The following is a 57,671-nucleotide window of genomic DNA, read 5'->3' as shown; positions in this document are numbered from 1 at the left end:
GATATATTTTGTTTCGATTCGTTTGAAACTTGTCTCAATTGTTTTTTTCATGTTTCTTCTCCTTTAAGGGGGATCTATTGTTTCTAACCTTCGGTAAGTATGAATACGACTTACGTGCTTTCTAGTTTAATGGGACTTTCTTAACTGGTCATTAAGCCAAACTTAAAGAAAACTAAAGTTAAGGTTCCTTTCAGAAAAACTTTAGGAAACTTTCAGCTAGCAACTTTAGACTAGGAGCATATCAATTGAACGAGAGGAAAAGCTCATGAAATCAAACAAATGGAAATTTTTATTAACGGGGGCCGCAACCCTCACCTTACTGACAGCTTGTACCCAGGCGTCATCACAATCAGCTACAAAAAGCAATACTGCACAAACAACCACTACCTCTACTTCAAAAAATAAAACAAACAATTCCAACTATTTTACAGATAAGGACAAGGACAGCTCTTATGATGAAAGCAAAGCCTCTACTGTAAAACTGTCTGGTTCGTCTGCAAATGTATCAGGTGACGGCGTAGCTGTATCTGGATCAACTGTGACCATCTCAAAGGCTGGAACCTATGTCATCTCTGGTGAATCCGATGGGGTTCAAATCAAGGTCGAAGCGGGTGACTCAGATGATGTTCACATCGTCCTGAAAGGCGTTACCATGACCAACACCAACGCGCCAATTTCTGCTACGAAAGCAGGTCATGTCTACCTCACTCTAGCAGACGGCACGACCAATACCTTGTCTGATTCAAGTTCAAACAATGATGAAGACGCCGATGCAGTGATCTTCTCTAAAGGCGACCTCACCATCAATGGTTCAGGTACGCTCAACATTGACGCTAAGAAGAATAACGGGATCAAGGCCAATGACACTCTCCATATCACAGGTGGAACCTATAAGATCACGGCTGTAGGAGATGCCTTCAACGTCAATGATGAACTCAATATCACTGGCACGACCATGACCATCGATGCAGATGAAGATGCAGTCAAGGTGGATAATGATGAAGATACTTCGGTCGGAACCATGTATCTTTCAGATAACAAAATGACCATCACCGCAGGAGACGACGGAATCCATGCTTCTGGTGATCTGATCATCGATAGCGGAACCTATGAGGTAACAGAGTCTGTCGAAGGTCTCGAAGGAAAATCGATCACCATCAACGGTGGAGATATCACCATCTATGCAACCGATGACGGTGTCAATGCAGCCAATGCTAATGCTAACCAAGATGAAATTTTCTTCACTATGAATGGTGGAACCCTCAACGTTGAAGTTGGCCAAGGCGATACTGATCCAATTGATTCGAATGGAAATATCACTGTTACCGGAGGAACCATTAAATTAACGGGACAATCTGGATTCGACTTTGATGGTACTGCTACCTACACTGGCGGAGACATCTATATCAACGGTGAAAAACAAACGGAAATTGTCAACTCCATGCCTGGAGACGGTGGGGCTCCAGGCGGTAGCGGACCTCAAGGCGGCGGTCATTAATAATAACAAATAAAGGCAGGATTTCTTCCTGACCTTTTTTTGTTGCCTTTTTTATGATAGAATAGAAAATCAATTAGCTTATCGAAAGGAACATGATGAAAAAACAGACACTCCCTCTTTTCTTCACACTCTTGCTGTCTCTTCTTTTTCTATCAGCCTGTGTGCCGGACCTTAAGATCAACTTTAAAAAAGTACCCACTGCTACCAGCTCAAAAAAGAAAACCTTTAAAAAAAGTAGCTCGAGTCGTTCTAGCCTCCCGAGTCGCTCAACCAGTTCAAATAGCTCAAGCAACTCCTCTAGCTCTCCCTCAACTACTACGGAAACCACTTCTGACATCGTCACAACCGAAGGACTCCCTAGAAATGCTCAAGAAGCACCCAAAGATAAAATTTATGCAACAGGGAACTTAAAAGTAGCCTACTCTAGAAATGACGATAAAATTTTTGCACAGACGCCGGATTATGAAGGATATACCACTGCCCTTGTCCAAAAGATCCTTGGGAATCCAGAGAAACAAATAACAGACCCTGCTTATATTGCTGAATCTTTTGAAAATACCGAATTAGAAAATATTAAAGGGCTCTACCACGAGGGGAAAATCACAGGGGAACAAGCTCACGCCTTTTTGATGGGAGCTGTTGATCTCAAACAAGCTTCTAAATCCGGAGTAGACTATACCATTTACACCTATAAAAACAACACCATCCAACTGGTCTTTGAAAACGACCAACTTCTCTATATTACTCCAAATCCTGATGTCGTCTTCTTTAAATAATAAACATTCTCGCTTAAACAAGCGAGAATTTTTGTTTCACATGAAACAAAAAACTCCCAACACATTCTGTTGGGAGTTCCTGAAGATTAGTCCTCTTCATATTTTTTTGGATTATAGAACCACATTCCGAGTCCTGCAAAAAGGACAATAGTCATCAGAAGGAAGGCCACTTGATTTCCAATTTCTCCTGTCATCGAAATCGTTTGACGAAGACCAGAAACGGTATAACTCATTGGCAAGAATGGATGAATGGCTTGGAAAAAGCCATTTGTCAAAGCAAGAGGATAGGTTCCTGCACTAGAAGCCAATTGCAAGAGCAAGAGGATCAAGGAAAGGAAAGCACCGATCTTTCTTTGCCATGTTGTCAAAGCAGTCACGATAGACATGAAGGCCACACTACCAATCACACAAAGGAAGAGAGTAGCCATCTCATGATTAGCTGATAAACCAATCAAGTGAACGGCACCATAGACCAAGACTCCTGCAATCACCGCAATCGTTCCGTTGACCTCAAAGCGAGATTTAAACCATGCCCAGCGACTTTCAGGATGACTGCCGGATGGTAGTTTTGCAAAGATCATGTTGGTTGACAAGGCACAAACAAAGAGAGCTACCGAGATCATATAAGGAGCCATTCCGACACCATTCACAGGGGTATTGTCATGGTCTGTTTTAGACAAAGTGACAGGATCTGCTAAGGTTTTAGCGTTTTCTTTTTCAGTTGTAGCCACATTCAATTGTCCCTTAGCATCGTTTAATCCTTGACTCAAGGTTTGGCTTCCTGTTGCTAATTCACCTAAACCATTTGTCAATGTTTGGCCACCTGCTGCTAATTTGCTGGACCCATCTGAGATTTGATTTGCACCGTCGGCTAGTTTATCAGCACCAGTCACCAATTGACCTGATTTTTCTGTCAACTGATTGACACCAGTGACAAGTTTGTTGACACCACCTGCCAACTCTGGAGTCTTGCTGTTCAATTGTCCTACACCGTCAGCTAATTTTCCAGCACCAGCAACCAATTCACCCGACTTACCTGTTAATTGGGTCGCTCCTGAAGCCAGTTGATTCATGCCTGATGTCAAGGCAGGCATCTTCCCATTTAACTCACCTAGACCAGAAGCCAATTGATTGCTTCCTGCAAGTAATTCTGATGATTTACTATCTAGTTGACCAACACCTGCTGCTAACTGACTAGCCCCATTTGTTAAAGTACTGCTATTCGTCTGAAGTTGGGTTGCTCCATTAGCGATTTTATCGACACCAGCTGTATAAGCGCTGATCCCTTGACTGATGGTTTGACTAGCTGGCAACAATTGTCCACTAACTGCGGATTGGATCTTAGACAAGCCACTTGACAAGTCTGTCAAGGTAGAAGAAGCTGTCGGTAAAACTTGATTGGCTGCCGTTTGCAGTTGTGTCAAGCTATTTCCTGTATTCAAACTACCTTGGATCGTTTGAATCGTAGTCAAGATTCCTTGAGCCGCCGTTTCACTCGAGCTTGGGCTCGATGAGATTGCCGCATTGATTTCCGCTTGTTGGTCAGCTGTCATTGCTTGATAGGCTGCTGTTCCTTGCACACTTGCAAGGGCATTTGCACGATCCGCTTGGGCTGAAGCAAGGATTGATTGAGCTGAATTCGCAATACTCGTCAATCCAGACGAAAGTTGACTGGTATCTACTGTAGCATTTTGAATCGCTGCATTTAATTGGTTTAAACCAGCTGCCAATTGATCAATCTGAGCAGATTGACTTGTAGAAGCTTGTAGCTGGCTTGATAATGTTTGAATACCTGATTCTAATTGAGAAACCCCATTTCGAAGGGTAGCAGATTGACTACTTAATTGACCCGCTCCTTCTGATAAAGTAGCGACTCCATTTGTATAGGTTGCTAAACCATTTGAAAAGTTAGATAGGCCCGAATTCAATTGACGCACGCCATTGGTATAATTCCCAAGACCATCATTGAGGGTCCCCATACCGCTGGTTAATTGACCAACTCCTGAGGCCAACTGAGGGGTTTGACTCGCCATTTGATTGAGACCATTTCCTAATTGATCCACTCCGGTAGCGTAAGCCATCAAGCCTGTATTAAAAGTACCAAACCCATTATTTAATTGATTGACACCAGATACCAAGTTTGGAAGTTGACCAGCCATTTGATTGAGACCATTTCCTAATTGACCAACACCATCTGTATAGGCTGCTAGACCTGTACGAAGAGTGGTTGCACCATCTGAAAATGCTAAGCTTGAACGAGCCAATGTATTCAAATTAGTAGACAGTGTTTGACCACCATCTTCCAATTTACTTGCACCATCTGCTAATTTAGCACTTCCATCTGCCGCTGTCCCCATACCAGTTTTAAGCGATCCCATTTTAGAAAATAAAGCTGTTGTATAAGTATTGGTCACTTTTTCAGCCACTGACTGCTTCATTTTTGTCATCGCAGTGTCACTCATTTTTCCTGCGATAAAACTATGACCACTGGACGTTTGGTAATCAATGGTCATCTGTTCCGGATGATTGGTTAAGATGGAGCTAGCTTTTTTTGAAAGATCCTCAGGCAGGGTTACAATCATATAATAATCGCCATTTTTGAGACCATCTTTCGCAGCTTTCTCATCTACAAAATGAAAATCAAGTGAGTCATTGTCCTTCAAATTGGACACCATGTCTTTTCCAATTTCCATCTTTTGTCCATTATATGTAGCAGATTGATCCTTATTGACAACCGCTACAGGAAGATCCGAAACCTTTCCATATGGATCCCACATGGAAGATAGAAAAATAATATTATAAAGAGCTGGAATCAACGCAACTCCAATCATGACAATGATAAATGTTGGCTTTTTAAGAACAGCCTTCCATTCTTTCATCATATTTTTTGTCTCCTTTTTATACACAATGTCTAAATTTCTGATATAATAGATTATACAGTTTTTAGAAATTTTCACAAGTAGAAAATCTTATTTTTAGACACTGTGTACAATTTTGTGCAAAAAGGATTAACAGATGACTGAGAGCAATAAACGATTAAAAACAAAACGAAATATCGAGGAGGCGATGGTTCGACTACTCGAAAAGGAATCATTCGACCAAATCACGACGGTTGAGTTAGCACAAGAATCCGGCATTAGTCGCTCTAGCTTTTATACCCACTATCGAGACAAGTATGACATGATCGAGCGCTACCAACAAGCACTCTTTCACAAGCTTGAATATATCTTTGATAAACACCAAGACGACAAGCGCCAAGCGATTACAGAAGTGTTCGAATTTCTAACCAAGGAGCCACTCTTCGCGGTTCTTCTGACAGAGAATGGAACCAAGGAGATCCAAACCTTCTTACGACATAAATTACAGATTCTTCTGGTTGATAGTTTGCAAGAGCGCTATAGTCATAAATCATTAACAGATATTGAAAGAGTCTACAGTTCTGTCTATCTGACCAATGCCTTCTTCGGAGTCTGTCAAATGTGGGTTTCTCGCGGAAAAAAAGAAAGCCCTCAACAAATGGCTGAATTTTTAATGAAAATGTTACGGTAACAGTGCCTCCTGATCTAGATAGATCAGGATTTTTTTATTAGCAGTTTTAGGTTTTAAGAAAACAAAAAGGGTAGCTAACCCAGAAATCAACGGTTTAAGACAAAACAAAAAGCCCACAACCATGGGCTTTTCGTAAGATATATCTTAAAATTAAAGCATTTTGTTGTAGAATTCAACGACAAGTGCTTCGTTGATTTCTGGGTTGATTTCATCGCGTTCTGGAAGGCGAGTCAATGAACCTTCAAGTTTGTCAGCATCGAATGATACGAATGCTGGGCGTCCAACTGTAGCTTCAACAGCTTCAAGGATAGCTGGAACTTTAGCTGATTTTTCGCGAACTGAGATCACTTGACCTGGAGTTACACGGTATGAAGGAATATCAACGCGTTTTCCATCAACAAGGATGTGACCGTGGTTAACGAATTGACGAGCTTGACGACGAGTAGTCGCAAGTCCAAGACGGTAAACAACGTTATCCAAACGACGTTCCAAAAGAAGCATGAAGTTGAAACCGACAGTTCCTTCTTTAACTTTAGTAGCTTGTACGAACAAGTTACGGAATTGTTTTTCACCAAGTCCGTAAGAGAAACGAAGTTTTTGTTTTTCAGCTAATTGCAAACCGTATTCTGACAATTTTGAACGGTTGTTTGGTCCGTGTTGACCTGGTACGTAGTTACGACGTGCCAATTCTTTACCTGTACCTGTAAGTGACAAGCCAAGACGGCGAGATTGTTTCCAAGATGGTCCTGTATAACGTGACATTTGAAATGTCCTCCTATAAAAATAATTTTTGTAGGAAATAACGTTTTAGACAAACCTGATTCGTTCAGAAAGCCTTCGCCCAAACAGCAAAGGTTACTTTTCTAGCTGACTTCCTGTTGACGAGCTTCATTTTGTCCTGCTGTCATTTCGCACAAACTCTATTCTATCACGGAATAGAAACTTTGTAAAGTCCTTCAAAACAATTTCAATGAAATTCAGACAATAATTCTATGATTCGTTTTTTATATTGCAATTGTTGCCAGTCCCTATCCGTTGTTGGATCCCATTTTAAAGGAAGATCTGCAATAATTTCACCGGGATTATGATTCAAAATATAGACCCGGTCACTCAATGTCAAAGCTTCTTCGATACTATGAGTGATCACTAGAGTGGTGAGACCAAGACGTTCCTTACTGTCTAGATACCAGTGATAAAGATCCTGCCTTGTCAATTCATCTAAGGCACTAAAAGCTTCATCTAATAGGAAGACAGAATGACCCAGAAGATAGGTTCTCAATAGCGCCACCCGTTGCCGCATTCCCCCACTCAGCGCATTGGGATAAAGGTTGGCGATACTTCCCAATTTAAATTCATCTAACAATTTTAGAGCTGTAGATGCCGCCTCTTCCTTAGGAATCTTTTTTAATTGAAGGGGAAGAATAATATTTCCCAATACTGTCTTATGTTCCAACAAAAGATCCTTTTGTAGCATATAGCTGACTTTCCCAAAGGAGATCGGGGCGTTATCTACTTCTATAGCCCCCTTTTGTAAGGGAAGGATCCCAGCAATTAAATTAAACAAGGTTGATTTCCCTACCCCACTCGGACCTAGAATAGAGACAATTTCTCCTTTTTGCACTTCTAGTGATACATTGTTTAAAACTGCTTTATCTCCAAAAGAGAAACTTACATCTTTTACGGTTAAAATATCAGTCACCTACCAATTCGTTTGTGAAACCTTTGTCTTCTAAGTCATTTGAAACCAATCCTTGCTCTTTTGCCCAAGCATAAAAAGCATTCCAACGCTTGGGGTCAAACTGCCCCCATTTGTCCTTATCTGAAGCATACTGACTGGAAAGATATTTTTGAGAAGCCAGGACAAAATCACGCTGGTTAGCCAAAGCAGGGGCCTGTTTAATCAAGATATCTGCTGCTTCTTCTGGATGCTCTATAGCATATTGGTAGCCTTTTTTCACCGCTTGAATGAATTTCTTTGCTTCCTCTTTATGAGACTTCAAATAGTCATTGTTAGCAATAATAACAGGCGAATAGTAGTCAAATGCAGGAACAAAATCTTTCATATAGAAGAAATTGGTCTTCATTCCCTTTTGCTCAGCCAAAATTCCATCCCAACCGTGATAAATCCAAGCAGCATCAAAGACCTTATTTTCAATCGGAGTAATGGAATTTGAATCACTATTTGGAACCAATTTTACTTGATTAAAATCAGCCCCCTCTTTTTTCATCATCGATTTGATCATTTCCAACTCAATCGGATCATTCCAGGTACCATACTTCTTACCAACCAAATCTTTTGGACTTGTGATCGCTGCATCTTTTCTTGAAATAATCCCTGACGTATTGTGTTCGACGATAGCTGCAACAGCGGTAATCCCCGCACCTTTATCCAATTTCTTGGCCATAGAATCTTGGAAATAAATACCAAATGGAGCTTTCCCATTAATAATCAAATCAGAACTACTGTCTTCCGGCGGAAGTTTTATATCTACATCCAGTCCTGCATCTTTAAAATACCCTTTTTCCTTTGCTACATAGAGACCCGTATGATTGGTATTCGGGGTCCAATCTAGAATAAAATCAATCTTTTTCAAACCACTTGACGATTGCTTGACAGAATTTTGACAAGCACTTAAAAAAACAAATCCCAATATTATTGAGAAAAATAAACCTATTGACTTTTTCATTAGCTATACCTCTTTTACATTTTTGTCAATTTAATTTTTACACCATTTACAAGTTTGTCAATCCTTTTTCCATTTTAGAATGGTTCGTTCTAATTGGTCAACGAGAAACATACCGAGTAAACTAATAGCAGAAATCAATACAATGATCGCAAACATCGTATCATACTGAAATAACTTCTTCGATTGGATCATATAGACCCCCAATCCATCAAAACCTCCTAACCATTCTGAAACGACCGTACTGATAAAGGCATAGGAAACGCTCACACGTAAACCTGCAAAAAAATAAGGAAGCGCTGCAGGAATTTTATAATGGACTAAAGTCTGAAAGCGATTGGCTTTCATAATCTGAAACAATCTCAGAATATCTTGATCGCAATGCCGAAAACCATCTAACAGACTGACTACGATGGGAAATACCACCGTAATAATGATCAAAACCAGTTTTGGAAGCATACCATAACCAAACCAAAGAACCAGGATAGGGGCCAAGGCAATCGTCGGAATGGTTTGAATAACAACCATAAAAGGATAGACCAGATCATTCACCCATTGAAAACTATCCATGAGAATCGCAAAGCCAGCAGCAAGAAGAACCCCTATAACCAGTCCGATCAAGGCCACTTGAAGGGTAGACAAACTGTGATGAATCAGGAGAGCTCGATCTCGTACAAAGGCATTCCCAATTTCAAGTGGCGTTGGTAATACAAATTTGGGGAGGATATTTAAAAATCCTGCTAACTGCCATAAGACAAGAAGGCTGCTAAAACCTGCAAATCCTATCAACTGTTTTGAATATCTTTTTACAAGAGACATCGTAACCTCCTTTCTCACAAATAAAAAACGCCTCCAAAATAGGAGACGGATTGCACAAGGTCACTCATAACGAAAAATACATTTCATTTGTTTCCTACGCTGGCATTACCCAGATCAGGTGCGGTCGAAGCTTACACTTCCTCTCAGACTGTACACAGACTCCCATATGTATTTATTATAATAACTGATTTTGACGATAAAAGCAAGAAATTAATCCAAATAACGAATTAAATTCTTCTCTGTTAAAATATCTGAATAGGTGTAAGACTCCACGTATGTATTGGCCGGTTCACCTGGTAAGCTATTGTCGTTCGTATACTCGATAATAAATAAAGAAGGATAGACCTCAATTAAGCGTCCAAATTTATTTTTTTGACGTTTCCGTCCATTTTCAAGTGTCATTTCAACCACTTGTCCTTCATGGGCCTTGATTTCTTCCTTAATTTTTTTCATTTTTGCAACATCTGTAAATGCATCACTCATCTTATTGATCCTCTCTCTTTGAAATACTTGAGAATTTATTGTATTCCTTTTGGAATATTAATTCGACTGTCCCACGCGCACCTGAACGGTTTTTCTCGATAATCACTTCAACCGTATTATTAGGCATTCCATCTTCTTCCTCTTCACCAGCTCGATCATAATAATCATCACGGTACAAGAAAGCAACAATATCCGCATCCTGCTCAATCGATCCAGATTCACGAATATCAGAAAGAACCGGACGTTTATCTTGGCGCTGTTCCACGCCACGTGACAGCTGACTCAAAGCAATGACGGGAACTTTTAGTTCCTTAGCCAAAATTTTTAACTGACGAGAAATTTCTGAAACTTCCTGTTGACGGTTTTCTCTTCCAGTCCCTGTAATCAGCTGCAGGTAGTCAATCAGAATAAGACCGAGATTCCCTGTTTCCTGCGCTAATTTTCTTGCTCTCGAACGAATCTCAGTGATCCGAATTCCCGGGGTATCATCGATGTAAATACTCGCATTGGCCAAATTTCCTTGAGCAATGGCATATTTTCGCCACTCTTCATCCGTCAATTGACCTGTACGAATCGAATGGGATTCAATCAAGCCTTCAGCAGCTAGCATCCGGTCTACCAAACTTTCAGCACCCATTTCTAATGAGAAAATAGCCACTGTCTTATCCAACTTTGTCCCGATATTTTGAGCAATATTGAGAGCAAAGGCTGTTTTCCCTACTGCAGGACGAGCCGCTAAAATAATCAACTCTTCCTCATGTAGCCCCGTCGTCATATGGTCCAAATCGCGATAGCCTGTCGCAATACCCGTAATATCAGAGGTTTGAAGCGAACGAGCTTCTAAGCTACCAAAATTTATATTCAAGATGTCTCGAATATTTTTAAATCCACTACGATTTGCGTTTTCACTAACATCAATCAGAGCTTTTTCAGCACCCGCAATGATTTCATCTGAAGGACTTGCGCCATCATAAGCTTGATTAATACTTTCCGTTAATCGAGAGATCAATCGACGTAAGACAGCTTTTTCGGCAACAATCTTCGCGTAATACTCCGCGTTAGCTGAAGTTGGTACCGAATTAATGACTTCTACCAAATAGGAGAGACCGCCAATATTTTGGAGATCCCCCTGACTATCTAAAATATTTCGAACAGTCGTCGCATCAATCGCATCCCCGCGGTCAGCTAGATCGATCATGGCTTTAAAAATCAAACGGTGCGAGTACTTAAAGAAATCGCCAGGCTCGATATATTCACGAACAAAGACCAATTTCCCCTCATCAATAAAAATGGCTCCCAACACTGATTGTTCAGCTTGGATATCTTGAGGTTGTGTTCGTAATTCCTCTATCTCAGCCATAAAAAAACCTTTCTATCGATCGTGCTTACCCTTCGTTTACACGAATATTAATCACACCTGTAACATCTTGATAAATTTTTACAGGGACGTCAATCAAACCTGTTGAACGAATTGGAGAGGAAACTTGGATATGACGTTTATCAATCTTAATGCCAAATTGTTTCTCAAGTTCTTCTGCAATCTTTTTATTGGTAATAGAGCCGAAAGTTCGGCCATCTGGCCCAATTTTTTCAGTGAATTGAACAACAGTTGCTTCTTCTTCTAATTTCGCTTTAATCTTTTGCGCTTCTGCTAACAATTCAGCATGCGCTTTTTCTTCTGACTTTTGCTTTCCACGAAGTTCACCGATTGCTTGGGCATTGGCTTCTTTCGCAAGATTTTTCTTGATCAAAAAGTTTTGTGCATAACCAGTAGGCACTTCTTTAATTTCGCCTTTTTTACCTTTACCTTTTACATCCGCTAAGAAAATAACTTTCATTCTACATTCTCCTTTTCAATAGTTACTTCGTTTTCAATAGTCTCAATCAATTGTTGACGAATACTCAGCAAATCTTGACCCTCAATTTGAGAGGCTGCCGAGTTGAAATGACCTCCTCCGCCAAGCTGTTCCATGATACGCTGTACATTGACTTTGCTTCGACTTCGTGCAGAAATCGAGACAGTCCCACTTTGATTACAAGCAATGACAAAGGTTGCTTCCACCTCAGACATGGCCAGCATACTATCAGCTGCTTTACTAATAGTTACTGAATCATAGGCTTTAGTCGTATTGGCACAAGCTACGATGATATGCGGCAAAATCTTTTCACCAGTCAAGATCAGTTCGTTCACTTCGCGGTACTCATCAAACTGAATCGCAGAGATCTCCTGGATGGTTACACTATCACTACCTCTTGAACGAAGGTAACTCGCCACATCAAAGGTCCGACTCGTAACACGTGCGGAGAAGTTCTTAGTATCCAGCATAATCCCAGCCATCAAGACACTAGCTTGAATCTTCGTTAACCGATTTTTCTTCGACTTCTGGAACTGAATAAGTTCACTAACCAATTCGCTCGCACTACTTGCTCCACTTTCAATATAGGTGATCAGAACATTTTCAGGGAAATCATCATCCCGACGGTGATGGTCAATGACAATAATCTGTTGAAATTCCTGATAAAACTCTTTTGAAAGAGTCAAGGCTGTCTTAGAATGGTCAACCATAATTAACAAAGAGCGATCCGTCACCATTTGCATGGCTTCCTCTAGGGGAAGGATTTTCGTCACCTGCTCTTCTTCTAGTTTCGCAATTGCTCTTGAAATATCACTAGCCATTGCATGCGGGTCATAGACCACATAAGAGGAGGCCAAAATATTGCTAGAGAAAAACTGCATTCCCACAGACGCTCCTAAAGCGTCCATATCCAAGTTTCTATGTCCAACAATGAAGACTTGATCAACGGATTTAATCTTATCCGAAATAGCTGTCATCATAGCGCGTGTGCGAGTCCGAGTCCGCTTCACAGCCGAAGCTGTTCCACCACCAAAGAAAATAGGGTTTTTCTGTTCATCATTTTCCTTGACAACCGCTTGATCCCCACCACGAACTTCCGCAAGGTTTAGGTTCAAGAGAGCCACTTTACCAATCTCATCATGCTCCCCGTCACCATACGAGAATCCCATACTTAAGGTAATAGGTAGCTCACGATTTTTAGCTTCTTCACGGAATTGATCGATGACAGAAAATTTTGATTCCATCAACTGTTCTAAGACCGTGTAGTCTGTAAACAAATAGAAACGATCCATCCCCACACGTCTGTAAAACATATGGTAATGAGCTGTAAACTCTTCTACAAAGTTGGCAATAAAACTATTGATATTGCTAATATCAGAGTCTGAAATGACATCTTCTAGATCATCATAGTTATCAACAGAAATAATACCGATAACAGGACGAGTTGTCACCAATCCCACAGTTGCTTCATATTCACTTGAAACATCAAAAAAGTAAACAACACTAGACGTCTGATCAAAGTAAACAGAATATTTCTTATCGGCTACAGTGACATAATGACCTTTATCCTCAAACAGAGTATTGAGTAACTTTTTCAAGGATTCAACATCAAAGTCCCCATCATCTGTTGAAAAAATCAATTCAGCATAAGGGTTGAACCACTCTACTTCATTTGTCTCTTCATTAATTTTGATAACTCCAACAGGCATTTTATCAAGGAGGGATGCTAATCCGCTTTCTGCCTGATGGTTAACGTATTGTATTTGTTCTAATTCATCTAACTCTGAAATTTGTAACTGGTATTCAAATAAAGCAATCAATCCAGCTAAGACTAAAAAAATTGCAATAAGAGTTACATAGCCTTTGCCAAAGATTCTTAAAAAAATTGCTAAAATTGCAAATGAAATAAAACCAATTAACACATAATGGATGAACGATAAACGAAATTTTTTCATCATAAACCTCTTCTCGGAATTATACCATAAATAGAGGTAAAAAGCGAGGTTTCTCTCTATATTACAGAGAAGATTGACCCGTAAAAAGCTTTTCCTCGGTTTCACTACTTTGTAAACAAGGTTTACAACTGTGTAAACAGTAACAACAGATTTCAATCCATAAAATTGAGGCTGAAACATCATCTCAGCCTCATTTGATTAGTGGTTTGCTTTGTTTTTGGAGATACTCCGAGATTTACCTTCCAAGTAAACCATTAAAATAGAGATATCCGCTGGATTGACACCTGAGATACGACTTGCTTGACCAATCGTTTCTGGATTAATTAATTTAAATTTTTGACGAGCTTCGGTTGCGATGGAGTCAATATCATCCCAGTCAATATTCGCAGGAATTCTTTTTTCTTCCATACGCTTCATTTTTTCGACTTGGTCCATTGCTTTTGAAATATAGCCTTCGTATTTAATTTCAGTTTCAATCAATTCAATGATTTTATTATCCAGTTCTTCAGCTGCAGGACCGATAAATTCTACCACATCTTGGTAAGAGACTTCTGGTCTTCGCAAGAATTCTTTAGCAGTGACAGCATCTGTCAAAGGTTTAAAGCCTAGTGCTGCAACCTTCTCGTTCGTTTCCTTTACAGGCTTTAACTTAATGCTATCCAAACGCTTCATCTCGTTTTCAAACTGATACTTCTTGGTTTCGAAACGTTGCCAACGTTCATCATCTACCAATCCAATTGCTCGTCCCATTTCTGTCAAGCGCATATCGGCATTATCATGACGCAAAATCAGACGGTATTCTGCACGGCTTGTTAACAAACGATACGGTTCGATCGTTCCCTTTGTTACCAAGTCATCGATCATGACCCCAATATAACCATCACTGCGTTTCAAAATGAGTTCCGGTTTTCCTTGGATTTTTAGAGCCGCATTGATCCCTGCAATAATCCCTTGACCAGCAGCCTCCTCATAGCCAGACGTTCCATTGGTTTGGCCAGCTGTAAAGAGACCTGAAATTTTCTTAGTTTCCAAAGTTGCGCGCAATTGATGAGGCAACACCATATCATACTCAATTGCATAACCCGTTCGCATCATTTCTGCCTTCTCAAGTCCCTTAATAGAATGGACGAGATCCCGTTGAACATCCTCTGGTAAACTCGTTGACAGCCCTTGAACATAGACTTCTTCTGTATTTCGCCCCTCAGGTTCTAAGAATAGTTGATGACGCTCTTTGTCAGCAAAACGGACAATTTTATCCTCAATGGACGGACAATAGCGAGGACCCACTCCCTTTACAACCCCTGTAAACATAGGTGCTCGGTGTAAATTATTCTGGATAATTTCATGGCTATGCCCATTCGTATAAGTCAACCAACAAGGAACCTGATCCTTTACATAATCTTCATCACGCGATGTATAAGAAAAATGATTTGGAGCTTCATCTCCAGGTTGAATTTCCGTTTCGTCATAATTAATTGACGATGCCTTTACACGAGGTGGTGTCCCTGTTTTGAAACGTCCAATTTCTAATCCTAGCTGTTTGAGATTATCGGCCAAATTGATAGAAGCTAGACTATGATTAGGTCCTGACGAATACTTGAGATCTCCAATGATAATTTCTCCGCGTAAAGCTGTCCCAGTAGTGACAATAACAGCCTTTGCCCCATACTCTTGGTGAGTCGCAGTCCTTACACCAACAACCTTACCATTCTCCACCAAAATCTCATCAATCATAGTTTGGCGAAGAGTTAAATTATCTTGGTTTTCAACCGTTTTTCGCATTTCTTTTGAGTAAAGTTCTTTGTCTGCTTGAGCGCGAAGTGCACGAACCGCAGGACCTTTACCAGTATTGAGCATTTTCATTTGGATGTAGGTCTTATCGATGTTCTTCGCCATTTCTCCGCCAAGTGCATCTACTTCACGGACAACAATCCCTTTAGCAGATCCACCAATAGATGGATTACAAGGCATAAAAGCTAGCATTTCAATGTTAATAGTCGCAAGTAAGACCTTGCAACCCATACGGCTAGCAGCTAGAGAGGCTTCTACTCCTGCATGCCCAGCACCGATTACAATGATATCGTATTCTTCAATAAAATTATAAGTCATTTTTTCTCCTATTTCTCAAGATGGATGTGTCGTAATTTTCCGTCCCATTCTGGTAGGGCTGATTTTAAAAAGGCTGGTTTCAGGTCAACAGTGTGTAAATCATCTAAAGCAATCCAACGGCAAGGTAATTGCTTTGTATCTTCCTGCATGACCAAAGGTGCATCTTCCAGCAGGTCCACCAAATAATGAAATTCAATGTTATGGTAGTGGATTCCAGCTTGTTCAAAGTGATTTTCAACCACGAAAGCTAACGGACCTGCTGTAGATGTGACACCAAGTTCCTCTTTGACTTCCCGAACTACAGCATCTTCTGTAGTTTCATTGACTTGAATAGCACCTCCGATTGTATAACAGCCGTCCTCATCTTCTATGACGAACAAGCGATTATCTTTTACAATCAAAGCAGTCGCTCTCACGCCAAAAACAGTAGAACCTATTTTCGTACGAAAATCCTGTTGCCTCATTTTACTTCCTTTCAAAATCACACAAAAATAGTCAAAACTCTGAGAAGTGCAGGACAAAAAAGCCTGCAACATCCATGAGCTTTGACCATCATTTCTATTGCTTTTCTTATTGTAGCAAATTGAGAAAATTTGTCAATTTAAATATACTGACAAACTTTTCCATCTCGATAAGCATTATCAATCAAGCCACCGCCTAGACACTCTTCCCCGTCGTAAAAAACAACAGCTTGTCCTGGTGTAATAGCACGCTGAGGTTCAGCAAAAATAACCTCTGCTTTATCACCTTTAACCTTTACAGTAACTTTACTATCAGGTTGACGATAACGGATTTTTGCTGTACATTCCATTTCAAATTCTTCTGGCATATCTCGTGTAAAGTGAACTTGACTAGCCTGTAAACTTGTTGACATCAGTGCATCATGATAGAAGCCTTGACCAACGTAAAGAATATTTTGACTAAGGTCTTTCCCCACTACAAACCATGGAGCATTGTCTCCACCCTGTTGTCCACCAATTCCAAGACCACCACGCTGACCGATCGTGTAATACATCAAACCGGCATGTTCACCCATATCTCGTCCATCTACGGTCATCATTCGGCCTGGCTGAGCAGGTAGATAGTTGCTGAGAAACTCTTTGAAATTCTTTTCTCCGATAAAGCAGATTCCAGTGGAATCTTTCTTTTTAGCCGTTGCTAGTCCAGCCTCTTCTGCTAACCGGCGAACCTCAGGCTTTTCTAAATGCCCCAACGGAAACATGGTTTTTTGAAGTTGTTCTTGTGACAATTGGCTTAAGAAATAAGTTTGATCCTTTCCATTGTCAACGCCACGTAACATATGGACAACGCCATCCGCATCACGCGTCACGCGTGCATAGTGCCCTGTCGCTATATAATCGGCACCGAGGGTCATAGCGTAATCTAGAAAGGCCTTAAATTTGATTTCCTTATTACACATGACATCCGGATTTGGTGTCCGACCAGCTCGGTATTCAGCAAGGAAATATTCAAAGACACGATCCCAATATTCTTTCTCAAAGTTGACAGAATAGTAAGGAATGCCAATCTGGTCTGCAACTGCTGCTACATCTTTGTAATCTTCTGTAGCTGTACAGACACCATTTTCGTCTGTGTCGTCCCAGTTTTTCATGAAGATGCCGATGACATCGTAACCCTGTTGCTTTAACAACAAAGCCGTTACAGATGAATCGACACCGCCACTCATACCAACAACAACACGTGTTTTCGAGTTATCACTCATAGGTTTCTCCCATCTTTTCGTTACTCACGATTGAAGGTCGTGGTTTGCTTCAACGATTGAAGGTCGTTTTGAGCAGTTACCATTTTAACACGCTTTATAGAAGAAAACAAGCATTTGACCGCCCTAGTCCTCTCTAATTAATGATACGTTTACAGAGCTGTAAATTTAAAAAGAGTCTTATTCAAGGACTCTTTTTAAACGAATTTAATACCAGCCATTTGCCAACCAGAAATTTTTAGCTGCTGACCATGATCCATAACGGTTGACAACGTATTGATTGGCCACTTTTTCTTGGTTTGCAGGTGATAAATCACCATTCAAATAGGTGAGAGTTAATTGGTAACGACCATAATATTGGCCATTTTGTGCTGTATAACTACCACTTGATTCTTTTTGGGCAATCCATTCCTTAGCAGCTGCATCTTCCGCACTCAAGCCATCTGAAGCAGAGACAGTCGTTGTTGCTTGTGTAGTATCCGTTTTACTAGTAGTAGCTTGCTCCGTAGTTTTCTGCGTTGTTTTTGCATCTTCAATCTCAAGAACTTGACCAACTGAGATAAGGTTCACGTTACTAATCTTATTTTTCTTAGCAATCGCATCAACCGTTGTGTTCTTCTCTTTAGCAATAGCTGATAAAGTATCACCTGATTTTACAGTATAAGAATCTGCATTCGCTACAATGGGAAGGAAAAGTCCTGCAAGTAAACTAAGTCCAATAATATGTTTCATCATTTGTTTTTTATTCATTATTATGTACTCCTTTATTGGTATACCTCTATACTACACAAGAAATATTTCATATTTATTGAAATAATGTGTCAAATATTTCAGTCAGATGTTAGAAATACTAAAAATCCAGGATAATATAAATGCTTTAAGCCCCCTTTAAGATTTCTCAGATATTTCGGGAAAAATAGAAGAAATCATCAGCCATATCTGATATAATGAAGTAAAGTGATCACAAAGGAGCAGAGCATGAACTCTTTAAAATTCCAATCAGTTTTTGATATTATTGGACCTGTGATGATCGGCCCATCCAGTAGTCACACTGCAGGTGCTGTTCGAATTGGTAAAATTGTTTCTTCTATCTTTGGAGAGGAACCAAAAGAAGTTGAGTTCCAATTATTTAATTCCTTCGCCAAAACCTATCGTGGTCATGGAACAGATTTAGCCTTAGTAGCGGGCATCTTAGGAATGGACACAGATGACCCTAGAATCCCAGATAGTCTAAAAATTGCACATGAACGAGGCATTCGGATTGTTTGGTCTATTCAAAAAGAGAGCAATGCTCCTCACCCCAACACAACAACCATTACTGTAAAAAATGACCATAAAACGATTTCTGTCACTGGAATCTCCATTGGTGGTGGGAATATACAGGTTACTGAGTTAAATGGCTTTGCTATCTCGCTAAATATGAATACTCCAACCATTATCATTGTGCATCAAGACGTCCCTGGGATGATCGCTCATGTGACAGAAGCCCTTTCTCGCTATGATATTAACATTGCACAGATGAATGTGACGCGGGAAAAAGCTGGAGAAAAAGCGATTATGATTATAGAAGTTGACTCAAGGAGTTGTGAATCAGCGATCGAAGATATCCGTCAAATTCCTCATCTTCATAATGTCAACTTTTTCAAATAAGGAGTTCGTATGTTTTATTCAATTGTAGACCTCGTAGAACAAGCAAGCACACAATACGAAGGAAACGTCGCAGAGTTAATGATTGCAACTGAATTTGAACTAACTGGTCGTGAACGCGAAGAAGTCCTCCGATTAATGACCCGTAATTTAGAAGTGATGATTGATTCTGTAAAGTTAGGATTAAATGAAAATCACTCTCGTAGTGGATTAACTGGTGGAGATGCGGCAAAATTAGATCGTTATATCAAATCAGGAAAAACTTTATCTGACTTGACCGTCTTAACCGCAGCAAAGAATGCTATCGCTGTCAACGAACACAATGCTAAAATGGGGCTGGTCTGTGCAACACCCACTGCAGGATCTGCTGGCTGTCTTCCTGCAGTTCTCACTGCGGCAACTCAAAAATTAGGGTTAAACCGTCAGCAACAATTAGATTTTCTACTGACAGCTGGAGCTTTTGGTTTAGTCATCGCAAATAATGCTTCTATTTCAGGTGCAGAAGGTGGTTGTCAAGCAGAAGTTGGTTCTGCTTCAGCTATGAGTGCGGCAGCATTGACACTAGCTGCTGGGGGAACTCCTTATCAAGCGAGTCAGGCAGTCTGTTTTGTCATCAAAAACATGCTTGGTCTCATTTGTGATCCAGTAGCAGGACTCGTGGAAGTTCCATGTGTCAAACGAAACGCAATGGGAGCCAGCTATGCCTTCATTGCTGCTGATATGGCCTTAGCAGGTATTGAATCAAAAATACCTGTTGATGAAGTGATTGACGCCATGTACCAAGTTGGATCTAGTCTTCCGACTGCCTTTAGAGAAACAGCTGAAGGAGGATTGGCAGCAACACCAACCGGACGTAGATTACAAAAAGAGATATTTGGAGAATAGCATGCAAGCCTTATTTTTTGATTTAGATGGAACATTAGTTGACAGTTCCAAGGGAATTACAGAGAGTTTTCAACATACATTCGATACTTTGAAGGTTCCTCAACCCGATCTCAAAACTATCCGTAGTTTTATGGGACCACCTTTGATTTCTAGTTTTGAAGCTACCCTTCCTGAAACTTTAGTAGATCAAGCAGTGATGATCTATCGCCAGTATTATCATGAAAAAGGTCAATACAAATCAACTCTATTTCCTCAGATACTAGAAGCTTTGAAAGCATTACAAGACAAAAACATTCCTCTTTATGTAACTACTTCAAAACATGAACCAGTTGCTTTACAGATGTGTCAAGATTTAGGTATCGATAAATACTTTAAAGGAATTTATGGATCAAATTCAGATCGTATCCACAAAGCCGATGTCATTCGATACGCCTTGTCAATCAATGACCTTCCAAAAGAGGAGACAGTGATTATTGGAGACACAAAATTTGACCTCATTGGAGGTCAAACAGTTGGCATAAAAACCGTGGCCGTCACTTGGGGATTTGGAGATCTTGAAGAGCTACTTCTTTACTCACCAGATTTTATTTGTCACTCTCCACTTGACATTCTTGAGACATTAAAAAAATAGGTTTACAAATTGTAAACCTATTTTTTAATAACCCCAAGCTGACAAACCTTGAGAGCTGTATGCATTATATGCCGCCTGGATTTGATCATCAACTGTTGCAGTTGAACCCCAACCTGGCATTGTTTGGAATAAACCACTTGCACCAGAAGCATTTGCTGCATTTACTTGACCATTTGATTCACGGGCAATAATTGCTTCCCAAGTAGAAGCAGGTACACCAGTCATTTCAGCCATACGAGCAGCTGCATAAGAACCTTGTTCCCCAGCAGTATTTCCATTTGATAGAACAATTCCACCATTTGTTGATTGTGCAGAAGTCACTGCAGCATTTGCTGCATAAGTTGTTTGTTTTTGAGCAGTTTGTGCTGCTGCAGGTGCACTTTCAGCAGGTTTCGCTTGCTCTTGTGGAGCAACTTTATCAATCATAGATTTTGAACGCTCACCTAACTCAATAATTTGTCCTGCATAGATCAAATCTTCATTGGTCAAATTGTTAGATGCAATAATATTTTCTACTGAAGTGTTATTTTCTAGTGCAATTTTTGATAGAGTATCTCCAGACTTCACTTCGTAAGTTTCAGCATTCACTGTAGCAATACCTGAAATGAAAAGTGATGCTGCTGAAAGTAGGGAAGTGACTGTCCATTGGAACTTTTTACTGTTCATGAATTCTATTCTCCTTTCGAACATAATTCTATCATACACACAAAATGTTACAGTTTATTGTAGAATATATTACAAATGTTACAAGAATATGTGAATTTAATGTAAAAAGCGCTTTGTATAGCGCTTTTTCCTTATTTTTGAACCAATACAACTAGCTCTATCCATTTTTTAGATAAAAAACTATCAACATGAGGCACAGAATAACGAGCAATGCCAGGGTATCTTTTACTCCCCACTGCAGAGTCCGATAGCGTGTTCGTCCCTCACCGCCTTTGTACCCTCTCGCTTCCATCGCAATTGCTAATGCATCTGCGCGTTTAAAACTAGAAGCAAATAGAGGAATGAGGATCGGAATAAAGGAACGGATCCTTTTTAATAGATTTCCCTCACCAAAATCAACACCACGTGCCCTTTGCGCATTCATGATTCGATTCGTATCATCTACTAAGGTTGGAACAAAGCGCAAACTCATAGATAGCATTAACCCAATCTCATGAGCCGGAACCTTAATAATTTTTAGTGGGGTAAGGATCTTTTCAACAGCATCTGCTAAACTCAATGGTGTCGTCGTCACGGTTAAAATCGTCGAATAAAAAATAATTAAAATAAATCTACAAAATATGATGGCGGCTTGCATCAATCCTTGGTCGGTTAATTTAAAAAACCACCATTGATACAAAATAGTTCCTTGAGAAGTCGCAAATAATTGAAAAATAGTTGTAAAAGCAATGATAAAAATCATTGATTTTAAGCCTTTAATATAAAAACTAACCGAAATCTTCGTTAGATACATTAAAACAAAAATAAAACCAAAGAGAAGAACATTTGTCTGGATATTATTTGCCCAAAACAGAAGAAATATGAATAAAAACATTGAGAGCAACTTCCCACGAGGATCTAGTTGGTGGATAATGGAGTTTCCAGGAATATACCTTCCTAAAATCATATTATTCATGAAGTAACAGCTCCTTTAGTTCCTCAATTTTGATTGGTAGTCTGTCCAGAGGAAGTCCTCTTCGTTTCAATTGAAGAGCAAAATTCGTAATTTGTGGGACTCCTAATTGAAGTTTTTGTAAATACTCAACCTGTTGAAACACTTCCCTTGGGGGTCCGTTTAGGACAAGTTTTCCCGCTTCTAAAGCAAATACGGTATCAGCAAAATTTGCTACATCATCCATCGTATGAGTTACCAGAACTAGAGTCATCCCATTTTTATGTAATGTTTCAAACAGCGCCATCAATTCCTTTCTTCCAGCAGGATCTAGCCCTGCTGTTGGCTCGTCCAATACTAAAATCTCTGGTTCAATAGCTAAAATACCCGCGATCGCAACCCGTCTCATTTGTCCACCAGATAGTTCAAATGGACTTTTATCATAGATAGACTCTTCTAAACCAACGATCGCTAATTTTTCTTTGGCTATTTCCTCCGCTTTGTCCTTAGGTACCCCAAAATTTTGTGGTCCAAAGGCTACATCAGCTAGAACAGTTTCCGCAAATAGCTGACTTTCTGGAAATTGAAAAACCAAACCGACTTTTTTTCTCAGGTACTTCATTTCTTTTGGCTCAGAATGATTATCTAAAACAAAATCTTCAAATTGAATCGTTCCTTTAGTCGGACGCAGTAAACCATTTAGTAATTGCAACAAAGTAGACTTGCCACTGCCAGTATGCCCGATGATGGCTGTATAAGATCCATCTTTTATTTCCAAACTAATATCAGAAAGCGCCTGCCCTTCAAAAGGACTTCCCTCTTGATAAGTATAATAGACATTCTTTAAAGAGATTCCCATAGTTGGTCTAATAACTCACTTTCTGTTAGATAATCCTGTTTTAGCGGAAAATGCGAGCTGAGAGATTCTTGAACCTGCTTACTAAAAGGCTTATCTAGTCCAATCTCATTAAGGTCATTTCTTGAAAACAATTCCCGCGGCGTCATAGAAGACTCTAGTTTTCCTTTTTGAAACACCAGTGTTCGATCACTTAAGGCAATTTCGGTTAAATCATGGGTAATGGAGATAATTGTTAATTGAAATTTTTTCTGAAGTTCTCTCATTACCGCCATTAGATCCTCTCTGCCTTCTGGATCTAACATACTAGTTGCTTCATCAAGGATAATAATAGTTGGTCTCAAGGCGATAATACCTGCTATGGCCACCCGTTGCTTTTGACCACCTGACAAACGAGATGGTTCGCGATCTTTAAACTCCAGCATACCAACTTGCTCAATAGCCTTCTCCACTCGTTGAAGCATTTCTTCCCGTGGAATTCCTTGATTTTCTAAACCAAAGGCAACATCATCTTCTACTGTCGCACCAACAAATTGGTTATCAGGATTCTGAAATACAATCCCAATTTTACTACGGATTTCCCATATAGTTTCACGAGTCAGTTTTTTTCCATCAATGTAAATCTCACCAGACTCAGCTTCCAAAAGACCATCAATCAGGCGTACAACTGTAGATTTCCCACTACCATTGTGCCCAACAATTGAAAGCCACTCCCCTTGTTTCACGTGAAACGAAACAGTGTCAATTTGATACTCTTCTATTATTTTATCGTATCGAAACGATACATTTTTTAGCTCTATAATATGTTTCATTTATTTAAATGTGTCTTTAAAGAGATAGCTACTTCCCTTAAAGTAGTCGTAACCAGAATAAATTGTAAAAATCAGTGCGATATAAAGTAATACTTGCCCTGGAAGGGTCCAATGACAAAGCAAAAAGATAATAGCAAACATTTGGCTAAAGGTCTTAATTTTACCAGGCATGGCTGCAGCAAGAACTGTACCACCCGTCTCAACAAGTAGAAGACGCAAACCAGTGACAGCTAACTCACGACAAATGATAACGGCTGCAATCCAAGCAGGAACCATCTTTAATTCAATCATCATGATAAAGGCTGACATGACCAATAATTTATCTGCCATTGGATCGGCAAATTTTCCAAAATTACTCACTACATTCCATTTTCGTGCAAGGAAGCCATCTAAATAATCTGTAATACTTGCAATTGCAAAAATAACTGCTGCTACAATATGGCCTAGATAAGAATGGCTTAGACTTAAAATAGCAATAAAAATAGGAATCATCACAACTCGAATTAATGTCAATGCATTAGGAATATTTTCTTTTTTCATACTTCCTCCAAAAAACAAACTATCTTTACAGCTATTTTACTCATGCTGTAAACTTATAAAAATATACGATATAAATCACAAATCCAAGAATAGCAAAGCTAACTAGCAGATAATACAGGATTGGTAACCAGCTTGTTTTCTGCCTTAACTTTCTTGAATGAAGCTCTTCATCATTTACAAGTATTTCTTCATCAAATAACAATTCTTTTCCTTCATGAAAAGCTGTCAATAGGATGGACTCATCCAATCCCAAAGCCCATGATAACTTTTTAAGATAGATCTGGGCGTAAAAGGGACTCGGTAATAAATCAAACTCATCGTTTTCCAACGCTTCTATATAAGGAATTTCGATGGCTGTCTTATTTGAAACATCCTGTAAACTTAAGTGTAAATTTACTCTTGACAATCTTAACACTTGACCAATCGTTCTCTTCTTCATGTTTTCCCTTCTTGATACATTGTTTACTACTTTTGAAAAATCATATAGTCAACCATTTCAGCCTGGTCGATGAACTGACGACCTAATTTGATGATATCTTGTAAACTAATACCTTGTAAAATCTTTGGAAGATCATAAGAAGTGCTACCGTCTGAAAAATATTCAAACTGAGTGGCACTATACTCAAGCGAATTTAAACCTTGTAAGAAATCACCAAACATTTCGCTTTTAATCGTATCTAAATGTTCCTGATTCACATCCGGATCCTTATCAAATTGTTTAATAGCTGATCTAAATTGATGAGATAAGGAGACCGGTTCTTGAGTATCCATTGTCAAGACGACGAAATGAAACAATTCCTCAACCTCGACTTCAAGTGTCAATGAGTTGTCAATTTTCCCAGCTTCATATAAACTTTGAAACCGTTGTGAGGTCCAACCAAACATCATCGAAAATAGTAATTTTAACATTAATTTATAGCGAAATTTTTCCTCTTCCTTAATGATATCATTTCCTCGAATTCCAATTGCCAACTTAGGAGTAGCAACTTGCATTCTACAGGATTGATTCAATTTCACTTCATTTTTTTCTACAGGAAAACGTTCTAACTCAATAGAAGGATGAGGAGGAGTCAGATCATATTCCTTTACTACTTGCAATACTTCATCAACATCAAAATTTCCGATCACTAATAAGTGCATTTGAGAGGGATGATAGAATAGGTCAAAGTTTTCACGGAGATTATCTATTGTAATATTAGAAATAGATTCCCTCGTCCCAGCAATATCGTCTGCTAACGGTGTCCCAGGATATAAATTTTCTAAAGCACCAAAAAACAATCGATAGTCTGGACTATCTTGATACATTCCAATCTCTTGTTGAATGATTTCTCTTTCCTTAGATACAGATTTTTCTGTAAAGGAAGCTTTTGAAACCATCTCCAATAACAATTGAATATTTTCAGGGACCTTTGAAGTTGTTGAGAAAAGATAACTTGTCTTTGTAAAGCTTGTAAAGGCATTGCTTTCCGATCCTAAATGAACGAATTTTTTTAGATAATCTTGGCCTTTTTCATCTTCGAACACTTTATGTTCTAGAAAATGAGCAATTCCTGCAGGATATTTTCTTTCATCCCCATTCACTAGAATTCGTGTGTCCACTGAACCAAACTTAGTTGTGATCATCCCATAAGTTTCATAATAATCTTCTTTTGGAACTAAATGAATGGTCAACCCGTTTGACAAGCGTGTAAAGTAAACCTGCTCACCAACTGATTCATAATATTTTTCTTTAATTTTCAATCTTTACACTACTTTCCTTCCATAAAATAAACAGACTGTAAATTAATTGTTTTTGCCGTTTCAATAATTTCCTCTCTACTAACCTTATTGATGGATTCTAACCATTCTTCTAAGGAAAGTACCTTCGTTCCTAGGATCGTTTTCAGATATTCCCTTTCAATCAAGGTATTTTGTCGATCCTGTGCTAATAAGGTCGTATTCACCAACATTTCTTTTGTCAACCGAAGCTCTGAATCTGTAAATTTACCTCGTTTTAAATCATTCAACTGTCGCATAATCAAGGTCATTACTTTCGTACGAGATTCCTTATCGATACCTGCAAAAACTCTCATAAAGCCTGTGAAAATATCAAAATGGCTAGAGATGGTGTAAGCGAGACCTTCTTTCTCACGAATTGTTTGAAAAAGTCTTGAATGCGAGAAAGCTCCCAGCATCCCATTTAATACAACTAGTGGGATATGGAGAGATTCTCCATACTGGGTAGAAAAATGGTAACCTAATTCTAAAATAGATTGTTGGTTTTGTTTTTGCTCTAACTTTTCTCTAACGACATTTGTAAAAGGTTGTTGATAATTGACAGATAAATGGTTATCACGTGGCTTGAATTCAAACTGGTTCACTCGATCCACAATAGCGACCTCATTAAAGTCACCTATGAAAAAGAAGTCAATGTTATCTAATTGGAGCATCTGATGAAACTGTTCAAGAGAACTTTGAGCTGTTTCTTGTCTCACTAGATCAACTTTCCCCAATCTTGACATCCCGATTGTTTCGTCTTCAAAAAATAGTTGATTCAATTGCCCATGTGCATAATAATAAGGCTCTTCAATTTCCGACTCCAAATCGGAAATTGTATTTTTCTTTTCAACGTCAAATGTATCATTATCAAAGTGATCTTCTACTACCAAAGGTGAAAAGAAGATAGTTTCTATAATGTCCAAAACCTCATCAGTAAGAACATTTTTCTTGCTCAAAAAGTCATCGCGCACAAAGGAAATATTCAAATCAACATAATGAACACGCCCCCTCTTAGAGACTGAGGTTGACAATTCTACCCCATATAGACTCGCTAATTTTTCACGGAATAATTGTGAAGTTGGATATTTTTGATTTGCAGTTTCCATCATACAGGCTACTAAAACACGCGCAGCCACAGTATTTTCATCTAATAGCGATGAAAAACGGACCTTAATTTTATTGGTTTTAAATTTTTTTGATTGAAGAAAGTGAAGATTCACGCCCTTTACTAATTCCATTTTCATCCTCGTTCTACTCAATAGTAACTTTCATTATAACACGAAATCACACTAAAATCCTAATTCAAACTGTGAAAAAGCTCCTCAAATCACTCAACATTCTCTACCCTAGAAAAACTAAAAATATGGTATAATAACACGCAAAGAGGTGAACTATGAATTACAAATTATTTGATGACTTTATTACATTACAAGCAATCTTAAAAGAACTCGGTATTATACAGAGTGGTGGTGCAATCAAAGCCTTTCTTCAAGAAAAAGAACTCTTTGTTAATGGTGAATTAGAACAACGGAGAGGCCGTAAACTTCGTGTCAATGATCAAATTGACATTCCTGAACTGAGCGTTACTATCACCATTCTTGAACCTTCTCAAGAAGAAATAGAAGAGCATCTTAAAGACAAGGAAGAAAAGGAACGTGTTGCTAAACTTGTCAAGCAACTCAATCAACAACAAAAGAAACAACCGACAAAGACTAACAAAAAAGAAAAAGCGATTCGCTTTCCTGGTATCTCCTAATGTGGTTAAAACACTTATCCATTCAACATTTTCGTAATTATCAAGAACTAGAAGTCGAGTTTCATCCTGGATTAAATATTTTCCTAGGTCAAAATGCTCAAGGAAAGACCAATATTCTCGAATCAATTTATTTTCTAGCTTTAACCAGAAGTCATCGAACACGAAATGATAGAGATCTCATCTATTTTGAATCCACCGATTTTAAAGTGTCTGGTCAATTACAAAGAGAAACTGGTCCCCTTCCATTAGAAATTTCCTTGACACCAAAAGGTCGGATAACTAAGGTAAATCATTTGAAACAAGCCAAATTATCGAACTATATTGGCCATATGAATGTTGTCCTTTTCGCACCCGAAGATTTGCAACTGATCAAAGGATCACCTGCAGGGCGTCGAAAGTTTATTGACATTGAATTAGGTCAGATGAAACCTCTCTACTTATCTGACTTATCTCAATACAACCATGTACTGAAACAAAGAAATAGTTATCTAAAAAATTCGGAAAAAATTGATGCTACATTTTTGGAGGTCTTAGATTCACAACTAGCTAGTTTTGGAAGTCGCGTCATCCATCATCGGCTTGAGTTTATTAAAAAATTAGAAGCTAAAGCAAAAGAAAAACATACTCGACTTTCTGACAACAAAGAAAACCTATCAATTCAATATCAGTCAACTGTTTTTTCTGAAGAAGGAAATGATATAGAAGAGCAGTTTCTCTCTATGTTGGAAAAAAACCGTCAGAAGGATATTTTTAGGAAAACAACAAGTATTGGGCCTCACAGGGATGATTTGGCATTTTTCATCAATAATATGAATGCTACCTTTGGTAGTCAAGGCCAGCATCGAAGTGTTGTTCTCTCTCTAAAATTAGCAGAAATTGAATTAATGGAAGAAATCACAAGAGAAAAGCCGATTTTACTACTTGACGATGTCATGAGCGAACTTGACAATTATCGTCAACTTCAACTACTTGAAACCATCTCTAATAATATTCAAACATTTATTACAACGACCACTCTCGATCATTTAAAAGAACTACCTGAAGAGTTGAAAATTTTCACTGTTCAAGCCGGTCATATCAAAACAGCATCTTGACAATACTGTCAAGATGCTGTTATTTTTGTTTACAAATGTGTAAATTTATTGTGCCGAGTAGTTAGGAGCCTCGTTTGTAATTTGCACATCATGAGGATGGCTTTCTTTCAATCCTGCACCACTCATTTCAACAAATTGTGCATGATCATGTAAATCTTGAATGGTTGCTGCACCAACATACCCCATACCTGAACGAATACCACCGATCATTTGGAATACCATATCTGCTACAGAACCTTTATAAGCAACACGTCCCTCAATTCCTTCAGGAACCAATTTATTGGCTTCATTGACAGATCCTTGGAAGTAACGGTCGCTAGAACCTTTCTTCATTGCTGCAATAGATCCCATACCACGGTATGTTTTAAACTTACGACCTTGGAAGATTTCTGTTTCACCTGGTGCTTCATCTGTACCTGCAAGCATTGAACCAAGCATTACTGCATTTCCACCAGCTGCGAGTGCTTTGACAATATCTCCTGAATACTTGATACCACCATCAGCAATGATCGTTTTTCCATATTCACGAGCTACAGCGGCTGCGTCATAAATAGCAGTCACTTGAGGAACACCAACCCCTGCAACAACACGAGTTGTACAGATTGATCCTGGACCAATTCCGACCTTAACTACGTCTACCCCTGCATCAAATAATGCACGAGCACCTTCAGCAGTTGCAATATTTCCTGCAATCAAGGTACGATCTGGGAAGTGAGCACGAATTTCTGCAATCTTACGAAGAACACCCGCAGAATGTCCATGAGCAGTATCAATGACAATTGCGTCTGCACCAGCTTCAAAAAGAGCTTCTGCACGTTCAAAAGTATCTGAAGTAACCCCTACGGCACCAGCCACAAGCAAACGACCAAATTCATCCTTAGCCGCATTTGGAAACTCAATAACTTTTTCAATATCTTTGATTGTAATCAAGCCAGAAAGACGACCATTTTCATCTACCAATGGTAATTTTTCAATACGGTGCTCTTGTAGAATGCGTTCAGCTGTTTCCAAATCAGTTCCAACTGGTGCGGTCACCAAATTTTCACTCGTCATATGATTTGAAATGGGTTGATTGTAATCAGAAATAAAACGCAAATCCCGGTTTGTAAGGATACCAACTAATTTACGATTTTCAAGTGTTTCAACAACAGGAACACCACTGATTCGGTATCGTCCCATCAACTCATCTGCTTCTGCAATTGTATGAGACGGAGTCAAATAGAACGGATCAATGATAACTCCATTTTCAGAGCGTTTTACTTTGCGTACTTCATCTGCCTGTTGCTCAATTGACATGTTTTTATGGATCACACCAAGTCCACCAGCACGTGCCATAGCAATTGCCATTTGACTTTCAGTCACTGTGTCCATGGCAGCAGTAATGATTGGGATATTCAAGCGTAAATTACTTGCTAATTGTGTACTTAAATCTGCATCATTAGGCAATACGTGACTTTCTGCTGGAATCAAAAGCACGTCATCGAATGTAAACCCTTTTTTTAAAAACTTTGTGTCCCAATTAGACATTAGCTGGATCCTCTTTTCTTTTTATTTGAGCAAGGCTCGAATTTTTATTGTTAATATCATACCATTCTATGGCAATTTGTCAATCATTTATTGGTAAATTATCAATGAACAGTAAGAAATGTTCGCTTTTAATGAAGTCGTTTTATTTTTTAAAATAGGTAATTCCCATCGCAGATTTTACTTCATCCAGTGTTTGAGCTGCTACATTTCGAGCGCGCTCACTTCCTTTTTCAAGAATAGAGTAGACCTCACCCATATCCTTTGCAAACTCAAGTCGTCTTTCACGAATTGGTCTTAATTCACGATCTAAAATTTCTAAAAGATATCGTTTGGTCTTTACATCACCAAGTCCACCACCTTGATAATGTTCTTTCATTTCTGCAATTTCAGCTACATCTTCTGGACGGCCAAATACATCCAGGTAATGAAATACCATATTGCCTTCGATTTTTCCTGGATCCTCTACTTTAATATGATCCGGATCAGTATACATACTCATCACTTTTTTCTTTAAAGTATCTGCATCATCAGCTAGGTAAATGCCATTATTCAACGATTTAGACATTTTAGCATTTCCGTCTAAACCAGGTAAGCGCCCTGCTGCTTCGTTTTCAGGATAAATCCCTTCCGGTTCCACCAAAGTATCTGTGTTGTAAGCATGATTAAAGGAACGAACAATCTCACGAGTTTGCTCAATCATTGGCTTTTGATCATTTCCTACTGGAACAAAATTTGCTTTAAAAGCTGTGATATCGGCTGCTTGTGAAATAGGGTATACCAAAAATCCTGTTGGAATACTCTCACCAAAACCTTTTTGAGAAATCTCGGTTTTTACAGTTGGGTTTCTTTCAAGTCGCGCCAAAGATACTAGATTCATGTAATACATGGTCAATTCCGCTAATTCAGGAATCTGACTTTGAATGAAAATCGTAACTTTTTCAGGATCTAGTCCAGCTGCCAGATAATCCAAAGCAACATTACCAATAGATTCTACAATCGTTTTTGGATCTTTTGCATGGTCTGTCAAAGCTTGCTGGTCTGCTAGGAAAACAAACATATTATACTCGTCTTTATTTTGTAGTAAAACGCGATTTTTTAAAGAACCAACATAGTGGCCAATATGAAGTTTTCCTGTTGGTCTATCTCCTGTCAAAATGATGGGTTTTGTCATACTCTTCTCCTTAATCGTTATCCTTATCATTATAGCACTTTCTAGTTGAAAATGTTAGTCTATCCTCTATGTTTGTGACGAAATAACACTTTACTATCATGTCAACTAAATTTACAAAGTTGTAAAAATAAATTGACAGTAAAAAAGTTGAATTTTCCTCTTTTTTCTAGTAAAATGAAGACATTATAGAAAGAGGAGAAAATCATTGCTTACAGTATCAGACGTCTCACTACGTTTTAGTGATCGAAAATTGTTTGACGATGTCAATATTAACTTTACAGAAGGAAATACATACGGTCTCATTGGTGCCAACGGTGCTGGAAAATCAACCTTTTTAAAAATTTTAGCTGGAGATATTGAACCAACAACTGGTCATATTTCTCTCGGTCCTGATGAACGTTTGTCCGTTTTGCGTCAAAATCACTTTGACTATGAAGACGAGCGGGTCATCGATGTTGTCATTATGGGAAATGAGAAGCTCTACAACATTATGAAAGAGAAAGATGCTATCTACATGAAAGAAGATTTCTCTGATGAAGATGGTGTCCGTGCAGCTGAACTTGAAGGTGAATTTGCCGAACTTGGTGGATGGGAAGCAGAAAGTGAAGCATCTCAATTGCTTCAACATCTAAATATTTCAGAAGACCTTCATTATCAAACTATGAGCGAGTTAGCCAATGGGGATAAAGTGAAAGTTCTCTTAGCTAAAGCCCTTTTTGGTAAACCAGATGTCCTTCTTTTGGACGAGCCGACCAATGGATTGGATATTCAATCCATTACCTGGTTAGAAGATTTTCTGATTGATTTTGAAAATACGGTTATCGTTGTATCCCACGACCGCCACTTTTTGAACAAAGTCTGCACCCATATGGCGGATCTCGACTTTGGAAAAATTAAACTTTACGTCGGGAACTATGATTTCTGGAAAGAATCTTCTGAACTTGCAGCAAAATTACAAGCAGATAGAAATGCAAAAGCTGAAGAAAAAATTAAACAATTACAAGAGTTTGTCGCACGTTTCTCAGCCAACGCTTCAAAATCAAAACAAGCAACTTCGCGTAAAAAAATGCTTGACAAGATTGAACTTGAAGAAATTGTTCCATCTAGTCGGAAGTACCCATTTATCAACTTTAAGGCAGAACGAGAAATTGGTAACGATCTCTTGACAGTTGAAAATCTTTCTGTCAAGATTGATGGAGAAACCATCCTTGACAATATCAGCTTTATCTTACGTCCTGGTGACAAAACCGCCCTTATCGGACAGAACGATATTCAAACAACCGCTTTAATCCGTGCCTTGATGGATGATATTGAATATGAAGGAACTGTCAAGTGGGGTGTTACAACTAGTCGATCATATCTACCAAAAGACAACAGTCGTGATTTTGCAGGTGGTGAAAGTATTCTTGATTGGCTTCGTCAATTTGCAAGTAAAGAAGAAGATGACAATACTTTCCTTCGTGGTTTCTTAGGACGTATGCTCTTTTCGGGTGACGAAGTTAACAAGTCTGTCAACGTCTTGTCAGGGGGAGAAAAAGTTCGTGTCATGTTGTCTAAATTGATGCTCCTCAAGTCAAATGTTCTTGTACTGGATGATCCAACCAATCACTTGGATTTGGAGTCTATCTCAAGTTTGAATGATGGATTGAAGAATTTTAAAGAATCGATTATCTTTGCCAGCCATGACCACGAATTCATTCAAACACTCGCCAACCATATTATCGTTCTTTCAAAAAACGGCGTAATCGATCGTATTGATGAAACCTATGATGAGTTTCTTGAAAATGAAGAAGTTCAAGCAAAAGTGAAAGAACTTTGGAGCCAATCATAAAAATAAAGAGCCCTGAAATCATTATTTCAGGCTCTTTCAGTAGAAATATATGAATAAAACAAAGCTAAAAACATCCCTTTTTATAGTATCTTCTTTCCTGATTCCAGCTATCATGATGTTCTTTATTTACCTCTCACAAGGAATCTACTGGAACAGTGATACATCCCCCTTATTAGGAGATGGTTATCATCAGTATGTCATTTTTGATACCACACTTCGAAATATTTTACACGGGACAGATAGCCTATTTTACAGTTTTCAAAGTGGATTAGGTATTAATTTCTATGCACTCAGTAGCTATTATCTAGGAAGTTTCTTTTCTCCTCTTGTCTACTTCTTTAATGCACAATCCATGCCGGATGCTGTTTACCTCATCACTCTTCTTAAATTTGGAGCTATTGGGTTAAGCACTTATATTAGTTTACATGGAATGTTTTCTAAAATTCCTAGATCCCTGGTTCTTACCCTTTCAACCTCATTTGCTCTTATGAGTTTTGCTATCAGCCAAATTGAAATCAAAACTTGGCTAGATGTTTTTATCCTAGCACCATTAATTCTTTATGGATTCAAAAAACTCATTTACAATGAGGGAGAGATTCTCTACTTTATCAGCTTAACCAGCTTGTTTATCCAAAATTATTATTTTGGGTTTATGATGTCTATTTTTCTTATTTTATGGTACTTGACACAACTGTCATGGGACATCAAAAGAATTGGAAAACGCTTCTTTCATTTTGTGATTGTATCTCTTTTATCAGTTATAACAAGCCTTGTGATGTTATATCCAACCTTCTTAGATTTACGCACTCATGGAGAAAGTTTTTCAAAGGTTGACAGTATCTTTACAGAAAAAAGTTGGTATCTTGACGTATTTGCAAAAAATTTCATTGGAAGTTTTGACACTACTAAATATGGATCAATTCCAATGATCTACGTGGGATTGTTTCCACTTCTATTAGCGATCACCTTTTTCTTTGTAAAGTCGATCAAGTTTCACGTGAAACTTTCTTACTTTATACTCTTGACCATTCTTATTTTGAGTTTTCGTTTTCAATTATTAGATCTCCTTTGGCAAGGTATGCACGCGCCAAATATGTTTCTTCATCGATACTCTTGGATCTTTTCTTTGACGATTATTCTGATGGCAGGAGAAGTACTAAATCGAATAGAGGAGATCACTTGGATTCGTTTTAGTCTTGCTAATTTCCTCCTTATTCTAGGATTTGGAGCAACTGTCCTTTACAGCAGTCACTATAAATTTTTAGATGCTGTCAATTTCATTGTTACTTTTGAATTTTTAATTGCTTTCTATTTGGTCTGTTTAGGATTTATCCTAAAAAAGATACCGCCTAGACTTTTCTATCTTTCGATCCTTTTTTTCTCCATTTTTGAATTATCGGTAAATAGTTATTATCAAATGGAAGGAATTGCGAATGAATGGGTCTTTGCTTCTCGCTCATCCTACGAACGCGACTTAAAAGCCATCCAATCCTTAGTAAGAGAGAAGACAGACTCAAATTATCGGACTGAGATTCTACATCCACAAACGGGCAATGATAGCATGAAGTATGGTTATAATGGAATTTCTCAATTTTCATCTGTACGAAATACGGATGCTAGCTCGACATTGGACAAACTAGGATTTAAATCTGAAGGAACTAACCTCAATCTTCGATACCAAAACAATTCTATTTTAATGGATAGTCTATTTGGTGTTCGCTATAATTTAAGCCAACAACCTGTTCAAAAATTTGGATTTAAAGAGATTGCAACCAAAAATGGAGTCTCACTTTCAGAAAACGAATATGCCTTACCAATCGCCTTTCTGTCAGCAAAACCTTATAAAAATACTTCCTTTACGAATTTGACACTGGATAATCAGACACGATTCATCCATCAAATCACAGATGAAAAATATAAATTTTATAAGAAATTAACTATTCTCTCGCCTACTTCACAAAATACTACATCTTCGTTGCAAACTGCAAAAATTGAAGAAGATAGTCATCTATCCTACGCAAGTATTCAATATGAAGTAACGGTTCCTGCCCATAGCCAACTATATGTCAATGTTCCAAATTTACAATTTTCAAACGATGATCGGAAAGATATTGAAATCAGCTACAATGGACAGACCCAACGCTATACCATTGATAATGCCTTTCCATTCTTTTCGATTGGCCATTTTGACACAGAGGAAACGATTACTATTCGTATGAGTTTTCCAGAAAATTCGACGGTCTCCTTTCAGACGCCAGAATTTTTTTCTCTGGATCTTGACCAATATACACAAGCTATCGCTAGCATTCGTCAGCAAGAAGTTGCTATTCACAAAAAGAAAAACAAATTGGTAGCAGCCTATAACGCAAATAGAGACACTACCCTTATTTTTACACTCCCTTATGATAAAGGCTGGTCAGCTAAACAAAATGGAAAGCCTATCCAAATTCATCGCATCCAGAAAGGATTGATGGGAGTTCGTGTTTCAAAAGGATCCGGAACAGTCACCTTAACATTTGTTCCCCAAGGCTTCATTGAAGGACTCATTGCCTTTTTCGTTGGAATCATTCTCTTTTTCCTCTACGAATGGAGACAAATAAAAAGACGAAAAAGCTAAGGAATCTAACCATCGTTCACTTATAAATAAAAGGCTAGGATAGTCATTATCCTAGCCTTTTTCAAAACAAAAACACACCCAAATGGGTGCTATACTAGCTCCGCCAGTAGGACTCGAACCTACGACATCATGATTAACAGTCATGCGCTACTACCAACTGAGCTATGGCGGAATGAGATATAGTCCGTACGGGATTCGAACCCGTGTTACCGCCGTGAAAAGGCGGTGTCTTAACCCCTTGACCAACGGACCATATATTCATTAACAGAACATATCCCATTATATCAAAATTTAACTAATTGTCAAGCACTAAATTCTAAATTTTGCTCTTCAATTAATTTTTTGGCACGTTTGATATTGCTTCTTGAGATTGGACAAGAATACCCTTCTTTCAACAGCAGCTGTTTCTTTTTCTTATCCATTCCAATGATCATACTTCTATTCACGATAAAAGATTGATGGGGACTGAAATATCTCTCCTCCACATCTTTCTCCAAGACATCTGATAAACTTCCCGCAATTTCTTTTTGAAAATTTTTCCCAACTAAGTTTAATTTATAAGCCGAACCAACAGTTTCAATATAGAGAATATCCTTAAATGGAATTTTTATCTTTTTATCCTTAAAGTCATACTCAAAATAATCTGTCAAATCATCATTTCCAATTTGAATAGTTGTTAGGTACTCAATACACTCCTTGATTTTTAATCTAAATAAATCTTCATTCAAATTTTTATCAATAAAATCTAAGGCAGATACTTTATAACGATAGGTAATCGAAGCGAATTCTGATTTTGTAGTAATAAAAACAATAATGGCATAAGGATTTGCTTCTCGTATTTTTTGAGCAATTTCCAGCCCACAATACTCATTGTCTTGGATATGAATATCTAGAAAATATAATTGGTGGATATCCGAATGTTGGATATAATTTTCAAATTCCGAAATTTTACCGGTAGAAATCACTTCAAGTTTAATTTCTAATTCCTTAGCAATTTCTGCAATATGTTTTTCTACCCGTATCTGTTGAGAGAGCTCATCTTCTAATAAAAAAATCTTCATTCTTGTTCGTATCCTCCAATCTTCAAAACTTGTAAAAAACGATTTCCTTGCAATTCCGTTTCTAAAAACATCGTTCCATAATTTGCTAAGATTTTTCTCACATTATTTAATCCTAGTCCTCTATTTTCTCCTTTTGTCGAATAGCCTTCTTCATATATTTTTCTAATATCAAAAGTGATTTCATTTGTTGTATTATGAATCACTAAGTAAACAATTTTTGAAATAGAGAAAATAGCAATATGAACTTTCTTTTCTTCTGCTTCTTTTGAAGCTTCCAAAGCGTTTGTCACTAGAATCCCAACGATTCTCACGATATCCAATAAATCAACTGGTAGTTGCTCGATTGGTTCACTCGTTTCAAAGGTCATTTCTACCCCAGCATCTCTTGCATCCAACCAACCTCGAATCAAAATACTTCGTAAAGCAGAATCTTTGATATTGACCAAGTTGAATCCTGATAATGCTTCTGTATTGATCTCTTTATAACCTTTTTCCAATACTTCTCTATGGATTCTCTGTATTTCTGGAATATTTTCTTCCTCAATAGCTAATGACATAGAAATAACTAAATTTCCCAAATCATGACGAAATCCCCTAACAATAGAATAGAGACTTTGAATTTCAGCCATATACCGACTCATTTGTTGCTCAGAAAATTCTTTATACTCCAGTTCTAAATTTTTACGATACTGATCTCGCTCGATTTTCATATGGAATAAGCTGACTACAAAAGAGAAAAAACAAATCGTTGCCAACATACTCCCAAAATTTTTAAATTGCGCTTGTTCACTAATCCATAAAGCAAAATTAATCACTACAAATATAGCAAAATAGACACAGATGAGTCTCTTTAAATATTTTTCAAATTCTTTCTCATAAAAAGGAGTAAAATCAAATTCAAATAGGTCAATTAACTTCAAAATGATTCCTAAAGAAAGCAAACGAATACACATATTGTAGACAATCGAGTAAGCTGCTACAACAGCATCCCCCAATACTGAAGAGACAATTATCGTCAGAAAAGTTGCTGTTCCTTCAACCGCTAAATAAGTAAAAAAAGAATAAAAAATGGCGCACAAGCGATTCGTCCGATTGGCATAATGATAATAAGGATATAAATAAACCGGCCATAAGAGCATATTTAAATCAGAAAGTCGAATATTTGAAAATAAAGTCACATCTAAAAATACTAAGAGACTTTCAAAAAGAAGAACAAAGGTGCTCAGCAGAAAGATAAATGCAAATTGATGTTCCTGATAGATTTTTTCGTCCACTAATGCAAACGTCAGAACAATGATCCCTCCCAAGAGAAAAGACAAGATTAATGACTGAATCACACAAACTCTCCCACTTTGTTTTTTCTATTTTATTATACTCTAGTATTATTATAAAAAAATAAAATTTTATATACAAAAAATTATAATATAAAATAGCCTAAAATTAAAGGGAATAGGTAAAATTGTAATTTTTTTAATGTTTTTGTTACATGAATGAAAACTATTTTACACAATTTATATAATCTACACTTTACACTATATAGGGATTGTTAGTTCTTTTTTAAAATTTTCCTAATAAATCATTCTATTACTATTTATCTAAAGTAAAGTATACAAAAATTAATAGATAATGAAAATTTATACATTTTACAAAAAAGAAAAGATGCAGTAAAAGCTACATCTTTCATTTGATCCCAGCAGGATTCGAACCTGCGACCGTTCGCTTAGAAGGCGAATGCTCTATCCAGCTGAGCTATGAGACCGAACTTACTTCATTTTAGCAGAAAAAGGAAGGAGCGTCAAGGTTATTTATGGTAAGGACTCCCCTGTTGAATCATGAAAGCACGATAGATTTGTTCCACCAACACTAATTTCATCAACTGATGAGGAAGAGTTAATTGACCAAAGCTCATTAATAGATTTCCTCTTTTTTTCACTTTAGGAGACAGACCAAGACTGCCTCCAATAACAAAAGTAAGGTTTGAATAACCAGATGTCATAATCTGGTCAATCGTTTGACTAAATTTCTCTGAAGGAAATTGTTTTCCTTCGATGGCCAATACAATCACATATTCCTTATCTGAAATTTTAGAGAGAATTCGTTCCCCCTCTTTTTCAAGGATTTGTTGATTTTCGAGTTGACTAGCACGATCTGGAGTTTTTTCATCAACTAACTCAACCTGTTCTACTTTTGCAAATCGACCAAGCCTTTTAATATACTCCGCGATCCCATCTTTTAAGTATTTTTCTTTTAATTTTCCAACGGTTATCAATTTAATTTTCATTCCCCTATTGTAGCATAATTCTTCAATTTCACAAATAATCCACAGCTATAGAAAGGAAATCTATTCTATAAAGTCCTTTTTAAAGGCATTTCTCAACTAAATTCTACAAGTTATCCACAATTTGTGGATAACTTTAGTTATTTAAGATATAATTAAGAAAGTTTTTCTATACTATAGACAATTTGATATCCTTAGGAGGAAAATATGAAATCTTCATCTAATTTACTGAAAAAAATTGGAAACGTAGCCCTCATTTTTGTTGTAGGTTTTCTAGGTGGGATTCTTGGAACCTTTTTAACCTTACAAACATCTCATTCTTCTACTTCAAATACTGAAAGTAAGCAAGTCCACTCAACCACTGTTAAAACAGCTTATAAAAATACAACCTCAACTAGTGAGGCCGTAGACAAGGTGAAAAATGCTGTAGTTTCTGTGATTACTTATTCTGATTCTTCGAATCAAGGGTTATTTGAAAAAGAAGAAAACTCTGACTCACAAATTTCTAGTGAAGGTTCTGGGGTCATTTATAAAAAAGAAGGAAAATATGCCTACCTTGTTACCAACACCCATGTAATCAATGGTGCTAAAAAAGTAGATATTCTTTTAGCAGATGGGAATAAAGTCCCAGGAGAAGTAGTTGGGTCAGATGTCTATTCTGATATTGCAGTCGTTCGTATTAGTGCGGATAAAGCAAAGGCAGTAGCTGAATTTGGAGATTCAAACCAATTAACAGTCGGTGAGACTGCAATTGCAATTGGTAGCCCTCTTGGAACAGATTATGCTAATTCTGTTACCCAAGGGATTATTTCCAGCCAAGGCCGCAATGTGAAATTGAAAGCCGATAATGGACAAAATATCTCTACACGCGCCTTACAAACAGACGCAGCCATCAACCCAGGAAACTCTGGAGGTCCATTAATCAATATTCAGGGACAAGTCATCGGGATTACCTCAAGTAAAATTTCAAATAACGGACAAACTTCAGTAGAAGGAATGGGATTTGCAATTCCTGCAAATGATGTTGTCAATATTATCAAGCAACTAGAAGAAAAAGGAAAAGTAGTTCGACCAGCTCTTGGAATCCAAATGATGGATTTATCCAACCTTTCAACTTCTGATTTAAGCCAATTAAAACTTCCTGAAAAAATCTCTGGAGGAGTACTGGTTCGTTCAACACTTGAAAATATGCCTGCTTCAGATAAATTGCAACGTTATGATGTCATCACAAAGATCGATGATACAGATATCGAGTCAACGGCAGATTTACAATCCGCCCTCTATTCTCACCAAATCAATGATACGATCAAGGTCACATTCTATCGTGATGGAAAACAACAAACAACTTCTATCAAGTTGACAAAATCAACTGAGGATCTGAGCGATTAACGTTCACTTTCTTGACATACTTGTAAACACACCTTTACGAATTTGTAAAGGTGTGTTATTCTATTTATAAGATGGAAAAATTAGAAAAAATAGCGGTAAAGGACATTCGAACCAATCCTTTCCAACCAAGAAAAGTATTTGATCAAGAAAAATTAGAAGAACTGGCTCAGTCAATCAAAGAAAATGGCTTAATTCAACCCATTATTGTCAGAAAATCTCCAATAATTGGTTTTGAATTGCTTGCAGGTGAAAGACGTTTTAGAGCTTCAAAAATTGCTGGATTAGATCTTGTTCCTGCGATTATTAAAGAGTTAACGGATCAAGAAATGATGCGACAAGCCATTATTGAAAATCTTCAACGAGAAGATCTCAATCCAATTGAAGAAGCTATCTCCTACCAGAAGCTCGTTGATCATGGCTATAAGCACGACCAAATCGCTCAATTTATGGGGAAATCTAGACCCTACATCAGCAATATGCTTCGCTTGTTACAACTAGCTCCCTCTGTTCAAGAAGCAGTCATTCAAAATGATATTTCTTCGGCTCACGCGCGTGTTCTTGTTCCTCTTGATGAAGAAGAGCAGCGATTTTGGTTAGAGCGAATCAAACAGGATCATTTAAATGTTCGAACATTAGAAAATAAGATCAGTTCAAAAAGAAAACAGAAAAAACAAAAAGCAAAAGAGAGCTTCCTACTGGAAGAGGAACAGCGATTGAAAAAAATATTAGGAACAGATGTGACGATACACTCCTCTTCTCAAAATAAAGGAACTATCCAAATTTCTTTTTCCAGTCTTGATGAATACCAACGAATTATCAACAGCCTTAAATAAGGCTGTTATTTTTATTTTTTGTATTGACAAGCTTTTCCACCATAAAAATCTTTTGTAAATAGCAGAAAAATAAGGATATTCACTAGTTATCCCCACTTTGTGGATAACTTTTAAAAACAATGTGAATTTAAATCCACAACTTGTGGAAAAGTTTAAAACTATAATTTAATTTCATGAAATTTAGCCTGTGGAAAACTATTTTTGTTTGTGGTAGAATAGGAGTACGTATGATTTGATACAATTCAAGAAAAGGAGGGAAGTCTGATAGTGTCACAAGAAGAGCAATTTTGGTCTCGTTTTTTAGAATTAGCCCAATTACAACTAAAAGATAGTGCCTATGATTTTTTTGTCGCCGATTCAAAATTAGTAAAAATCGATGGAGAGACGGCTACCATTTATCTTGATGGGAATTATAAAGAATTATTTTGGGAAACAAATCTAAAAAATGCTTTGATCACAGCCAGCTTTGAAGTCTACAATACAGATTTGAAGTTCCATTTCGTTTTTGAAGATACCGAAGAAATTCCTAGTAGTCATAGCAGTGAGAATAGGAGATTATCTTCAGGTAGCTTAACAACCGAACCGTTGCCTAAAATTGATACAGGCCTGAAATCAAAGTACACCTTTGATAATTTTGTGCAAGGGGATGGAAATATTTGGGCGAAAGCAGCAGCGCTTGCAGTTTCTGAAAATCTTGCAACAACTTACAACCCTCTCTTTATCTATGGTGGACCAGGACTTGGAAAGACTCACCTATTGAACGCAATTGGAAATCAAATCCTAGAAAATATTCCAAATGCACGGGTTAAGTATGTCCCAGCAGAAACCTTTATTAATGAATTTTTAGAACACCTTCGATTAGGAGAGATGAAGACGTTCAAGAATACCTATCGAAGTCTTGATCTCTTACTGATCGATGATATCCAGTCACTTGGTGGGAAAAAAGTCACGACTCAAGAGGAATTCTTTAATACCTTTAATGCCCTCCATAGCGACAACAAGCAGATTGTTCTAACAAGCGATCGAAGTCCGGATCATTTAGATAGTCTTGAAGAGCGGCTGGTTACTCGTTTCAAATGGGGACTCACGCAAAATATAACACCACCTGATTTTGAAACTCGGATTGCCATCTTACGGAATAAAATTGAAGATCTAGACTATATTTTTCCTAATGACACACTAGAATATCTAGCTGGTCAGTTTGATTCAAATGTCCGAGACTTAGAAGGTGCCTTAAATGATATTTCTTTAATGGCGAAGGTTAAGAAACTAAAAGAAATTACGATCGATGTTGCAGCTGAAGCTATTCGAGCTCGTAAAAACGATAATAGCAAGACGCTTGTCATCCCTATTGAAAAAATTCAGGAAGCAGTTGGAGCCTTTTATGGAGTCAGTGTAAAAGAAATTAAAGGTTCGCGAAGAGTTCAGAATATTGTCCTAGCACGACAAGTGGCTATGTATCTTTCAAGAGAGATGACGGACAACTCACTTCCTCGAATCGGAAAAGAATTCGGTGGGAAAGACCATACGACTGTCATTCATGCCTATGAAAAAATTAAAAGTATGGTCGACACAGATGATAATCTACGACTCGAAATTCAAAGTATCAAGAAAAAGTTAAATTAATCTGTGGATAACTTTCTCTAAACTTCTAGGGGTTATGCACAATTTTTAAACAAGTAACTTTTCAAGTCATAGACAGGATTCTGAGAGTTTTCCACAACTTCCACACAATCTACTATTACTATTAACTTACTAATCATAAAATAAATAAAAGGAATGACCATGATAAATTTTTCTATTAACAAAACTTTATTTTTACAAGCATTAAATACTACCAAAAGAGCGATCAGTTCAAAAAATGCTATCCCAATCCTTTCCACGATTAAAATTGATGTCACTCCAGAAGGAGTTGCCTTATCTGGATCGAATGGCCAAATTTCAATTGAAAACTTTATTTCTATCAAAGATGAAAATGCTGGTTTATTGGTGACCTCTCCAGGCTCTATTTTATTGGAAGCAACTTTCTTTATTAATGTGGTTTCAAGTTTACCAGATGTTACTTTAGATTTTAAAGAGATTGAACAAAAACAGGTTCTTTTAACAAGTGGAAAATCAGAAATTACACTTAAAGGAAAAGATGCAGATCAATATCCACGTATTCAAGAAATTGCTGCAAGTAATCCATTAGTTTTGGAAACAAAATTATTAAAACAATTAATTAATGAAACAGCATTTGCAGCAAGTGTACAAGAAAGTCGGCCAATTTTGACAGGTGTTCACTTTGTTCTATCGAATAATAAAGAGCTAAAAACAGTAGCAACAGACTCTCACCGTATGAGTCAAAAAGTGATTACACTGGAGAAAAATGGAGACAACTTTGATGTTGTCATCCCAAGTCGCTCTCTTCGTGAATTCACCTCTGTTTTTTCTGATGATATTGAAACAGTTGAGGTTTTCTTTGCTAACAATCAAATCCTATTTAGAAGTGAACACATTAGTTTCTATACCCGTTTGCTAGAAGGAAATTATCCTGATACAGACCGTCTCATTCCAACAGAATTCAATACAGAGGCAACCTTCAATGTGGCCAACCTTCGATTTGCAATGGAGCGTGCTCGTCTTCTTTCAAATGCGACTCAAAACGGAACGGTTAAATTAGAGTTCAAAAATGGAGTAGTTTCTTCCCACGTTCATTCACCAGAAGTTGGGCGAGTAAATGAAGAGATCGATACGAGCGCCGTTTCAGGAGAGGATTTGTCTATTAGCTTTAATCCAACTTATTTGATTGAAGCGCTCAAAGCTATTGATAGTGAACAAGTTGTTATTCGTTTTATTTCTTCTGTTAGACCGTTTACATTGGTTCCAGAAGGAAATGAACAAGGGTTCATTCAATTGATTACGCCAGTTCGCACAAATTAACAAAGGTGAATCATGTATACGTTAGGTGATTTTGTAGAAATGAAAAAGCCCCACGCTTGTGTGATTAAAGAAACAGGCAAGAAGGCAAATCGTTGGGAAATTACGCGACTTGGTGCAGACATAAAAATCAAGTGTAGCAATTGTGATCATGTGGTCATGATGAGTCGCCATGATTTTGAACAGAAAATGAAGAAAGTACTATAAAAGGTTCAGTCACTTATGTGACCGAACCTTTTCGATTATTTTAATTCTTCAAATTTTCCATTTTTAACTTCTTTGAAACCACCCTGTTTCATCATATCAAAAGTTGATTTGAAGCTGATATAGTCGACTTTTTTATCTTTTTGTGTCGTTACTAATTTCTTTTCAATTAGCTGATCTAAGTCTGCCTTTTCATAATTTAGTGTTGTTTTTTCAACCATATAATCATCTTTATATTCAGCAGAATGTGTGAATCCTTTGACATCTTTGTATTCTTCATCATATTTATCGATCATTTCCTTTAATTGATCTTTCGTAACTCCCGCCTCTTTGTAATAAATAGTAGTGGTGGTTTGGTTACTGATCGCTTTATCACCTTTATGTTCTAGTGTAATACGAACATCTGTTTTCTTTTCTTGGTTGATTGCCTGAAGATAGGATTTTTGAACAGATTGTTGTCCACAAGCTCCAAGAAGAAAGAGAGTAAAGATAGCGATTAAAGAAAGAAAAATAGATTTCCATGTTTGTTTTTTCATCTGAAAAACTCCTTTGTTCATTGTTAAATATAGTATACCATTTTTATCTTTTTAGAACGTTACAGTTTGATGAAAAAATCTAGTTTCAAAGGTGATGAAATATTTCATTTTTCATCACTTGTCTTTTGAATTATGTTATAATAAAAGAGATTGAAATTTGAACGGAGAAAAAGAAAAATGGCATTAACAGCAGGTATCGTTGGCTTACCAAATGTTGGTAAATCAACCCTATTTAACGCAATTACAAAAGCAGGAGCAGAGGCCGCAAACTATCCCTTTGCAACCATTGATCCAAACGTTGGGATGGTAGAAGTTCCAGATGAACGCCTCCAAAAATTGACGGAAATGATTACTCCTAAGAAGACAGTTCCGACTACTTTTGAATTTACAGATATTGCGGGGATTGTGAAAGGGGCTTCTAAGGGAGAAGGACTTGGTAATAAATTCTTGGCCAATATCCGTGAAGTAGATGCCATTGTTCATGTGGTACGTGCTTTTGATGATGAAAATGTCATGCGGGAGCAAGGTCGTGAAGATGCCTTTGTTGATCCACTGGCAGATATTGATACCATCAATTTAGAATTAATTTTAGCCGACTTAGAGTCTGTCAATAAACGCTATGCGCGTGTAGAAAAAATCGCTCGTACACAAAAAGATAAGGATTCTGTTGCGGAATTTAATGTTCTACAAAAAATCAAACCAGTTCTTGAAGATGGTAAATCGGCTCGGACCATTGAATTCACTGAGGAAGAACAAAAAGTGGTGAAAGGACTTTTCCTTTTGACTACCAAACCAGTTCTTTATGTAGCCAATGTGGATGAAGATGTTGTTGCAGATCCAGATTCTATCGAGTATGTGAAGCAAATTCGTGACTTTGCGGCAACAGAGAACGCGGAAGTCGTGGTGATTTCTGCGCGTGCTGAGGAAGAAATTTCTGAGCTAGATGATGCAGATAAACAAGAATTTTTAGAGGCGATTGGCCTAGCAGAGTCTGGAGTTGATAAACTCACGCGTGCAGCTTACCATTTACTAGGACTTGGAACTTATTTTACAGCTGGTGAAAAAGAAGTACGTGCTTGGACTTTCAAACGTGGTATGAAAGCTCCTCAAGCAGCTGGTATCATCCACTCTGATTTCGAAAAAGGATTTATCCGTGCCGTGACTATGTCTTATGATGATTTGGTGAAATATGGATCTGAAAAGGCTGTAAAAGAAGCAGGACGCTTGCGCGAAGAAGGAAAAGAATATGTTGTCCAAGACGGGGACATCATGGAATTCCGTTTTAATGTGTAAGATAGTTAAAAAAATGTAAAGGTTGGAAAAAAATATTTCCAACCCTTTTAGTGTTTTGAAAGGAAAGAGATGACGAAATTAATTGTTGGATTGGGAAATCCAGGTGATAAGTATTTTGAAACGAAACACAATGTAGGCTTTATGTTAATTGATCAAATGGCAAAGTCTTTAAATCTTACTTTCTCCCATGATAAGATTTTTCAAGCCGATATTGCCTCAACATTTTTAAATGGCGAAAAGGTCTATTTTGTAAAGCCAACCACTTTCATGAATGAGAGTGGAAAAGCAGTCCATGCCCTTCTGACTTATTATGGTCTGGATATTGAAGATCTTTTGGTTATTTACGATGATTTAGATATGGAAGTTGGCAAGATTCGTCTTCGAGCTAAAGGATCAGCTGGAGGTCATAACGGAATCAAATCGATTATTAATCATATTGGAACTCAGACTTTTTATCGAATTAAGATTGGAATTGGAAGACCTAAGCAGGGCATGTCAGTTGTTCATCATGTCTTAGGAAAATTTGATAAAGACGATTACATCACTATTCTACAAACAATCGATCGAGTAGAAGAAGCGGTTAACGATTACTTAGTAGAAGAAAATTTTGAAAGAAGCATGCAGAAATACAACGGGTAAGTAGATGAATGTAATTGATTTAGTGAGTCAAAACTCCAACCTTCTATCCTGGCAACAAGGTTTGCAAAAAAATAATAGGGAATTAATCTTAGGATTGTCTGCGACCACAAAGGCTATTGTAATGGCTTCAGCCTTTGATTCTATTGAAAAAGCAGTCCTCATTACTTCCAGTTATAACGAAGCAGAACGATTGGCTAGTGATTTTATTGCTTTACTTGGAGAAGAGAAAGTCCATACATTTTTGGGAGATGATAACCCTTTAGCAGAATTTGTTTTTGCTTCACAAGAAAGGCAATTTTCACGATTAGAGGCTTTGAACTTTTTATGTCAAGAGGATCGTCAAGGCATCCTTGTGACCAATGTGAGTGGTATAAAACTACTATTACCTTCTCCTAAAGTTTTTGCATCTAGCATTTTTCAATTGAAGGTCGATCAAGAAATAGACTTAACTACTCTGAGTGAAACATTACAGAAGATTGGCTACCAAAAGGTGAGCCAAGTTTTGCAACAGGGAGAGTTTAGTCTACGAGGAGATATTTTAGATATCTTTGAGATCGACCAACTCCAACCCTATCGGATTGAATTTTTCGGAGATGAGATTGATGGAATCCGAATCTTTGACCCAGAAAGTCAGCGTTCTGTTGAAAATGTTGAAGAAGTTCAACTGAAGGCAGTGAGTGATCTATTGTTGCAAGAGGAAGATTTCATCCGTGGTCAGCAGCAAATCGAACAATTGCAAGAACAGAGCGCGAATGAAGAATTTAAATCTTATCTAGCAGAAATTTTAGGAGATATTTCTCAAAGGAAACTTCATCCGGATCTTAGAAAATTTATTAGTTTCTTTTACGAGAAGCAATATACCCTATTCGATTATCTCCCTAAACACACTCCTGTTTTTCTGGATGATTATCAAAAAATAGCAGATCAAATAGCGAGATTTGAACTAGATACAGCTAATCTCTTGACGGAAGATTTACATAAAAATAGAGCTTCTTCTCGCCAAGTGTATTTTGCAGACACCAGTACAACATTACGAAAATATACGCCTGCAACTTATTTTTCAAACTTTCAAAAAGGATTAGGAAATCTGAAGTTTGATCATTTGTATCAATTCAATCAATATCCCATGCAGGAGTTTTTTGGACAATTTGATTTACTAAAAGAGGAAATTGAACGGTATCGAAAATCAAACTATACAGTTATTATCCAAGCAACTTCTCATCACAATCTTCAACAGCTCCATAAAAATTTAGAAGAGTATGGGATTCGATTAGATTATATTGATGGGGATACGATCATTCCTCAAGCTAGTCAATTAGTTGTTGGAGGACTAGCTCACGGTTTTCAATTTGTTGATGAAAAAATTGTCTACATTACAGAATCAGAGATTTATCAGAAAAAGATCAAACGAAAGATTCGCAGGCAAAATATTTCCAATGCAGAACGCCTAAAAAATTATAATGAACTGGAAAAAGGGGACTATGTTGTTCACCAAGTTCATGGTATTGGTCAATATTTGGGAATTGAAACGATTGAAATTTCGGGTGTCCATCGTGATTATGTTTCAATTCAATATCAAAATGGAGATCGCATCTCGATTCCTGTCGATCAGATTCAGATGTTGTCCAAATACGTTGCAAGTGATGGAAAAACGCCAAAAATTAACAAGTTAAATGATGGGCGTTTCCAAAGAACGAAGCAAAAGGTTCAGACCCAGGTGGAGGACATTGCGGATGATTTGATAAAACTTTATGCGGAGCGTAGTCAATTAGAAGGCTTTGCCTATTCCCAAGATGATGAAAACCAAGAGGCTTTTGAACAAGATTTTCCATATATTGAAACAGATGACCAATTACGTTCCATTGAAGAAATTAAAAAAGATATGGAATCGAATCGTCCGATGGACCGATTGCTGGTTGGAGACGTCGGTTTTGGGAAAACAGAGGTCGCTATGCGAGCAGCTTTTAAGGCAGTAAATGATCATAAACAAGTAGCAGTGCTGGTTCCTACCACTGTTCTTGCCCAACAACATTATGCCAATTTTAAGGAGCGTTTTGAATCTTTTGCAGTAGAAGTTGCTGTTTTAAGTCGTTTCCAGAGTAAGGCAGAGCAGAAAGAAACGCTTGAAAAGTTGAAAAAAGGACGAGTGGATATTATTATTGGAACTCACCGGCTCTTGTCCAAAGATGTTGTTTTTTCAGACTTAGGCTTAATCGTGATAGATGAAGAACAACGTTTTGGAGTGAAGCACAAAGAAACCTTGAAAGAATTGAAAAAAAAGGTGGATGTGCTTACCTTGACAGCTACCCCTATACCTCGAACTCTTCATATGTCTATGCTAGGAATTAGAGATTTGTCTGTCATTGAAACACCTCCTACCAATCGATATCCTGTGCAAACTTTTGTACTAGAGACCAATCCAACTATTATTCGAGATGCTGTGTTGCGGGAGATGGATCGTGGAGGACAGGCCTATTATCTTTACAATAAGGTAGATACAATTGAACAAAAGGTGTCTGAATTAAAAGAGTTGATTCCAGAGGCTTCGATTGGCTTTGTTCATGGCCAGATGAGTGAAGTTCGCCTGGAAAATACCCTGTTGGATTTCATTAATGGCGAATACGATGTCTTAGTGACGACAACCATTATTGAGACAGGTGTGGATATTCCAAATGCTAATACACTCTTTATTGAAAATGCGGATCATATGGGACTTTCAACGCTTTATCAATTAAGAGGTCGTGTGGGACGAAGCAATCGAATTGCTTATGCCTATTTGATGTATCGTCCAGACAAATCTCTTACAGAAGTGTCTGAAAAACGCTTAGAAGCTATTAAAGGTTTTACTGAGTTGGGGTCTGGATTTAAAATTGCTATGCGAGATTTATCGATCCGTGGAGCAGGGAATATCCTTGGAGCTTCTCAATCTGGTTTCATCGATTCAGTTGGTTTTGAAATGTATTCTCAATTGTTAGAAGAAGCTATTGCTAAGAAACAAGGCCAAGAGCATCGTAGGCAAAAGAGCAATGCAGAGTTGAACCTTCAAATAGATGCATATTTACCTAATGAATATATTTCAGATCAACGTCAAAAAATTGAAATTTACAAACAAATTCGTGAAATGAATTCTGCGACGGACTATGAATATTTGCAAGATGAATTGATCGATCGTTTTGGAGAATACCCAGATGTTGTGGCCTACCTACTTGAAATTGGTTTAGTGAAAGCTTACTTGGATCAAGTCTTTGTCCGTCTTGTTGAGAGAAAACAACAAAAAGTGACAGTGAAATTTGAACCTATTGCCAAACAACTGTTTTTAACACAGGATTATTTCAAAGCTCTGTCAATGACACAGTTAAAGGCACAGATTGCAGAGGAAAAAGGATTGATTGAAGTGATCTTCGATATTCGAAATAAGAAAGATTTTGAAATTTTAGAAGCTCTGAAGCAATTTGGTCAAACCTTATTGGAAATTAAACAGGAAAAAGAAGAGGACTAGAAGTTCTTAGCTCATTTTTCGCATTTTATGTATAAAAAATGATACAATACTATGTTAGAGGTGACAGTATGAGATTAGATAAATATTTAAAAGTTTCTCGCATTATTAAGCGTCGTCCTGTTGCAAAGGAAGTTGCAGATAAAGGGCGGATCAAAGTCAATGGAGTATTAGCCAAAAGTTCAACGGATTTGAAAGTGAATGATCAAATTGAAGTTCGTTTTGGAAATAAAGTATTGACGGTTAAAGTCTTGGAAATGTTGGATAGTACAAAAAAAGAAGATGCATCCAAAATGTACGAAATAATTAGTGAAACAAGGATAGAAGAAGATGCCTAAAAATATCGTTCAAATGAACAATAAATATATCAAAGACGAAAGTCAGCGAAAACGTTTTTTAGAAGAAGAAAGAAAAAAACGCAATCGTTTTCTAGGGCTCGTTTTGATATTGGTCATGTTACTGTTTATTCTTCCAACTTATAATTTAGCCCAGAGCTATCAATCGCTACAAGATAAGAAAGAACAATACAAACAGTTGGAAAAAGAGTATAAAGAAACAAGTGAACAAAAAGAATACCAACAAGACATCGCTAAAAAATTAAAAGACGATGATTATGCAACAAAATATGCACGCGCAAAGTATTCTTTTTCAAAAGATGGTGAATATGTTTATACCATCCCAGATTTACTCCCCCAATAACCGATGGAAAATATCTTACAAACAGTTAAACAATTTCTTGAATTTTCAGATGAAAAATTAGAGGAATTAAAAAAGAAAAACCAAATGATCAAACTTCAAAAGGATGAAAAGGAAAGGAATACAGGTGTCTAAACGATTTCTGCTCCTATTGTTAGTTCCAATTTTATTTATTGGGTCTCAAGCAGCGAGTATCGAGCAGTCTGAGTTTTCTCAGACAATGGCTCATCCATCAGAACTTTATTTTTCTTCAATTCCAGCGAACCCGAATGTCTATCGCAAAATTTCTGTTTTTTCTGATCCTCAGTTGAAAAAAGCAAAAGGAGAAATTCTTCCCAACACACCGTTTACAATCGAACAACTCTTTGTAAATGATGAAGGGAAAGCTGTATTTAAAATAGCAGATAAGGGATATGTATTAGCAGATTCTTCTGTCATTTTTTCTGATGTTGTACAAGAAACACAAGAAAAAAAACAAGACATGTGGCTAAAACCTGGTTTTAAAATGTATGACCGACCCTTAATAAATGGTGCAAAAGAAAAAAATACACCTCTTTCTCCTTATACAAAAGTGACAGTCTTACGTACAGCTAAGACTTTACGAGATGAGTTTGTGGAGATTGAAGGTCAGGGCTGGGTGAACAAAGCATTCGTTACTGAAAAAGATAATCGAATGGAAAAAGTCCAGGACTTGTTAAATAGTAAATACAATTCTCCTTCGTATGGAATCTATGTAAAACAATTAGAGACTGGAAATACTGCTGGAATCAATCCGCAAAAAGAAATGTATTCTGCCAGTGTAACGAAATTACCATACTTGTACTACGTCCAAGAACAGCTCAATAAAAAAGCCATTTCTCCAACTACAACCTACAAATATATTCCAGAAGTCAATGATTTCAAAGGTAGCTATGAACCAGAAGGAAGTGGTAGCCTTTCAAAAACACCAGATGGAAAAGAATATAGTGTTCAAGAGTTGGTAGATAAAATTGCAAAAGAATCAGATAATGTTGGACATAATATCTTGAATTATTATGTCACTCATCAATCAGATCAAGACTTCCAAAAAACTTTGGATAAAATTGCAAAGAAACATTGGGATGTTGAAAAAAGAGAAGCATCCGCTGAAATGGCTGGCAATGTCATGGAGGCTGTCTATCAACAAAATGGCCCTATTATTGATACACTCTCCTCTACAAAATATGATGATCAACGGATTGCGCGTGACCTTCCAGTAAAAGTTGCTCATAAAATTGGAGATGCCTATGATTTTAGACATGATGTTGCAATTGTATATACAAATTCACCCTATGTAATAGCCATTTTTACAGATCATTCGAATTATGATACGATTTCCAACATTTCAAAAGATATCTATGAGGTATTGAAATAATGGAAAAGCGATTTTTAGAGTTTTGTGAAAAACAAGATCTATTTACTCCCCATCGCCGTGTTTTAGTTGCCTTATCTGGTGGATTGGATTCAATGAATCTGTATGAACTTTTATATAAGAATAAAGAACGATTGAAAATCCATCTGGTACTCGCTCATGTCAATCATGGACAAAGACCAGAATCAGATTTAGAAGAAAGTGAACTTCGAACGCTAGCTGATAGGCGAGAGACACGTATCCATGTGGCTCACTATTCGGGTGATTTTACAGAAGCAAAAGCTCGTACCTTTCGTTATGATTTTTTTAAACAGATTATGGAGAAAGAGGATTGCACCGCTTTAGTAACAGGTCATCATGCAAACGATCAAGCCGAAACAACTTTCATGCGCTTAATACGAGGAACAAAATTACGCCATTTAAGTGGTATTCCTGTACGCCAACCATTTGGTAAGGGTGAGTTAATCCGTCCTTTGTTAACTTTTACCAAAGATGAGTTGATGAAAATCCCTCACTTTGAAGACAGTAGCAATGACTCACAGGACTATTTTCGAAATCGTGTACGCCATCAATACCTTCCAGAATTTGAAAAAGAAAATCCCCAAATGCAAGCAAGTCTTCGCTATTTAGCAGAGGAAGTGAATCATTGGCACCAAGCACTGAAAGAATTGACTAGCGAGTTAAGCATTCAAGATTTAGCTTCTTTTAGAACGTATTCTCATTCTGTACAATCATTCTTATTAGAAGAGTATTTGGCACAATTTCCAGATTTGCAACTTGGTAGGGCCCAGTTTCAAGAATTATTAGATTTACTGCGAAAAAAAAGAAATTGCATTCATTATTTAAAGTCGAATTATGAATTACATCAAGAATATGATTTCTTTGAAATACAAAAAATCAGTCAAAAGTCGGATGACCAACCCCTCCCATTTTTGTTAGAATTTGGGAATATCTTTGAAATTGCAAATTATAAACTATCTTTTGGACAACCATTAGTAGGAGAAAATGTAGAAATTCTTTCTGTTTCACGCGAAACTCCCATCTTAATTAGAAGGAGAAAGGAAGGAGATCAGCTGCTTGTTAATGGCCACCATCAAAAATTAAGACGGTGGTTTATCAACCATAAAATTTCAATTTCTCTTCGGCAAAAGGCTCTCATTATAGAACAAAATCATAATATTCTTTCTGTAGTGGGATTGGTAACGAGTGATTTGAGTAAGCTCTCAAAAAGTGGTATAATGAAAGACAGTCTTTATATTCAAAAAATAGATAGGTAAAAACATGTTAGAAAAAGATATAAAAAAAGTATTGGTTTCACATGATGAAATTGTAGAAGCAGCAAAGAAATTGGGTGAAACCCTAACAAAAGAGTACCAAGGAAAAAATCCAATTTTTGTTGGAATTTTGAAAGGCTCTGTTCCATTTATGGCAGAGTTGATCAACCACGTGGATACACATATTGAATTGGATTTTATGCTGGTTTCAAGTTATCATGGTGGTACAGCAAGCTCAGGTATTATTAATATTATCAAGGATATCGACCAAGATATTACTGGTAGAGATATTTTATTTGTAGAAGATATTATCGATACAGGTAAAACCCTCAAGAGTCTAAAAGAACTCTTTGAAGAACGAAATGCAGCATCTGTGAAGATTGCTACCTTACTGGATAAACCTGAAGGACGTTTGGTTGAGATTGAAGCAGATTACACCTGCTTTACGATTCCAAATGAGTTTGTTGTAGGATATGGTTTAGACTATGATGAAAATTATCGTAACCTACCCTATGTTGGTGTATTAAAAGAGGAAGTGTACTCAAAATAGAGGAGACTAGATGAATAACAGAAAAAATAACGGTTTTGTCCGAAATCCATTTCTGTATTTGTTGATTATTGTAGCGGCTGTGACAGGATTCCAGTACTTTTTTGCGGGTAATGGGGTTGGTCAAAGTCAGCAAATCAACTACACAGAATTGGTCAAAGAAATTAAAAATGATAATGTAAAAACGATCAGTTACCAACCAAATGGTAGTGTGATTGAAATTGCAGGTACCTATAATAAAGCAAAAGAATCAAAAGAAGATACAGGAATTCAATTTTTTACCCCAAGTGTTCAAAAAGTATCTCGCTTTACTAGTGTCATCCTTCCATCTGATATCACTGTCAATGAATTACAAAAATTAGCAGCTGACCACAAAGCAGAAATCACCATTAAGCGTGAGAGCTCAAGTGGCATGTGGATAACAATTCTCACTTCAATTGTTCCATTTGTTATTGTCATGTTCTTCTTCTTCTCAATGATGAACCAAGGCGGTGGCGGAGGTGCCAGAGGTGCCATGAACTTTGGTCGTAATAAAGCCCGCGCTGCTAATAAAGAAGATATTAAAGTTCGTTTTTCAGATGTAGCAGGAGCTGAAGAAGAAAAACAAGAACTTGTTGAAGTTGTTGAATTTTTAAAAGATCCAAAACGCTTTACTAAATTGGGTGCAAGAATCCCAGCAGGTGTGCTTCTTGAAGGCCCTCCCGGAACTGGTAAAACCCTTTTAGCAAAAGCAGTAGCTGGTGAAGCTGGAGTGCCATTCTTCAGTATCTCTGGTTCTGACTTCGTTGAAATGTTTGTCGGAGTCGGTGCTAGCCGGGTTCGTTCACTTTTTGAAGATGCTAAAAAAGCAGCACCAGCCATTATCTTTATCGATGAAATTGATGCTGTTGGGCGCCAGCGTGGTGTAGGTCTTGGTGGTGGAAATGATGAACGTGAACAAACCCTTAACCAGCTCTTGATTGAGATGGATGGTTTTGAAGGCAACGAAGGAATCATTGTTATCGCAGCAACTAACCGTTCTGATGTCCTTGACCCTGCCCTTCTTCGTCCTGGCCGTTTTGACCGTAAAGTATTGGTTGGACGTCCAGATGTGAAAGGTCGTGAGGCAATTCTTCGTGTTCATGCTAAGAATAAGCCACTTGCTCAAGATGTGGACTTGAAATTAGTTGCTCAACAAACACCAGGATTTGTCGGTGCTGATCTCGAAAATGTTTTGAACGAAGCAGCCTTGGTTGCAGCTCGTCGAAATAAAAAAGTAATTGATGCTGCTGATATCGATGAAGCAGAAGATCGTGTTATTGCAGGTCCATCTAAGAAAGATCGGACGATTTCACAAAAAGAACGTGAAATGGTTGCTTATCACGAAGCTGGTCATACAATCGTTGGTTTGGTCTTATCAAATGCTCGTGTAGTTCATAAAGTTACGATTGTTCCACGTGGTCGTGCAGGCGGTTACATGATTGCCCTTCCTAAAGAAGATCAAATGTTACTTTCTAAAGAAGATATGAAAGAACAATTAGCTGGGCTCATGGGAGGACGTGTTGCCGAAGAAATTATTTTCAATTCGCAAACAACGGGTGCTTCAAATGACTTTGAACAAGCTACCCAAATGGCGCGTGCAATGGTGACAGAATATGGTATGAGTGAAAAACTTGGACCGGTCCAATATGAAGGAAATCATGCAATGTTTGGTGCTCAAAGCCCACAAAAAATGATTTCAGAACGAACAGCTTACGAAATTGATGAAGAAGTTCGTAGTCTGTTGAATGAAGCCCGTAATAAAGCGGCAGAAATTATTCAAGGAAATAGAGAAACGCATAAACTAATTGCGGAAGCTCTATTAAAATATGAAACCTTGGATAGTGTTCAAATTAAATCATTATATGAAACAGGAAAAATGCCTGAAAATTCAGAGCATGAATTAGAAGAAGAAGCAAAACCTCTATCATATGATGAGATTAAGTCAAAATTAGAAGAAAATAACTAATTCAAAAGAAGGAAAATATTTCCTTCTTTTTTTATTAAAAAAGTGTTGACAGAGTAAAAATATTCTGTATAATAGAATATGTTGTAAAAATGGTCCGTTGGTCAAGGGGTTAAGACACCGCCTTTTCACGGCGGTAACACGGGTTCGAATCCCGTACGGACTATCGATGAACTGTCACCAAGTGGCAGTTTTTTTTGTGTATTTGGAAAAAATAGTTAAAAATAATAACCAAATAGTTAAAAAAACGAGCAGAATAGAAAAAAAGTCCAATGGGCTTCTTTATTTTTATAAAATACAGATAAAAGTAAAGGAGAGCTTATGGAATTTAATAAAATGTATCAAAAAGTAAAATATATCGTAAGAAAATGTGAAAAAGAGTATTATATTCAATTATGGGAAAAGGATGATTGGGAACAAGAAGGTCAGCTAACTCTGTTTGAACTTTATCAAAAAAATCCTGAAATTGAAACAAATGAAGAATTACTTTATACATATTTCAAAACAAAATTTAGAAATCATATTAAAGATAAAATAAGACAACAGGAAAGTGATAAGAGAAAAATTAATAGACTTCCATATATTGAAATTGGAGAAATTAGTCACAGAATTTCATCAAGAAAAATATATTTAGATGAGCTGGTTGTTCTGAGAGATGCATTAAAACGTTTTAAAGAAAAATTAACAGTAAAAGAAAAAGAACAATATGAAGCATTACTAGCAAACAGAAGATGTCTAGGAAAAACAAAAATGAAAAAGAAATTAGAGAACTATCTAAAGGATTTTAAAAATTCAATTTAAGAACTGAAAGTTGACAGTGTATAAATGAACTTTCAAAAAAATAAAATTTTTTGGAAAAAAGTGTTGACAGTAAGGTAAGGTCGTGATATACTAATATAGTTGTCGCGCGAGAGCGACAAAGACCTTTGAAAACTGAACAAGACGAACCAATGTGCAGGGC

At 37.4% G+C, this 57,671-nt stretch carries 54 protein-coding genes, 4 tRNA genes and 1 riboswitch (1 of these 59 running past the window's edge); of the genes, 27 read left to right on the top strand and 31 right to left on the bottom strand.

Features of this window, described 5'->3' with window-relative positions; all coding sequences use genetic code 11:
* On the bottom strand, positions 1-51 hold the 5' end (the start) of the coding sequence (locus I2F76_RS03450; protein WP_024055450.1) for a polyphosphate polymerase domain-containing protein. Its footprint begins 729 nt before the window's first position; only the first 51 of its 780 coding nucleotides appear in the window; its start codon is at positions 49-51; its stop codon lies beyond the left edge, outside the window.
* Between the two features lie 214 nt (positions 52-265).
* On the opposite strand from I2F76_RS03450, the gene I2F76_RS03445 reads away from it, so the two are divergent.
* Positions 266-1,498: a carbohydrate-binding domain-containing protein gene (locus I2F76_RS03445; RefSeq protein WP_195327041.1), complete on the top strand. Its 1,233-nt coding sequence runs from the start codon at positions 266-268 to the stop codon at positions 1,496-1,498.
* A gap of 92 nt (positions 1,499-1,590) precedes the next feature.
* Positions 1,591-2,274, top strand: coding sequence for a DUF4947 domain-containing protein (locus tag I2F76_RS03440; protein ID WP_051740885.1), 684 nt, complete (start codon positions 1,591-1,593; stop codon positions 2,272-2,274).
* A gap of 86 nt (positions 2,275-2,360) precedes the next feature.
* Here the strand turns inward: I2F76_RS03440 and I2F76_RS03435 are convergent, their stop codons facing one another.
* Positions 2,361-5,156 (bottom strand): YhgE/Pip domain-containing protein, encoded by a 2,796-nt coding sequence (locus I2F76_RS03435; protein WP_195327042.1) that lies wholly within the window; start codon positions 5,154-5,156, stop codon positions 2,361-2,363.
* Positions 5,157-5,289: 133 nt separating this feature from the next.
* Between I2F76_RS03435 and I2F76_RS03430 the strand changes: the two genes are divergently transcribed.
* Entirely contained in the window at positions 5,290-5,823 is a 534-nt protein-coding gene (locus tag I2F76_RS03430) for a TetR/AcrR family transcriptional regulator (RefSeq protein WP_003001962.1), read from the top strand.
* 150 nt (positions 5,824-5,973) lie between these two features.
* Here I2F76_RS03430 and rpsD read toward each other — a convergent pair whose 3' ends face one another.
* The 12 genes from rpsD to I2F76_RS03370 form a co-directional block, all read right to left on the bottom strand.
* Positions 5,974-6,585, bottom strand: coding sequence for a 30S ribosomal protein S4 (gene rpsD / locus I2F76_RS03425; RefSeq protein WP_003002210.1), 612 nt, complete (start codon positions 6,583-6,585; stop codon positions 5,974-5,976).
* A gap of 205 nt (positions 6,586-6,790) precedes the next feature.
* Complete coding sequence (locus tag I2F76_RS03420; protein ID WP_195487239.1) at positions 6,791-7,522, bottom strand: ABC transporter ATP-binding protein; 732 nt, start codon at positions 7,520-7,522, stop codon at positions 6,791-6,793.
* Positions 7,515-8,510 (bottom strand): ABC transporter substrate-binding protein, encoded by a 996-nt coding sequence (locus tag I2F76_RS03415; RefSeq protein ID WP_045760050.1) that lies wholly within the window; start codon positions 8,508-8,510, stop codon positions 7,515-7,517. The genes I2F76_RS03420 and I2F76_RS03415 overlap by 8 nt, the downstream gene beginning before the upstream one ends.
* A gap of 57 nt (positions 8,511-8,567) precedes the next feature.
* Positions 8,568-9,326, bottom strand: coding sequence for an ABC transporter permease (locus I2F76_RS03410; RefSeq protein WP_070675871.1), 759 nt, complete (start codon positions 9,324-9,326; stop codon positions 8,568-8,570).
* A 74-nt stretch (positions 9,327-9,400) separates the two neighbouring features.
* Positions 9,401-9,502: riboswitch (TPP riboswitch) on the bottom strand.
* 34 nt (positions 9,503-9,536) lie between these two features.
* Positions 9,537-9,809, bottom strand: coding sequence for a Veg family protein (locus tag I2F76_RS03405; protein ID WP_003009183.1), 273 nt, complete (start codon positions 9,807-9,809; stop codon positions 9,537-9,539).
* Position 9,810: 1 nt separating this feature from the next.
* Positions 9,811-11,169 (bottom strand): replicative DNA helicase, encoded by a 1,359-nt coding sequence (gene dnaB / locus I2F76_RS03400; protein WP_014714093.1) that lies wholly within the window; start codon positions 11,167-11,169, stop codon positions 9,811-9,813.
* Positions 11,170-11,194: 25 nt separating this feature from the next.
* Positions 11,195-11,647, bottom strand: coding sequence for a 50S ribosomal protein L9 (gene rplI / locus I2F76_RS03395; RefSeq protein WP_003002156.1), 453 nt, complete (start codon positions 11,645-11,647; stop codon positions 11,195-11,197).
* A complete protein-coding gene (locus I2F76_RS03390; protein ID WP_195487238.1) occupies positions 11,644-13,623 on the bottom strand; it encodes a DHH family phosphoesterase in 1,980 nt (659 codons plus the stop codon). Before I2F76_RS03390 ends, rplI begins: the two co-directional genes overlap by 4 nt.
* 195 nt (positions 13,624-13,818) lie before the next feature.
* Entirely contained in the window at positions 13,819-15,729 is a 1,911-nt protein-coding gene (mnmG, locus tag I2F76_RS03385) for a tRNA uridine-5-carboxymethylaminomethyl(34) synthesis enzyme MnmG (protein WP_021154144.1), read from the bottom strand.
* Positions 15,730-15,737: 8 nt separating this feature from the next.
* On the bottom strand, positions 15,738-16,193 hold the full coding sequence (locus I2F76_RS03380) for an NUDIX hydrolase (protein ID WP_021154145.1): 456 nt from the start codon (positions 16,191-16,193) through the stop codon (positions 15,738-15,740).
* Between the two features lie 137 nt (positions 16,194-16,330).
* Positions 16,331-17,452 (bottom strand): tRNA 2-thiouridine(34) synthase MnmA, encoded by a 1,122-nt coding sequence (mnmA, locus tag I2F76_RS03375; protein WP_195487237.1) that lies wholly within the window; start codon positions 17,450-17,452, stop codon positions 16,331-16,333.
* A gap of 204 nt (positions 17,453-17,656) precedes the next feature.
* Positions 17,657-18,199 carry a LysM peptidoglycan-binding domain-containing protein gene (locus I2F76_RS03370; RefSeq protein WP_045760055.1) on the bottom strand — a complete coding sequence of 181 codons (543 nt, stop codon included), beginning with the start codon at positions 18,197-18,199 and terminating at the stop codon, positions 17,657-17,659.
* Positions 18,200-18,427: 228 nt separating this feature from the next.
* Between I2F76_RS03370 and sdaAB the strand changes: the two genes are divergently transcribed.
* The 3 genes from sdaAB to I2F76_RS03355 are packed head-to-tail and all read left to right on the top strand — an operon-like array spanning position 18,428 to position 20,612.
* Positions 18,428-19,099, top strand: a complete 672-nt coding sequence (gene sdaAB / locus I2F76_RS03365) for an L-serine ammonia-lyase, iron-sulfur-dependent subunit beta (RefSeq protein ID WP_031574774.1) — start codon at positions 18,428-18,430, stop codon at positions 19,097-19,099.
* Positions 19,100-19,108: 9 nt separating this feature from the next.
* Positions 19,109-19,981 (top strand): L-serine ammonia-lyase, iron-sulfur-dependent, subunit alpha, encoded by an 873-nt coding sequence (sdaAA, locus tag I2F76_RS03360; RefSeq protein ID WP_003002222.1) that lies wholly within the window; start codon positions 19,109-19,111, stop codon positions 19,979-19,981.
* Between the two features lies 1 nt (position 19,982).
* Positions 19,983-20,612 (top strand): HAD hydrolase-like protein, encoded by a 630-nt coding sequence (locus I2F76_RS03355; RefSeq protein ID WP_195487236.1) that lies wholly within the window; start codon positions 19,983-19,985, stop codon positions 20,610-20,612.
* 24 nt (positions 20,613-20,636) lie between these two features.
* On the opposite strand, the gene I2F76_RS03350 is transcribed toward I2F76_RS03355, so the two are convergent.
* From I2F76_RS03350 to yfmF, 8 genes are all read right to left on the bottom strand, one after another.
* Positions 20,637-21,278: a LysM peptidoglycan-binding domain-containing protein gene (locus tag I2F76_RS03350; RefSeq protein WP_023919985.1), complete on the bottom strand. Its 642-nt coding sequence runs from the start codon at positions 21,276-21,278 to the stop codon at positions 20,637-20,639.
* Between the two features lie 157 nt (positions 21,279-21,435).
* Positions 21,436-22,233: an energy-coupling factor transporter transmembrane component T family protein gene (locus I2F76_RS03345; RefSeq protein WP_070594293.1), complete on the bottom strand. Its 798-nt coding sequence runs from the start codon at positions 22,231-22,233 to the stop codon at positions 21,436-21,438.
* Positions 22,226-23,068 (bottom strand): energy-coupling factor transporter ATPase, encoded by an 843-nt coding sequence (locus I2F76_RS03340; RefSeq protein ID WP_195487235.1) that lies wholly within the window; start codon positions 23,066-23,068, stop codon positions 22,226-22,228. Before I2F76_RS03340 ends, I2F76_RS03345 begins: the two co-directional genes overlap by 8 nt.
* Positions 23,053-23,877 carry an energy-coupling factor ABC transporter ATP-binding protein gene (locus I2F76_RS03335; RefSeq protein ID WP_031574782.1) on the bottom strand — a complete coding sequence of 275 codons (825 nt, stop codon included), beginning with the start codon at positions 23,875-23,877 and terminating at the stop codon, positions 23,053-23,055. The genes I2F76_RS03340 and I2F76_RS03335 overlap by 16 nt, the downstream gene beginning before the upstream one ends.
* Positions 23,878-24,417, bottom strand: a complete 540-nt coding sequence (pgsA, locus tag I2F76_RS03330; RefSeq protein ID WP_003009208.1) for a CDP-diacylglycerol--glycerol-3-phosphate 3-phosphatidyltransferase — start codon at positions 24,415-24,417, stop codon at positions 23,878-23,880. It lies immediately after the preceding gene.
* Between the two features lie 40 nt (positions 24,418-24,457).
* Positions 24,458-24,856: a helix-turn-helix domain-containing protein gene (locus tag I2F76_RS03325; RefSeq protein ID WP_031574784.1), complete on the bottom strand. Its 399-nt coding sequence runs from the start codon at positions 24,854-24,856 to the stop codon at positions 24,458-24,460.
* Between the two features lie 26 nt (positions 24,857-24,882).
* Positions 24,883-26,157 (bottom strand): EF-P 5-aminopentanol modification-associated protein YfmH, encoded by a 1,275-nt coding sequence (yfmH, locus tag I2F76_RS03320; RefSeq protein WP_195487234.1) that lies wholly within the window; start codon positions 26,155-26,157, stop codon positions 24,883-24,885.
* A gap of 8 nt (positions 26,158-26,165) precedes the next feature.
* Entirely contained in the window at positions 26,166-27,413 is a 1,248-nt protein-coding gene (gene yfmF / locus I2F76_RS03315; RefSeq protein ID WP_195487342.1) for an EF-P 5-aminopentanol modification-associated protein YfmF, read from the bottom strand.
* A gap of 155 nt (positions 27,414-27,568) precedes the next feature.
* Between yfmF and yaaA the strand changes: the two genes are divergently transcribed.
* Positions 27,569-27,931 carry a S4 domain-containing protein YaaA gene (yaaA, locus tag I2F76_RS03310; protein WP_195423604.1) on the top strand — a complete coding sequence of 121 codons (363 nt, stop codon included), beginning with the start codon at positions 27,569-27,571 and terminating at the stop codon, positions 27,929-27,931.
* Positions 27,931-29,025 (top strand): DNA replication/repair protein RecF, encoded by a 1,095-nt coding sequence (recF, locus tag I2F76_RS03305; RefSeq protein ID WP_049475061.1) that lies wholly within the window; start codon positions 27,931-27,933, stop codon positions 29,023-29,025. The genes yaaA and recF overlap by 1 nt, the downstream gene beginning before the upstream one ends.
* A gap of 45 nt (positions 29,026-29,070) precedes the next feature.
* Here the strand turns inward: recF and guaB are convergent, their stop codons facing one another.
* Both guaB and trpS read right to left on the bottom strand, forming a co-directional pair.
* Positions 29,071-30,552, bottom strand: coding sequence for an IMP dehydrogenase (gene guaB / locus I2F76_RS03300; protein WP_003009220.1), 1,482 nt, complete (start codon positions 30,550-30,552; stop codon positions 29,071-29,073).
* A 142-nt stretch (positions 30,553-30,694) separates the two neighbouring features.
* Positions 30,695-31,723, bottom strand: coding sequence for a tryptophan--tRNA ligase (gene trpS / locus I2F76_RS03295; protein ID WP_195487233.1), 1,029 nt, complete (start codon positions 31,721-31,723; stop codon positions 30,695-30,697).
* A 205-nt stretch (positions 31,724-31,928) separates the two neighbouring features.
* On the opposite strand from trpS, the gene I2F76_RS03290 reads away from it, so the two are divergent.
* Together I2F76_RS03290 and I2F76_RS03285 are read left to right on the top strand one after the other, a co-directional pair.
* The gene (locus I2F76_RS03290; protein WP_049475060.1) at positions 31,929-33,554 is read left to right on the top strand and encodes an ATP-binding cassette domain-containing protein; all 1,626 of its coding nucleotides are present in this window, start codon (positions 31,929-31,931) and stop codon (positions 33,552-33,554) included.
* A gap of 49 nt (positions 33,555-33,603) precedes the next feature.
* A complete protein-coding gene (locus tag I2F76_RS03285; protein WP_125826821.1) occupies positions 33,604-36,171 on the top strand; it encodes a YfhO family protein in 2,568 nt (855 codons plus the stop codon).
* Between the two features lie 98 nt (positions 36,172-36,269).
* Here the strand turns inward: I2F76_RS03285 and I2F76_RS03280 are convergent.
* From I2F76_RS03280 to rlmH, 6 genes are all read right to left on the bottom strand, one after another.
* A tRNA-Asn gene (locus I2F76_RS03280) sits at positions 36,270-36,343 on the bottom strand.
* Positions 36,344-36,351: 8 nt separating this feature from the next.
* Positions 36,352-36,423, bottom strand: a tRNA-Glu gene (locus I2F76_RS03275).
* A gap of 50 nt (positions 36,424-36,473) precedes the next feature.
* Positions 36,474-37,232, bottom strand: coding sequence for a response regulator transcription factor (locus I2F76_RS03270; RefSeq protein ID WP_003009229.1), 759 nt, complete (start codon positions 37,230-37,232; stop codon positions 36,474-36,476).
* A complete protein-coding gene (locus I2F76_RS03265) occupies positions 37,229-38,569 on the bottom strand; it encodes a sensor histidine kinase (RefSeq protein ID WP_195487232.1) in 1,341 nt (446 codons plus the stop codon). The genes I2F76_RS03270 and I2F76_RS03265 overlap by 4 nt, the downstream gene beginning before the upstream one ends.
* Before the next feature lie 348 nt (positions 38,570-38,917).
* A tRNA-Arg gene (locus I2F76_RS03260) sits at positions 38,918-38,991 on the bottom strand.
* A 42-nt stretch (positions 38,992-39,033) separates the two neighbouring features.
* Positions 39,034-39,513 (bottom strand): 23S rRNA (pseudouridine(1915)-N(3))-methyltransferase RlmH, encoded by a 480-nt coding sequence (rlmH, locus tag I2F76_RS03255; protein ID WP_049514969.1) that lies wholly within the window; start codon positions 39,511-39,513, stop codon positions 39,034-39,036.
* Between the two features lie 204 nt (positions 39,514-39,717).
* On the opposite strand from rlmH, the gene I2F76_RS03250 reads away from it, so the two are divergent.
* The 5 genes from I2F76_RS03250 to I2F76_RS03230 all read left to right on the top strand — a co-directional run bounded on the left by I2F76_RS03250 (position 39,718) and on the right by I2F76_RS03230 (position 44,858).
* Positions 39,718-40,899, top strand: coding sequence for a S1C family serine protease (locus I2F76_RS03250; RefSeq protein WP_195487231.1), 1,182 nt, complete (start codon positions 39,718-39,720; stop codon positions 40,897-40,899).
* A gap of 71 nt (positions 40,900-40,970) precedes the next feature.
* Complete coding sequence (locus I2F76_RS03245; protein WP_049475056.1) at positions 40,971-41,732, top strand: ParB/RepB/Spo0J family partition protein; 762 nt, start codon at positions 40,971-40,973, stop codon at positions 41,730-41,732.
* A 267-nt stretch (positions 41,733-41,999) separates the two neighbouring features.
* Positions 42,000-43,358, top strand: coding sequence for a chromosomal replication initiator protein DnaA (gene dnaA / locus I2F76_RS03240; protein ID WP_003009237.1), 1,359 nt, complete (start codon positions 42,000-42,002; stop codon positions 43,356-43,358).
* Between the two features lie 159 nt (positions 43,359-43,517).
* Positions 43,518-44,654: a DNA polymerase III subunit beta gene (gene dnaN, locus I2F76_RS03235; protein WP_049475055.1), complete on the top strand. Its 1,137-nt coding sequence runs from the start codon at positions 43,518-43,520 to the stop codon at positions 44,652-44,654.
* Positions 44,655-44,666: 12 nt separating this feature from the next.
* On the top strand, positions 44,667-44,858 hold the full coding sequence (locus I2F76_RS03230; protein WP_003002008.1) for a DUF951 domain-containing protein: 192 nt from the start codon (positions 44,667-44,669) through the stop codon (positions 44,856-44,858).
* Between the two features lie 35 nt (positions 44,859-44,893).
* On the opposite strand, the gene I2F76_RS03225 is transcribed toward I2F76_RS03230, so the two are convergent.
* Positions 44,894-45,391 carry a DUF1307 domain-containing protein gene (locus tag I2F76_RS03225; protein WP_031574824.1) on the bottom strand — a complete coding sequence of 166 codons (498 nt, stop codon included), beginning with the start codon at positions 45,389-45,391 and terminating at the stop codon, positions 44,894-44,896.
* 177 nt (positions 45,392-45,568) lie between these two features.
* On the opposite strand from I2F76_RS03225, the gene ychF reads away from it, so the two are divergent.
* From ychF to I2F76_RS03170, 12 genes are all read left to right on the top strand, one after another.
* The gene (gene ychF, locus I2F76_RS03220) at positions 45,569-46,684 is read left to right on the top strand and encodes a redox-regulated ATPase YchF (protein ID WP_049475054.1); all 1,116 of its coding nucleotides are present in this window, start codon (positions 45,569-45,571) and stop codon (positions 46,682-46,684) included.
* A 69-nt stretch (positions 46,685-46,753) separates the two neighbouring features.
* Positions 46,754-47,323 carry an aminoacyl-tRNA hydrolase gene (gene pth / locus I2F76_RS03215; RefSeq protein WP_009731938.1) on the top strand — a complete coding sequence of 190 codons (570 nt, stop codon included), beginning with the start codon at positions 46,754-46,756 and terminating at the stop codon, positions 47,321-47,323.
* A gap of 4 nt (positions 47,324-47,327) precedes the next feature.
* On the top strand, positions 47,328-50,822 hold the full coding sequence (gene mfd / locus I2F76_RS03210) for a transcription-repair coupling factor (RefSeq protein WP_024056450.1): 3,495 nt from the start codon (positions 47,328-47,330) through the stop codon (positions 50,820-50,822).
* A 68-nt stretch (positions 50,823-50,890) separates the two neighbouring features.
* Positions 50,891-51,157, top strand: coding sequence for an RNA-binding S4 domain-containing protein (locus I2F76_RS03205; protein WP_003002258.1), 267 nt, complete (start codon positions 50,891-50,893; stop codon positions 51,155-51,157).
* Positions 51,150-51,518, top strand: coding sequence for an FtsB family cell division protein (locus I2F76_RS03200; protein WP_003009251.1), 369 nt, complete (start codon positions 51,150-51,152; stop codon positions 51,516-51,518). The genes I2F76_RS03205 and I2F76_RS03200 overlap by 8 nt, the downstream gene beginning before the upstream one ends.
* A gap of 3 nt (positions 51,519-51,521) precedes the next feature.
* The gene (locus tag I2F76_RS10655) at positions 51,522-51,650 is read left to right on the top strand and encodes an SP_0009 family protein (protein ID WP_003009253.1); all 129 of its coding nucleotides are present in this window, start codon (positions 51,522-51,524) and stop codon (positions 51,648-51,650) included.
* Positions 51,643-52,908 (top strand): serine hydrolase, encoded by a 1,266-nt coding sequence (locus tag I2F76_RS03195; RefSeq protein WP_272157584.1) that lies wholly within the window; start codon positions 51,643-51,645, stop codon positions 52,906-52,908. The genes I2F76_RS10655 and I2F76_RS03195 overlap by 8 nt, the downstream gene beginning before the upstream one ends.
* Positions 52,908-54,182, top strand: a complete 1,275-nt coding sequence (tilS, locus tag I2F76_RS03190; protein WP_129299524.1) for a tRNA lysidine(34) synthetase TilS — start codon at positions 52,908-52,910, stop codon at positions 54,180-54,182. The genes I2F76_RS03195 and tilS overlap by 1 nt, the downstream gene beginning before the upstream one ends.
* 4 nt (positions 54,183-54,186) lie before the next feature.
* Positions 54,187-54,729 (top strand): hypoxanthine phosphoribosyltransferase, encoded by a 543-nt coding sequence (gene hpt, locus I2F76_RS03185; RefSeq protein ID WP_003018402.1) that lies wholly within the window; start codon positions 54,187-54,189, stop codon positions 54,727-54,729.
* A gap of 10 nt (positions 54,730-54,739) precedes the next feature.
* Entirely contained in the window at positions 54,740-56,713 is a 1,974-nt protein-coding gene (gene ftsH, locus I2F76_RS03180; protein ID WP_049473251.1) for an ATP-dependent zinc metalloprotease FtsH, read from the top strand.
* A 91-nt stretch (positions 56,714-56,804) separates the two neighbouring features.
* A tRNA-Glu gene (locus I2F76_RS03175) sits at positions 56,805-56,876 on the top strand.
* 155 nt (positions 56,877-57,031) lie between these two features.
* On the top strand, positions 57,032-57,511 hold the full coding sequence (locus I2F76_RS03170; protein ID WP_003009261.1) for a sigma-70 family RNA polymerase sigma factor: 480 nt from the start codon (positions 57,032-57,034) through the stop codon (positions 57,509-57,511).
* Positions 57,512-57,671 lie beyond the last annotated feature (160 nt).

Source organism: Streptococcus parasanguinis (assembly GCF_015557775.1).
GTDB classification, from domain to species: Bacteria; Bacillota; Bacilli; order Lactobacillales; family Streptococcaceae; genus Streptococcus; species Streptococcus parasanguinis_AA.
This window is presented reverse-complemented; position numbering and strand designations above follow the sequence as displayed.

Bases quoted from the DNA above. Each gene is read 5' to 3' on its own strand.
- I2F76_RS03445 (WP_195327041.1), top strand. From the start codon at position 266: ATGAAATCAAACAAATGGAAATTTTTATTAACGGGGGCCGCAACCCTC.
- I2F76_RS03440 (WP_051740885.1), top strand. From the start codon at position 1,591: ATGATGAAAAAACAGACACTCCCTCTTTTCTTCACACTCTTGCTGTCT.
- I2F76_RS03435 (WP_195327042.1), bottom strand. From the start codon at position 5,156: ATGATGAAAGAATGGAAGGCTGTTCTTAAAAAGCCAACATTTATCATT.
- I2F76_RS03430 (WP_003001962.1), top strand. From the start codon at position 5,290: ATGACTGAGAGCAATAAACGATTAAAAACAAAACGAAATATCGAGGAG.
- rpsD (WP_003002210.1), bottom strand. From the start codon at position 6,585: ATGTCACGTTATACAGGACCATCTTGGAAACAATCTCGCCGTCTTGGC.
- I2F76_RS03415 (WP_045760050.1), bottom strand. From the start codon at position 8,510: ATGAAAAAGTCAATAGGTTTATTTTTCTCAATAATATTGGGATTTGTT.
- I2F76_RS03410 (WP_070675871.1), bottom strand. From the start codon at position 9,326: ATGTCTCTTGTAAAAAGATATTCAAAACAGTTGATAGGATTTGCAGGT.
- I2F76_RS03405 (WP_003009183.1), bottom strand. From the start codon at position 9,809: ATGAGTGATGCATTTACAGATGTTGCAAAAATGAAAAAAATTAAGGAA.
- dnaB (WP_014714093.1), bottom strand. From the start codon at position 11,169: ATGGCTGAGATAGAGGAATTACGAACACAACCTCAAGATATCCAAGCT.
- rplI (WP_003002156.1), bottom strand. From the start codon at position 11,647: ATGAAAGTTATTTTCTTAGCGGATGTAAAAGGTAAAGGTAAAAAAGGC.
- I2F76_RS03390 (WP_195487238.1), bottom strand. From the start codon at position 13,623: ATGATGAAAAAATTTCGTTTATCGTTCATCCATTATGTGTTAATTGGT.
- mnmG (WP_021154144.1), bottom strand. From the start codon at position 15,729: ATGACTTATAATTTTATTGAAGAATACGATATCATTGTAATCGGTGCT.
- I2F76_RS03380 (WP_021154145.1), bottom strand. From the start codon at position 16,193: ATGAGGCAACAGGATTTTCGTACGAAAATAGGTTCTACTGTTTTTGGC.
- mnmA (WP_195487237.1), bottom strand. From the start codon at position 17,452: ATGAGTGATAACTCGAAAACACGTGTTGTTGTTGGTATGAGTGGCGGT.
- I2F76_RS03370 (WP_045760055.1), bottom strand. From the start codon at position 18,199: ATGAATAAAAAACAAATGATGAAACATATTATTGGACTTAGTTTACTT.
- sdaAB (WP_031574774.1), top strand. From the start codon at position 18,428: ATGAACTCTTTAAAATTCCAATCAGTTTTTGATATTATTGGACCTGTG.
- sdaAA (WP_003002222.1), top strand. From the start codon at position 19,109: ATGTTTTATTCAATTGTAGACCTCGTAGAACAAGCAAGCACACAATAC.
- I2F76_RS03355 (WP_195487236.1), top strand. From the start codon at position 19,983: ATGCAAGCCTTATTTTTTGATTTAGATGGAACATTAGTTGACAGTTCC.
- I2F76_RS03350 (WP_023919985.1), bottom strand. From the start codon at position 21,278: ATGAACAGTAAAAAGTTCCAATGGACAGTCACTTCCCTACTTTCAGCA.
- I2F76_RS03345 (WP_070594293.1), bottom strand. From the start codon at position 22,233: ATGAATAATATGATTTTAGGAAGGTATATTCCTGGAAACTCCATTATC.
- I2F76_RS03340 (WP_195487235.1), bottom strand. From the start codon at position 23,068: ATGGGAATCTCTTTAAAGAATGTCTATTATACTTATCAAGAGGGAAGT.
- I2F76_RS03335 (WP_031574782.1), bottom strand. From the start codon at position 23,877: ATGAAACATATTATAGAGCTAAAAAATGTATCGTTTCGATACGATAAA.
- pgsA (WP_003009208.1), bottom strand. From the start codon at position 24,417: ATGAAAAAAGAAAATATTCCTAATGCATTGACATTAATTCGAGTTGTG.
- I2F76_RS03325 (WP_031574784.1), bottom strand. From the start codon at position 24,856: ATGAAGAAGAGAACGATTGGTCAAGTGTTAAGATTGTCAAGAGTAAAT.
- yfmF (WP_195487342.1), bottom strand. From the start codon at position 27,413: ATGGAATTAGTAAAGGGCGTGAATCTTCACTTTCTTCAATCAAAAAAA.
- yaaA (WP_195423604.1), top strand. From the start codon at position 27,569: ATGAATTACAAATTATTTGATGACTTTATTACATTACAAGCAATCTTA.
- recF (WP_049475061.1), top strand. From the start codon at position 27,931: ATGTGGTTAAAACACTTATCCATTCAACATTTTCGTAATTATCAAGAA.
- guaB (WP_003009220.1), bottom strand. From the start codon at position 30,552: ATGTCTAATTGGGACACAAAGTTTTTAAAAAAAGGGTTTACATTCGAT.
- trpS (WP_195487233.1), bottom strand. From the start codon at position 31,723: ATGACAAAACCCATCATTTTGACAGGAGATAGACCAACAGGAAAACTT.
- I2F76_RS03285 (WP_125826821.1), top strand. From the start codon at position 33,604: ATGAATAAAACAAAGCTAAAAACATCCCTTTTTATAGTATCTTCTTTC.
- I2F76_RS03270 (WP_003009229.1), bottom strand. From the start codon at position 37,232: ATGAAGATTTTTTTATTAGAAGATGAGCTCTCTCAACAGATACGGGTA.
- rlmH (WP_049514969.1), bottom strand. From the start codon at position 39,513: ATGAAAATTAAATTGATAACCGTTGGAAAATTAAAAGAAAAATACTTA.
- I2F76_RS03250 (WP_195487231.1), top strand. From the start codon at position 39,718: ATGAAATCTTCATCTAATTTACTGAAAAAAATTGGAAACGTAGCCCTC.
- I2F76_RS03245 (WP_049475056.1), top strand. From the start codon at position 40,971: ATGGAAAAATTAGAAAAAATAGCGGTAAAGGACATTCGAACCAATCCT.
- dnaN (WP_049475055.1), top strand. From the start codon at position 43,518: ATGATAAATTTTTCTATTAACAAAACTTTATTTTTACAAGCATTAAAT.
- I2F76_RS03230 (WP_003002008.1), top strand. From the start codon at position 44,667: ATGTATACGTTAGGTGATTTTGTAGAAATGAAAAAGCCCCACGCTTGT.
- I2F76_RS03225 (WP_031574824.1), bottom strand. From the start codon at position 45,391: ATGAAAAAACAAACATGGAAATCTATTTTTCTTTCTTTAATCGCTATC.
- ychF (WP_049475054.1), top strand. From the start codon at position 45,569: ATGGCATTAACAGCAGGTATCGTTGGCTTACCAAATGTTGGTAAATCA.
- pth (WP_009731938.1), top strand. From the start codon at position 46,754: ATGACGAAATTAATTGTTGGATTGGGAAATCCAGGTGATAAGTATTTT.
- mfd (WP_024056450.1), top strand. From the start codon at position 47,328: ATGAATGTAATTGATTTAGTGAGTCAAAACTCCAACCTTCTATCCTGG.
- I2F76_RS03205 (WP_003002258.1), top strand. From the start codon at position 50,891: ATGAGATTAGATAAATATTTAAAAGTTTCTCGCATTATTAAGCGTCGT.
- I2F76_RS03200 (WP_003009251.1), top strand. From the start codon at position 51,150: ATGCCTAAAAATATCGTTCAAATGAACAATAAATATATCAAAGACGAA.
- I2F76_RS10655 (WP_003009253.1), top strand. From the start codon at position 51,522: ATGGAAAATATCTTACAAACAGTTAAACAATTTCTTGAATTTTCAGAT.
- tilS (WP_129299524.1), top strand. From the start codon at position 52,908: ATGGAAAAGCGATTTTTAGAGTTTTGTGAAAAACAAGATCTATTTACT.
- hpt (WP_003018402.1), top strand. From the start codon at position 54,187: ATGTTAGAAAAAGATATAAAAAAAGTATTGGTTTCACATGATGAAATT.
- ftsH (WP_049473251.1), top strand. From the start codon at position 54,740: ATGAATAACAGAAAAAATAACGGTTTTGTCCGAAATCCATTTCTGTAT.
- I2F76_RS03170 (WP_003009261.1), top strand. From the start codon at position 57,032: ATGGAATTTAATAAAATGTATCAAAAAGTAAAATATATCGTAAGAAAA.